Origin of the sequence: Shewanella sp. S23-S33, from assembly GCF_043359565.1 — a bacterium.
Classification (GTDB): domain Bacteria; phylum Pseudomonadota; class Gammaproteobacteria; order Enterobacterales; family Shewanellaceae; genus Shewanella; species Shewanella oncorhynchi.
In genome coordinates, this window is the sequence record NZ_JBHFFD010000068.1 from 1 (window position 1) to 57,671 (window position 57,671).

The following is a 57,671-nucleotide window of genomic DNA, read 5'->3' on the forward strand; positions in this document are numbered from 1 at the left end:
TGATATAAACGGAAAGATAATATTGCTTTTGCTTGGTGCGTAAGTTTAATAATCGAGAATTTTACACCTCAAGCTTTAGCAGTCTTGCGTGTGTATAATAGTTTTTTAATATGACAAAACCTTGATCGTTATCAAAGGTTAACGGGTGAGTTATTTTTTAGCGTTAAAGTATGATCAAGGTTATATTGCGGAATGTAAAAGACTAATGATTTAAATCTGGATTATGTAATTTATATTTTTGATGTTTATTTAAAAATTCTATATTTTAGAAAATATATTGATTTTGCTTTTTCTAGTCGGATGTGTGATATTTATTTTGGTCTTAAAACAATAGGCGAAGCCAAAACGGGCTTCGCCTATGATGTTTAATGTTGAGTAGCAGAGCTATAATTACACATTAATTTCTGGCTTGTAGAGCTTAGAAACTTGCAGTTACCCCAGCATAAATACTGCGACTCTTTTGAATATAATCAAGGTCGGTGGCAACTTGGTCACGTTCAGAATCCGTTAGGTTAGTCACGCCAAGCTTCAGTCTAAACATAGGATTAATTTGATAATTCGCACCTATATCGAGCGAGCCATAACCCTCTGATTTGACATTGGCTCGCAAATACTGCTCGCCAGTATAATGGTAGGCGATAAAGGTGGATAAACCATCGAATGCCTGCCATTGCAGTTTTAGGTTATAGCTGTCGTCCGGTGTTAAGGTAAAAGGCGCGCCATTTTGCTTATCTTCGGCATCGGTTTTACTGTAATTACCGTTTAGGCTGAGATCTTGAGTTAAATTGTACCAAGCTTGTAATTCCCAACCAGTGATCTTAGCTTCGTTCACGTTTTGGTAAGTTAATACTGTACCTGGGACTCTATTCCAAGTTTCGGTGATAATTTTATTTTCTACATCGTTATGGAAGTAGGTGATCGAGCCACCAAAATCCGTGGTTTGATATTGGGTCGATAACTCGTAGTTCACTGAGGTTTCGGGTTGAAGATCAGGATTTCCCGCAACGGTACAGGCGCCACGACAAGCGGGGATAATATAATCGGCTTGGGATTGCGCCATATTTGGCGCTTTAAAGGCTTTGCCGCCACCACCTTTAATGACCCATTCAGAGCTTAAGTTATACACTAAATACAAGCGTGGGCTAAATTCGGTGCCGTACACATCGTGGTGATCGACGCGCCCGCCTAAGGTGATATTGAGTTCGCCTAAGCTAAATTCATCTTGTAGATACAATGCCGATTGGCTGTCGTCTAAGGTGCCATCACCTAAAATATTGCGGCTATTTTCGAGTTGGGTCCAACGGTATTCTGCACCGCTGGTTAACATGTGATCGCCAAGCAGGACAGTGGTTTGACCGTCAAGATTGTGGTTGGTTTGGGTGATATTACCAATCTCGGCGATTAACGCTGAGTCGTCAGTCACCTCAACATTTTCATAGTAATAGCGCAGGCGAGTATCGCCCCAGTTCCAGTGGCCATTATGGGTCAGACCTGAACTTATCCGCTCCGCTTGTTGGTTATTGGTGAGAATCGTGCCGTAGTTATTCCAATCAGACTCGCGTTCATCGTTGGCGTAACTTAAGTCAAATTGCAGATCTTGCTGGTTATCAATCAGCCATTGTAAATTGGCGAGGGCGCTGATTTCATCTCTGTCTTCTAGCGCATCAATAGTGGGTTTTAAGTCCGAGCGCCATGCATCGCGTTTATTGCTGTCGACGATTAAGTTTGCCAGTAATTTATCTTTGATCAGCGCGCCACTGCTGTAGAAATTGTACTTAGTGCTATCGCCACCCTTGCCACTGGTAGGTGCATCGTATTGCACGCCAACGCTGGTTTGCCAGTCCTCCGTTGGTTGACGCAGTATGACGTTAACCACACCGCCTAAAGCTTCTGAGCCGTAGAGGGATGACATAGGCCCACGTACAACTTCGATACGTTCAATGGCAGACATTGGAATAGAGGACAAGTCAAAATCGTTGCCATAACCAGAGGTTAATGCTTCGCGGGAGTTAATGCGGCGGCCATTAATCAAGATTAAAGTGTAATCTGAATCCAAACCTCGCAGGCTGATCTCATTGCGGCCATAGGGCGTGCCTTCGCTGATGTTCACACCCTGTAAATAACGGACTGCGCTAGCGAGATCGTCTATGACTAAAGCTTCAAGTTCACTGCGGTTAATCACGGACACCGAAGCGGGCGCCGAAAGCTCCGAGTGTTTAGTTTGTGTTGCTGTGATCACCATGCGTTCCATTTCTGGAGTGGTATCTTGCGTATTTGCAGCACTAGCCCATGCTGCAGGTAATAACAAACATAAACCAATAGCGCGTGATAGCTGGCTCAACATAGGTGTCTGTGTTGCATGAGATAGATGCGAGGTTTGGCGAGTGCGACGGATAAAGCGGGGCATATCATTCTTCCTTCGGTAATTTTGGCGAATGATAATTATTCTTAATTATAGCTTCAAGCTTGGATGTCTCTCTTTTGTGTAAAGGCAGTGTAAATCTTTAGTGTTTAATAACAGTGTGATAGTCCGTATATTCGACGTGTTGCTCGCTGGCATGGTCATCCTGATTGAGTGCATTGAGCATAAGGTACTGAGTATGACGATCGTCAGATAAATCACTAAAAAATAGTGAGAATAATCAGAAACTATCACCGCACAAAACTGCATAACGTAATATGAAGCTATATCAATATGATTAATATGGATATTTTAACTGGCATAAGCTTTGCTGGCGATGTGACTTTATGTTTCGTGGTGCATTCATGTTTGTGATGTGAATAGTCGCCATACAAAATGTATTGCCAATATTTACGGAGAGAATATGAATCCAGCATTTTATAGCCTAGCCACAGTCACTGTTTTAACTTTGTCACTCACCACTACCGAACCTGCTGTTGCAACAGATGCGCCCGCATTAGCTAAAGTAGCATCAGTTAAAACGGCTGGGGCTCCACAAGCTGACATTGCTCAGCCCGCTGCTGCACTTACAGACACTTTATCTACCCAAATTGCAGCGGTGGATTTTGCTGTGTTCGACAGTTTCAATAAGTGCGCCGTCCCCGCTGAACTAAAGAAACACGCTGACTTTTTCACTGAAGATGTAGAGTTTTACCACGACACGGGTGGCGTGACGTGGAACCGCAAGGACATGATCGCTAATACCGAAAAATATGCCTGTGGCCATTACCGCCGCGAGTTAGTTGCGGGCACGATGAAAGTGTTTCCGGTGAAAGAGTTTGGCGCGATAGAGCAAGGCGTTCATCGTTTTTGCAGCTTTGAAACCGGCAATTGTGAAGGTCTAGCCGACTTTGTGATCGTGTGGCGCAAACAGGACGAACAGTGGAAAGCTACCCGAGTGCTGAGTTATGGGCACAGAACCGCCGAGGCCAAAACGGACTAAACCACTCAACCAAAGCTAGCTTTTAACAAAAAGCTAGTCTCTAACAAAATGCAGTAGTCGATTATTGGCGGGCATAGCCACATCTTGCTTCAGCGTTAAGCCTTGCTCGCTGGCTAAATTGCAAATCCATTCAATATCGCGAATGCCGCTGGCGGGATCCCGCTGTTTTAAAAAGGCATCAAACTGGCGATTGCTGTCACTGCTAAATTCGCCTTGGTAGTTAAAGGGGCCGTAAATACACAGGGTCTTGAGTTGGGGCAGGTACAGACCAAGGCCAATAAAAAACGCTTCAACCATATTTTTGCTCATAATATGCAAAGTGTTGGCGCTGAAAACGGCGTCAATCTCGGGTGTTAAGCCCTCCACCTGCCATGGCACAGTGACATCAAGGATAAGTGGTAAGCGTAGGTTTGCCGCTGCATTGGGTAGCTTGCCTTCATTCATACACCTTGCGGTAATTACCTCAATATATTCAGCTTGATCGCTGGTTTGCCAGATTAAATGGGGAAGATTTGCTGCAAAATACACAGCATGTTGCGCTGTGCCACTGCCGATTTCGAGTACATGTTGGTTGAGTGAGAATGCTTGTGTTAATACTGCTAAAATCGGCGCTTTGTTGTTTTCGCACGCTTGGGAAAACGGCAATTGGACAAGTGGCTGGGTAATTGGCATTAGTGGCATAATGGACTCTAGGTTGCTGAGATAAAAAGAGGATGACGCCGCACAAGCCTATCTTAAACCAGCAAAAAGTATAAGGCTTAAAAGATAAAATGAGCCGCGCCTTAACATTCGGAGTCTCTATCTTAGGTAACTTAATCTTAGGTGCCTTAATTTTAGTGCCTTAATTTTAGGTACCGCCATTTCAGAAGCTTCCATCTCAAGCACCTCCATTTCAGGTTCTTCAAGAAGGAGCCTGCAGTTAGCTCAACTTCCTTTGTCCTGTCCTGCAAATAGTTATCGCAATTCACTGTTGATCTCGATCTCAACTCAGATATACTCACAAATTCTGAACGCTTGTAAAAAATATAAAACAACATCGGTATAATGCCGCGTTAAAACGAGTGTCCAGAACTAAGACTCAACGCTCACTTTCAGCCATCAACAGTTAACTTTCAACATCAAGGAATGACCATGCCAGCAGAGCGTTGCGCCTCCTACTACAATGCCACCATTAACCAAGAGTCGGATTATCCTGCGCTTGAAGGCGACATTCGAGTCGATGTGGCGATTGTCGGTGGCGGTTTTACAGGCGTGGCAACGGCGTTGGAATTATCTGAGAAGGGCTATAAAGTGGCACTTATTGAGGCCAATAAAATTGCGTGGGGCGCGACCGGACGCAACGGTGGGCAGGTGACGGGCAGTTTGTCCGGCGATGTTGCGATGACAAAACAGCTGCGCCGCCAAATTGGCAATGAAGCTGAAGATTATGTGTGGAATTTACGTTGGCGCGGTCATGACATTATTAAAAACCGGGTGGCCAAGTACGGCATAGACTGTGATTTAAAGTTTGGTCATATCCAAACCGCCTACCAGCCAAAGCACATGCAAGAGCTTAGGGCTATGCATAATGAGGCGCAGCGCCGCGGCATGGGTGAATTTATGACGCTGGTATCCGCCGATGAAATGCCTGCCTATTTAGGCTCGCCCTTGTATCACGGCGGCTTAGTCAATCGGCGCAACATGCATTTACACTCTGTTAATCTATGCCTTGGTGAAACCCGCGCCGCAGCAGGTCTTGGGGCGTTAATCTTTGAACACTCACCCGTACTTGATATTGAAGAAGGCGATGTGGCGACTGTTGTCACAGCCAAGGGAAAAGTGCGCGCCAACAGTGTGCTGATCGCCGGTAATGCTTACCATAAACTCGCCCGTCCAAAACTGCGTGGTATGTTATTTCCTGCGTCCTTAGGCAATTGCGCCACTGCGATTCTGCCCGATGATATCGCTTTGCAAATTAATCCGCAGGATTTAGCCGTGTACGATTGCCGCTTTGTACTGGATTACTATCGCCTGACCGCGGATAAACGGCTGATGTTCGGCGGCGGCACTAATTACAGCGGCCGCGATCCTAAAAATGTGGCTGCGGAATTACGGCCTGCAATTGAGCGTACGTTTCCACAATTAAAGGGCGTTAATATCGAATTTGCGTGGGCGGGAATGGCAGGAATTGTGATTAACCGTATCCCGCAGCTCGGCAAAGTGTCGCCTAATGTGTTCTATTGCCAAGGATATTCTGGGCACGGAGTGGCGACATCGCACATTATGGCCGAGATCATGGCCAATGCGATGGACGGGCAATTGCGTGAATTTGATTTGTTTGCCGCCATGCGCCATATCCGCATTCCTTTAAATGAATGGTTCGGCAATCAAGCGCTGGCGTTAGGCATGTTGTATTACACTTTGCGGGAAAACTGGCGCTAGTCTGCGCCGTGTTGTCTGCTACCAATCAATCTGCTCAAACAGTATTTAATCCTGTTCGATGAGTTTTTCGGCAAGGTAATCAACCAATACGCGGATCTTGGCCGACAGGTGGCGGTTTTGCGGATAGAGTGCCCAGATGCCTTCTTTGGCTTCGCGGTGACTGTCAAGGAAGGAGAGTAACCGTCCGGCTTGAATATCTTCTTCAATATAATAATCAGGCAGTTGAACTATCCCTATGCCCTTTAGTGCCGCATCCCTTAATGCGTAGCCGCTGTTACAATTGAGATTGCCACGGACTTTGATATTACGCTCGCGGCCATTTTCCACAAAGCGCCAGTAATTATGATTACCGATCAAACAATTGTGCTGGCTAAGTTCAGATAAGGTATGGGGCTGACCGTATTTTTCCACATAGCTTGGTGAGGCGGCGACATAGTGAGTGCGGCTGCTGAGCGGTTTGGCCATCAGGCTTGAATCGGCAAGTTTTCCGAGGCGAATGGCCAGATCATAACCGCCTTCAATCAAGTCCAAGGTGCGATTGGTCAAGTCGACGCTAAATTCAACGCTGGGATATTGCACCATAAAATCATTGAGTAACGGCATGATAAATTTCTCGCCATAGGCGACGGGCGCCGTGAGCTTGACTAAGCCTTGGGGTGAGTCCTTTAGGTTTGAGATGGCGCGCTCGGCTTCTTCTAACCCCGTTTGTAATTGGCGGCAATGACGATAATAAATCGTGCCTTCTTCGGTTAACGACACTTTGCGGGTAGTGCGGTAAAAGAGTTTTGTGCCAAGGCGATTTTCTAAGGTGCTCACTTGGCGGCTAACGTGGGCGGTGGAGATATTCAGCCGCTGCGCTGCTAGGGTAAAACTTTCGGCCTCAGCCACCGCGACAAATTCAGAAATGCCGTCCCAGAGATACATTGTTGTTACTCAGTAAAAATGAATTGCTTGAATACTAGATTGTCTCTCGCTGAGAAACAAATACAATCCTCCTATTCAGTAGCATCAGTGCAATGGGCGCAAGAATTTGCTTGGCCTGAATTGAATTTATGATACACCAATGACTTACTCCTATTACCTATTCAAGGGACGTAACAATGTCGAACGAAAAACCGCAGTTTATTAAATCAAAGGCCGCTGTTGCTTGGGGACCAGGACAACCACTTAAGATTGAAGAAGTGGATGTGATGTTACCTAAAGCGGGCGAAGTCTTAGTGCGCATTGTGGCTACGGGCGTGTGTCACACGGATGCGTTTACCCTGAGCGGCGACGATCCAGAAGGCGTATTCCCAGCGATTTTAGGCCACGAAGGCGGCGGTATCGTTGAGCAAGTGGGCGAGGGTGTGACCAGTGTACAAGTGGGCGATCATGTGATCCCACTTTATACCCCAGAGTGCGGCGAGTGTAAGTTCTGCCTATCGGGCAAAACTAACCTGTGCCAAAAAATTCGCGCGACCCAAGGTAAAGGCTTAATGCCCGATGGCACCACGCGTTTTTATCTCGATGGCAAGCCTATTTTCCATTACATGGGCTGCTCGACCTTCTCTGAATATACTGTGTTGCCTGAAATCTCATTGGCGAAAGTTAATAAGAGCGCGCCATTAGAAGAAATTTGTCTGTTAGGTTGCGGCGTAACCACCGGTATGGGCGCTGTGATGAACACGGCCAAAGTGGAAGAAGGTGCGACCGTGGCGATTTTTGGCCTCGGCGGTATCGGTTTATCGGCGATTATCGGTGCTACTATGGCCAAAGCCAGTCGCATTATCGCGATTGATATCAACGAGTCTAAATTCGAGTTAGCCAAAAAACTCGGCGCGACCGATTGCATCAATCCTAAATTACTCGATAAGCCCATCCAAGAGGTGATCGTTGAAATGACCGATGGCGGCGTGGATTACTCATTCGAGTGTATCGGCAACGTCAACGTGATGCGCAGCGCCTTAGAGTGTTGCCATAAGGGCTGGGGTGAATCAGTCATCATAGGTGTTGCCGGTGCTGGACAAGAGATTTCAACCCGTCCATTCCAATTGGTGACTGGCCGCGTTTGGCGCGGTTCTGCCTTTGGCGGGGTGAAAGGGCGTTCTGAGCTGCCACACATTGTTGAGCGTTACTTAGCGGGTGAGTTTAAGCTCGATGATTTTATCACTCATACTATGGGGCTTGAGCAAATCAATGAAGCGTTTGAGCTGATGCACCAAGGTAAGAGCATTCGCAGCGTGATCCATTTTGATAAATAAGCGATTTTGCACGCTAAGTTGATGCTTCAGCTTGATGTGACTAACGGGCAGACAGGTGCAAATCTGTCTGCTGTGTTGCCAACGGAGCTGACGATAAGCGCCATGACTAACGCTAAGACTAACGTTATAAATAGCGCTAAAAGATTGAGCTTAAAAGGACTTGTATGACCATAGAAAATATCAGTTGTAACAAGAGTTTTGGCGGTTGGCATAAGCAGTATCGCCATCAATCTCAGTCGTTAAACTGCGAGATGCGCTTTGCCATTTATCTGCCGCCTGAGGCGGTGAATAAACCGGTGCCTGTGCTGTATTGGCTTTCAGGTCTAACCTGTACCGATGAAAACTTTATGCAGAAGGCGGGTGCACAGCGCATGGCAGCGGTACTTGGGATGGCGATTGTCGCCCCTGATACCAGTCCTCGCGGTGACGATGTGCCCGATGCGGCGGATAAGGCTTACGATTTAGGCTTAGGCGCGGGTTTTTACCTCAATGCGACAAAAGCGCCTTGGAATCGTCATTATAAGATGTACGATTACATAGTCCATGAGTTGCCTACCTTGATTGAAGCGCATTTTCCTGTCACTACCCAGCGCGCTATCTCCGGCCATTCAATGGGCGGTCATGGTGCTTTGGTGATTGGTCTGAGTAATCCACACAGATATAGCTCAATTTCGGCTTTTAGCCCGATTTCGAATCCAAGTAATGTACCTTGGGGTATTAAAGCCTTTAGCGAGTACTTAGGTGAAAATCGTGAACATTGGCGGCAGTATGATGCCTGTGAGTTGCTTAAGCTCGCGATTAGCGAAGTGCCAGTACTGATTGACCAAGGTGAAGCTGACAGCTTTTTAGACACCCAATTGATGCCACAATCGCTGGTGGATATCGCCCATACCAAGGGTTATCCCTTGGATGTGCGGATGCAAGCGGGGTACGATCACAGCTACTACTTTATCGCGAGCTTTATTGAAGAGCACCTTAAGTTCCATAGCTTGTACTTTAAGCCTTAAATAGCCGATTCAGCAGTCACGCCGATGCGCTAAAACAAAAATGCCGCAACTTTGTGAGTTGCGGCATTTTTTATGGTGCGATTTAAGCGATTAGTGGGAGTGAACTAACACTCAGCACTCAACAATGTTGACTGCTAGGCCGCCTTTGGCGGTTTCTTTGTATTTGCTGCGCATATCTCTGCCGGTATCCATCATGGTTTTGATCACTTTATCCAGTGAAACCTTATGGTTACCGTCACCGCGTAGGGCCATACGAGAAGCGTTGATCGCTTTAATCGCGCCCATGGCATTACGTTCGATACAAGGCACTTGCACTAGGCCGCCCACAGGATCGCAGGTTAGACCTAAGTTATGTTCCATGCCAATTTCAGCCGCATTTTCAACGTGCTCAACCGTACCGCCCATGATCTCAGTCAGTGCGCCAGCGGCCATAGAACAGGCCACGCCCACTTCACCTTGGCAACCGACTTCGGCGCCCGAAATTGAGGCATTTTTCTTGTACAAAATACCAATTGCAGCGGCAGTTAATAAATAACGTGCGCAGACATCGATATCCACTTCTTGTACGAAGGTATCGTAATAGCATAATACGGCAGGAATAATTCCCGCAGCACCGTTTGTTGGCGCAGTCACGACGCGATCACCGGCCGCATTTTGCTCGTTGACCGACAGGGCGAATAAATCGACCCAATCCATAGCGGTTAATGGATCGACATTGTTACGGCCTTCAGCTTTCAAACGACGGTACAGTGCAGGAGCACGACGACGCAGTTTTAGGCCGCCAGGTAAAATACCTTCCTTCTGATAACCGCGTTCGATACAGGTTTTCATCGTCTGCCAAATATTCCACAGCTTGGCTTTGACTTCATCTTCAGTGGCTAAACTCAGTTCGTTCGCCATCATTAAAGAAGAAATGCTGAGACCTTGCTCGCCGCATAATTCCAGTAAATGAGCCGCACTCACAAAATCAAAAGGTGCCGATTCAATTTGTGAGGCTGGCGATGCATTACGTTGGCTAATTTCATCTTCATCTAAAATAAAGCCGCCACCCACTGAGTAGTAAGTGCGATCAAAAATGCATTCCCCTTTACAGTAGGCGTACAAGGTCATGGCGTTAGCATGTGCAGGTAGCGTTTTGCGTCTGTGATAGGTAATGCCTTGCTCACGGGTAAACTTAACTACTTTGCCACAGTGCAGCGTTAAGGTTTCGTCCTTGGAGACGTGTTCTAAAATACCGTCGATACTGTCAGTGTCCACGGTTTCGGGATCTTCGCCCATTAAGCCTAAAATCACTGCTTTGCCCGTGCCGTGGCCTTTGCCTGTTTGGCCGAGGGAGCCAAAGAGTTCGGCTCTTAATTCATCAATCTGGGTCACGAGTCCTGAGTCAGTCAGGTTTTGCATAAAGATTTTGCCCGCTTTCATTGGGCCGACGGTATGTGAACTCGATGGACCTATGCCGATCTTGAACATGTCAAATACGCTAATCATGATAGAAGTCCTGTTGTGTCTTGTTTATTATTTTAGTCTGAGTGCATGGGATTGCTCGCTCTGCAGATTGAAGCACGCTAATCTTGCGCGTGTACTCTGGTCAGTGGCGGCGTTCTTTCATGCGAAATCTGCTTGTGTGATACTCTAACGCCAGTATCCCATAGATTAGTGTGACAATTCACATTAGTTTTTTTTATTCGTAATAGTTCGGATAAGCTGAACTTAATTGGGACTTTTTTACAGGCCATTTTATGGCCAAGAATACAGGCTTCGATAGCGCTACAAGGGTAGGTGGCTCGCTTTTTTTAGCTTTTTTGTGAGCGTGGACTACTTATGGCTTGAGTGGTTATTTTTTGAGTATTAATGAATATTTTTAGGGAGAAGTATGAGCTATTTAATGTTGGATTTACTGTCGTTGGACGTCAGTGAGGCTGAATCTGAGATGCTACGCCATCCACAGGTCGGTGGTTTAATCCTATTTTCCCGCAATTTTTCGAGCCGTGATCAGTTGATCCGTCTGGTACAACAGATACGCCAAATCCGCCCAGAAATATTAATTGCCGTCGATCATGAGGGTGGCCGAGTACAACGTTTCCGTGATGGCTTTACCATTATTCCCGCCATGGGCGACATTCTCCCCGCAGCAAAGGGTGATCTGGTATTGGCCAAGCGTTGGGCCTGTGAGCTCGGTTTCTTGATGGCAATCGAATTACTGGCTTGCGATATCGACTTAAGTTTCGCGCCCGTATTGGACTTAAACGGCGTGAGCCAAGTCATAGGTAAACGCAGTTTTAGCCCAGAGCCCGCCGAGGTGATTACACTGGCCGAAAGCTTTATTGCTGGCATGGCCGCAGCTGGCATGGGCGCCGTGGGTAAACATTTCCCCGGGCACGGCAGTGTAGTGGCGGATTCGCACTACGAGAAACCCATTGATGATCGCGATGCCGAGGCGATTTTTGCAAAGGATATCCTACCGTTTAAAGAATTGATCGCAAAAGAAAAGTTATTAGGCGTGATGCCCGCGCACGTGGTTTACCCTAAAGTCGACCCTAACTCTGCGGGCTTTTCCGAATACTGGCTAAAACAAGTGCTGCGTAAAGAACTTGGCTTTAACGGGGTGATTTTCTCTGACGATCTCGGCATGCAAGGCGCAGGATTTGCGGGCGATTACCGTGCAAGGGCCAGCGCCGCCTTAGCCGCAGGTTGCGACATGATTTTAGTGTGTAATGATAATGCGGGCGTAATGTCGCTACTCGATGGCTTTACTTGGCCTGCGAGCGCGCCACAGTATCCTGCGAGTTTACTTAAACCCAATGCCGCGCAAACGGCAGCTGCGCTCGATAATACGGCCCGTTGGGAAAATGCCAAGCAGCTTGCCGAGCAAATTTGTTTGGCTCAACAGGCGAAAGTTTGATGTAGCGCAAGGTGTGAGATCACTCTTTTGCTAGGGTTAGTTAATTCACTGTGATTAAAAATGATTAAAAGGCCTTGATATGATTTTCTATCTTCATGGATTTGATGCTACTAGCCCAGGTAATCACGAAAAAATGCGTCAGTTGCAATTTATTGACCCTGATGTGCGTTTGATCAGTTACAGCACCTTGCACCCTAAGCACGACATGCAACACTTGCTTAAGGAAGTCGCTAAGCAAATGCAGCATAGCGACGATCCCGCGCCGTTAATGGTTGGTGTAGGACTCGGCGCTTATTGGGCCGAACGGATTGGATTTTTGAATGGTCTTAAATCTGTGCTGATTAACCCTAATTTGCACCCAGAAAATAATATGCAGGGCAAGATTGACCGCCCAGAAGAATATGCCGACATTGCCAATAAGTGCGTGTCGAAATTTCGTGAAAAGAATACTCACAAGGCCATGTGCATATTTTCTGTGAATGATGAGATGTTCGATAATCAGCAACTCGCCAGTGAATTAAGCGCCTATTATTCGATTGATTGGGATGACGTTCAGCCCCACAAATTCCCCCAACTCGCCGCCCATCTCCCCAAAATAAAAGCCTTTAAGTTGGCTTGATTGATATCGATTGAATAAAAGTATCACTCCTCTTTTTCTATTTAAGAGGGGAGTGGATTTATCTCATCGGCTATTTCGCCTTATGGTTTGGCTTTCGTACTTCATGTGGCGGACGTATGACTGTGACTATTGGGGATAGATTAAGTAGGATTTTAGTGTTGGCTGATATCCCCGCATATAGGCTTGCCATGGTATTTACTCACCGACGCGCTGCTAGTCCATCCTTGGATGCTCGACCGCCCCGTCCATGGGGCGGACGGTCGTCTCGCCAATCACCATGGCTCACCTTTAGTGCATTCACGTAACCTGTAGATTTAAAAGACATACGCAACACACTTTTGGACAAAACCTTGTTAGATAATTGGCTCTTCTTAGCCAGATTCGGATTAGCTATTCTTTAGTAACGTCTTACCGATTTTCAAGTAATCCAATGACATGGTTTGTAACAAAGATAAGGTTGTTTGCCCAGTACCAAAGTCATCGATAGCCATTAAAATCCCCAACTGGCGTAAGCTTTCAATGCGCTGGCGCCACGTTGAACGCAATCCTAAAGCCCGAGTCAACCTTCATATCAGTAAAATCTTTTAATGCCCGCTCAAAAATATAGTTAGTTAATGGAACAATTAATTTGTCCTCTTCGGCAATGGGAATCAACAAATCAGGTCGCACTAGCCCATTTGCGGGTGTTGCCAACGTATTAATGCCTCGACTCCCTTAGCTTTACCGTTCTCGGCACATCACTGGCTGATAAACTAAGAAAAACTCTTCTTTCTCTATTCCACTACAAATGTCATCGGTGAGGGAATGGTGTAGTGGTACGCTAAATTTGGTCACTTAGATAGAGGTGTAATCTGACTTTACTTCCATATTTTTGGAATGACTAAATGTAAGTCAAATTATCCTCTGTGCACTGAGTGATTAATCGGTCATAGCTCACAATGGGGCAATAGCTTTTTAGCTGAACGAACAGCAAGAGGGTTCGTGAGGATTGGCATTGTTGTACCAGTGACCGTTGGCGATATGGGTGCTCTTTCACATCTGACCCATAGGGATATGGGAAATGTCACTATGATGTCGGGAACATCATTGACCATGTGAACGCGGTATTTACACTTCCGTGTGCTGCAGATGTTACCGTCGAGTCCAGAGGGATACTTCTTATTAAATAAAAATCGAAGAGTCACTGGGCATTAATGACAATTAATGCCGCACAGCTAGCTGTTTGCATCTGTTCTTGATGCCGGAATTCGTCATTAAAAACTTGCCTAAGATTGGTATTGCAGTACCTGTGACTATCTAAAAAGGATGCTTTAGTCGCGCACTCAGGTGTCGCGCTGGACAGGCATAAATAGCCAAAGCATTTTATTTACTGGGTATGAAAGGGCATAATGCGGCGCTTACTATTTGTTTGAGATACAAGGAATAACCATGAAGTACTTGGTTAGCGTAGTTGCATGCTGTTTATTATCGGCCTGTTCTTTTGGGGATGCTGATGTTGAGTTTACGCCTGAAAAAGGGGAAGAGCACTCGTATCAGCTGTATAGCACCACTAACATCACTGTAGACAATGGTCAGCGTACCGAAACGGTTAACGCCACGTCACATCAATTGCTGCGTTATAAGGTCCTCGAAACAGGCAAAAACAGTCGGTTTCAAGTGCACGTCGATTATATGAACATGCGCGATGGCCAAGGGAGCGGCGTCAGTAGTAGCCAGCGGGCCGATCGTAATCCAGAAATGCACGCTATTTTCTCGCAGGGGTTTGAATTTTCTTTAAATCTAGACGATGGCAGCATTAAAGAATTCAGTGCATTGAACAAACCTGTATGGCAGGCGCTGTTGGCTGAACGCGGCGCAGAGCTTGAGCAGGAACTGAAAAAGCTCTTTAGCTCATCGGCCTTTCTTAGCACCATACCCGCCAAAGCGGGGGCGGTTGTCGCGCTTCCTACCTATCAAGGCCACCCCAATGCCAAGCTTACTGTATTGCAAGTCACAGATACGCATGTGTTAGCCAAAGTTGAAAGTGGCGGCGATCAAGCCAAAATATACGGTCAGTTGATGTTAGAACGTGAGCGGGGTTGGTTAGCGCAGTTAGCCTTAGTGGCAGAAGCGCCGTTTGAGCGCTACGGCTATAAGGGCACAGTGCGCTGCAACGTTATTATGTTGCCGCAGGAGCGCCAGTTGGGCGATCTGACGCAGTATTTAGGTTTTTATGATTTCCCAGTATTTGAGTATCAAAAACAACCTGACGTTGTGTTGGATAACGTCAATAAGACCTTAACCCAAGATGCTGTATTTGCCTATGATGCGGGCTACTTTTACCAGCAAGATGATTTATTAAAGCTGACTTATCAGTATGACTTTTCAGGTTTTAAACCCGAAGGCGGGTTTAGCTTAACCGATATCACAGCACACAGTGCGGATGGCACAGTGCTGCCGCTGCAATTGAGCAAGGTAGGCAGTTACAGTTATCCAGAACAGGATGGTTTCCATCAGTCTGAGCAGCAGAATTTGCTTATCGGTTGGAATGCGCCGAATGACCTCTTAGCTCAGGTTGCTGAGTTTCGCGCGACGGCCCATTATCGCGGCGCGAAATTAGTCAAACTTAACCTGACCCCCGATCCCAGCAAAACTGTGGCCTTGCAGTATGAAGATATACAGCTGGAACTCTCGCCAATCCCAGATAAACCATTCAGTTATTTGCTGAAATCGCGAGGCAGCACTGACAAATCTTGGTTATACCGACGCTTTGACGGTGCCGAAGGCGCTATGGTGAAATATCTTTCACTGCCGCCCATTGGGCCGGATTGGTTAACCCCGGCAGAGCAAAATATGCTGGCGTTGGCCTCATCGACACAATATGAATCGATCACACAGTTTACCTTTCCCGCAGCGCCGCCCACGCTGACACTCTATGTGAATACTGTGGTTGACAGTGGTGAACTGACTAAGAACATTCGTTTTATTCCGACTCAAGATTACGCGCAAAATGTCGCCTATCCGCCGGCGCAGCAACAACTGCTTTATAGTGATGATATGTATGCGTCCTATGTTAATCAGCCGCAAGTTACTGCACCTGAAGACCCCGCCTTACTTGAGCCGCAAGTCGTGGCCAAATACGGCGTCAGTTTGCTGTTAACTTCCGAGCAGGCAGCAGTGTGCACGCTCAGTGTTGTCGATGCACCTAAGGTCAACGGGCGCATACTGCAATGGACAAACACAAGCACTAACACTAACAACACGGGTTTTGGTGGAGGGCTGGATAAGTTTGTGCTGTACCAACTGACTAGCGCCGATGGGATCCGCCGCAATTTTTACGACATCAATGTTAGCAGCACTTTGGCCTGTACCGGTACGCCCAAATGGCAAGCGCTAGCGTATCAACCCGAGCAAAGCTGGTTGATTGATATCACTCAGTTGCCGAATGTTGATACCCATCAAACCGTGGCCGACTTTATGCGGCGCTATCGTTTTTTAAATGCGCAAAATTTACAGCTAGCTCCTGCGATTCAAGGTGACAGCAGTGATTTTTATCAGCGCCCGTTGCAGCAAGTGTTACGTGAGGAACGCTGGTTTGTACTGGCGGGGCGCGCAGCACAGATAGAGCAGCTGACGATAAGCGGCGAACCGGTCAATAAACAGTGGGTTAATACATTCCCTGCGTTACCTTAAGGAGCAGAATATGAGAGTCTTATTACTATTATCTGCGCTACTTATGTCGTTTAATCTGTCGGCTGAGCGAATTTTACTCGACGAACTATGGCGGCTTAGCGATGTGCCTGGTGAAGCCATTTATTATCAGGAGCAAGCGCCGACAGAGCAAAATGGTGAGTGGCCGCTACAACTCTTTTATCTGGAGACGGATAAACCCGTTTTTAAGGGCGGCGTCAACAGTTCCAATTTAGCCGAGAGTTTTATCGTTGGTGATTTCGAGTTTTTCTACCCCGATGGTCAACTGTCTCGCAAGGGCAGTAGCGATGCACAAGGGCGCTATCAGGGCACGCATCTGCATTATTGGGAAGACGGAGTGCTCTCGGGAGAGTTCCACTACCAGCATGGCCAGTTGCATGGAGATCAGAAAAGTTACCATACTAATGGTCAATTAAGGGAGCTTCAGCATCGTGTGAATGGCGCTGAATTAGGATTATCGCAAAGTTATTTTAACAATGGCCAGTTGCAAACACGCGTAACCTACGGTGCTAACGGTATGGAAGGGCTATATGAAAGCTTTCATAACAATGGTCAGCCGGAGCAAACCGTTAATATGGTGGCGGGAAAAAGAGAAGGCGAGCGACTGTATTGGACAAAAGACGGCTGGTTATACACTAAAGAGTTTTATCTTAAGGGGAAAATACACGGCGAAGTGTTGATTTACCGAGCTGCCGATGTGCTGCAAGAGATTAAACACTATGAGCATGATAAACAGGTGGGAAACCAGCAGCGTTTTGATGAACAAGGGCGGTTAGCAGAGCTGCAAAAGTATGATAAGGATGGTCGTGAAATTCAACATATTACCTATGATAATGCCGGTAACGTTGCGACCCAAACCGACACGCAATACCTCGCTAAAGGTCAGACTAGCACTGAACAGCGCTTCGATTCTACGGGAAAGTTAACTTATCAATATCAGCAAGATACTGCAAAAGACTGGAGCTTACGTCAACGTTTTGATGCAGCAGGTGAGCTGATTGAACGTGATGAACAACTCAAGGGGCGATACGATGGCTTGTATATCGGTGCTGGCTGGAACGGTTATATCAGGCGGATAAACTACCGCAAAGGTCAAATGCACGGTGCATATCGAGAAGATAAGGCCGAGGACGGCGGCTTTGTCATCGGCCAATATCACTTAGGGTTAAAGTCCGGCAAGTGGGTCACAAAAAGCGTGGATACGACGCGCAATGAGCAGTTTAACCAACAAGGTGAGCTGAGTGGTGAACAAACAGAAATCGCAGCCGATGGCACGATAATGCGTCGAGAGTTTTATAAAAACGCTAAGTTACATGGCGCGTATTTACTGCGTGGCTTTGATAAACAACTGCAAGCCCAAGGTCAGTATGTTAACGGTCAGCGCGAAGGCCAATGGCTGCTGCAAGATGAAAGCAGCTACAGTATGGTTAAGCTCTGGCATGGCAACTATAAAGCAGGACACGAAGTGGGTCACTGGCAAGCCTTTTCCGCCAATGGCCATTTATTAGGGCAGGCCCAGTATGATGATCAAGGTCAATTGCAAGGCAAAGGCTATAGTTTTAACGAAGATGGCAGCCTGCTGCAAAGTGATGAGTATCTTGATAATCAACTGCACGGCAGGTCGGTGTACTACTTTAATGGCGAACCCTCATCCGAGTATCGCTATCAAAATGGTCTGATGATAAGCGAGTAGCACTTCATTACCTAACCACACTATCAAGCAAAAACCGGCTAATTAGGTCGGTTTTTTGCTTTTTGCATCTAGTTTGCTTGCCTTGCTTTATCGTCAGGCATACGCGCCGCTTGTCATTAGAGGGGGACTTCTCAACCCCTCGTTTCGTGTTTACTAACTTGCCAGAACAAACACAATCTCAGCGTTAAACGTCAACACGCCTTTATACTTCTTCGGCTATCACAGGGGGTGTTTTTAAACATGAACAATGCAGATGGGTGTACGAGCTGATTTTCAGCTAAAAGCATTATATTCATTCGGGATGGATAGTTTTACTTTTCAAACTCTTGAAAATAATTATTTATTGTGTAAAGTAGCGACCCTTGCTATTTTGTAACAAAATGATACAGAGTTGCTGTTTTATTTGTCCATTTATTGGATATCCCTTTGCGTATGTCGCCCGACACAGCTAGCAGCAGTCTTGTTAGCTGTTTTTTTTGCCTAAATTTAAATATTGTTTGTTTTTTGCTCTACAAATCCATAGGTTAACACTTAGCCTTTGGATAATTGCGGCTATGCTTATTTCTATAACAAGGTTCCGTGAAAAAGGAGCGTGAGATGAAGCGAGTATTAATTAATTTGACGGGAAAAGTGCAAGGTGTTGGTTGCCGTCATGCGACCTTGACTAAGGCCAGAGCCCTTGGTGTGACAGGATATGTAACCAATTGCCGCGATGGCAGTGTTGAAGTACTCGCCCAAGGCAGTGACATTGCTGTTAATGCTTTAATTGCTTGGTGCGAAGTAGGTGTGCCTTGCACTGAGGGATTAACCGTAACGGTAGGAGAAGACGAGGCTGATGATATCTACCTCGATTTCTCCATCGTTCAGTCTTAATTTAAACGTACCATGTTAACTTAACTGCATCGTTTTAACTTAAGAATTGTGCGGGTTAATTGTGCGGGTTGTGCGTTTGTTCAATATTGGCCAACAGTTTGTATTGATTCGGCATTCTGATTATTTTGCATTGCACTGGGTTGCGCCATCTTGCGGATTTGGATCACCATGCCCATTTCGGGATGATCTAAATAATGGATTTCTTCACTCTTCACACGGCGGTTTTGCTCCAAAGGCACAGACATTAAAAATGGTGTCATGACTTTGGGCGCCGTGAGTGTTGCGCTGGTATCGGAAGCATCACTGGGTACGGCTGGCATTAATTTTCTGCCTTCTTTGCGCAAGTGCAATGCGGTTTCAATATACAAATAGTGGCTTAAATAGATATTCAGTGTGCCATCTAATTCCCATACTGGTGATACAGCAGGTGCAAGCATTGGCGTGCCATCGGCATTAGTCATAGGCTCTGCTTGAGCTTGCTTAATGATTTTTCTGCCATCGAAGTGATAAGTACCTGAGAAATCTTTACCCGCAAATAAGCGTATGGGTACTGAGCCACTCTTACCACGCATAGGTTGTTGCCAAGCCATGTGCAGTAAACTGCGCGTACCACGTTCGCGGGAAATACTATTGATAATACTCGCGAACTGACTTTGGCTGCGGGTTAACAATACTGGGTTGCCATTGGCTGTAGGATAACTGATCTGTGCGCTGCTGATTTCTGATGGGATCACCGGCGGGTAACGATATTCCACACTCGCAGGCGCGGCAGACATAGGTTCTGACGTCGAGGTACCGTTTAAGGTTTCAGCGCAGTGGCTATTTGCATCGGCATCAAATACCAGTGTGCAGGGCGCAGATGCGCTGGGTATCGGCGTGATTGCTTGCGCGATAGCGGGGGAGATTAAGTCTATTGCGTTATCGGTTTTCGTCTTGTTCGGCGCATCAGGCCATTGTTCACTTGACTGACTTTGGCGTTCAAACACATAGACTTCAACCTCGAACCAAGCTTCTGCTTGGACGACCTGACTGTGTGATAGTGCAATGAGTGTAGCGATAGAGACCGCGAGTTTACGTAACACTATTTATCTCCAAGACGATGTTGCGATAATTGTTCTAGCAAGAGTTTCACTAAAGCGAGCCTGTCTTTACTGGTTTCGGCTGCAAGGCTGAACTTTAACTTATTCGGTCCTTCCATTCGATAGATTTGTGGCTGGCTTTGGAGTAATCCAATAATAAACACAGGATCTATGACATGATCATCACTAAATTCGATGCTGCCACCTTTACTGTGCACTTCTATTTTAGTCGCACCTAAGCGAGTCGCCTCATGTTTATAGAGGGTCATTTCCATTAAGTTACGCGTCGGTTCAGGTAATAAGCCAAAACGGTCGATCAATTCGACTTTTAACTCATCCAGCGCCGCCTGTGTTTCGCAACCTGCGATGCGTTTATAGAGCGACAGACGAATATTTACGTCGCTCACATAGGCTTCAGGCAGTAGGGCGGGGATACGCAGTTCAATTTCGCATTGCTGATTGAGCATTTGCGCCAGTGACGGTTCTTTGCCTTGTTTTAAGGCTTTTACTGCCGCTTCGAGCATTTCCATGTATAAGCTAAAACCAATTTTCGAAATATGGCCACTCTGTTCATCGCCCAAGAGTTCACCTGCGCCGCGGATCTCTAAATCTTGGGTCGCCAGCATAAAGCCCGCACCGAGATCTTCAAGGGCATCAATGGCTTCTAAACGTTTGCGCGCATCTGGGGTCATACGTTTGGGATGCGGCGTCATCAAATAAGCGTAGGCCTGATGGTGCGAACGCCCGACGCGGCCACGCAATTGGTGTAACTGCGCCAGACCAAAGGTGTCGGCGCGCTCAATAATAATGGTGTTGGCACTCGGAACGTCGATACCGGTTTCGATAATAGTGGTACAGACTAACACGTTGAATCTTTGATGGTAAAAGTCTGACATTACCCGTTCTAGATCGCGCTCACGCATTTGACCGTGTGCAACGACGACTCGCGCTTCAGGCAATAAATCGATAATGCCTTGGGCACATTTCTCAATACTTTCAACATTATTGTGCAGGTAATACACTTGGCCGCCACGGAGAATTTCCCGCAAAATGGCTTCGCGCACAGTCGCGGGATCTGATTCCCGTACAAAGGTTTTCACTGCTAAACGTTTGGCGGGCGGGGTGGCGATAATCGACAAATCGCGCATGCCCGACATGGCCATGTTTAAGGTGCGCGGAATAGGCGTTGCGGTCAGGGTTAAGATATCCACGTTGGCGCGCAGCGCCTTGATTTTCTCTTTTTGACGCACACCGAATCTGTGTTCTTCGTCGATAATCAACAGGCCTAAGTTTTCAAACTTGGCCTCAGATTGCAGTAACTTGTGGGTACCGATAACAATATCGACTTTGCCTTCTTCCAATTGCTGCAGCACTTGAGTCTGCTCTTTGGCGGTACGAAAGCGTGACATCACTTCAGTGACCACGGGCCAGTCGGCAAATCTGTCTTTGAAGTTTTCATAGTGTTGCTGGGCAAGCAATGTGGTCGGAACTAGCACGACTACTTGTTTACCAGCGTTGACGGCCACAAAGGCGGCGCGCATGGCGACTTCGGTTTTACCAAAGCCCACATCGCCACAGACTAATCTGTCCATTGCGGTCGGCGATTGCATATCGGCTAACACGGCGATGATGGCACTTTCTTGATCAACGGTTTCTTCGAAGGGGAAGCCGCGGGCGAATTGAGCGTATTCTTCTTCGTCAATTGCGCAGCTTTCGCCGGGACGCGCTTGGCGACGGGCATAGACATCGAGCAGCTCGGCTGCGACGTCGCGGATTTTTTCAATCGCCTTTTTCTTGGCTTTAGCCCACGTCTCGTTGCCGAGTTTATTTAAGTGGGCGTCTTCATCGGCGCCAACACTGTAACGGCTGATGAGATGCAATGAAGACACTGGCACATACAGTTTGTCACCGCCAGCGTATTCTAATTGCAAGTATTCTGCGACCAGTCCACCCGTATCTAGGGTGACTAAGCCCCTATAAAGTGCAACGCCGTGTTCTAAATGCACTATGGGCTGGCCAACTTTGAGTTCGGCCAAGTTTTTAATCAGGGCATCATTACTGATCTGACGCTGTTTTTCACGGCGACGTTGCTGGGAAATACGATGGCCGAAGAGTTCAGTCTCACAAATGATACTGATACTTTCTTTGGCGCTGATTTGCAGTAAACAACCGCGTGACAGCGGCGACACGATAAGGCCTAACTTGGCATCACTTTGAATAAATTCATCAAAATGGTTAAACAGTGCAGGTTTTAACTGAATTTTAGCGAGCAATTCAAGCAGCGCTTCGCGGCGACCCTCGGACTCGGCGCTAAACAACATGCGTTTGGCGCTGCTGGCATAATCTTGCAGCGCTAGCAGCGGTTGCTTTAATTTATGATTGGCGCTGATGTCGGGCAGGGTACTGGCGGCAATAACAACCGCTTTCGTTGTTTCAGTGCCATCTGTTGGCACTTGCATTTGATAACGTGGCAGCGGTTTAAAGGCGGCAAATAACTCTTCTATGAGTAAATACAGCTCTTTAGGCGCCAGTAATGGCCGCAGCGGATCGACGCGTCTGTCTTGATAGCGATGCTCGACTTCTTGCAGATGGGCGCGCGCCGACTTTTCGATATCGCCTAAGGTGACGAGTTGAGTGTCCTTGGGCAAGTAATCGAATAGGGTGGCGGTGTCATCAAAAAACAGCGGTAGATAGTTTTCGATCCCCGCCGGCATCAAGTTACGGCTCACTAGCTGATAAACCGATTCCGGCTCTTTGACTATGACCTCAAAACGGCGGCGGTATCTTTGCCTAAAACCTTCGATGGCCGAACTGTCGGTTGGGAATTCCTTCGCGGGCAATAGGCGAATCGAGTCGACAGGTTGCAATGAGCGTTGGGTTTCTGGATCAAAATGGCGAATGGTTTCCACTTCTTCATCGAATAGCTCGATGCGCAGTGGCATATTCATCCCCGTTGGGAAGATATCCAGAATCGATCCGCGAATGGCAAACTCGCCATGTTCATACACTTGCTCCACCGAATGGTAGCCAGTGTCGGTTAAATGCTGGCGTACATCGTGTAACTTGTAGCTATCCCCCTTTTTGAGCACAAACACGTTGGCGCTTAAATAGGCCTTAGGTGGCAGGCGTATCATCAAGGTGGTGACGGGCACGATAACGATATTTTGCTCAATCTGAGACAGCTGTGATAGCGTTTCGAGCCGCTGGGAAATTAAATCATGATGGGGCGAAAAACTGTCGTAGGGCAAGGTTTCGCGGTCAGGGAATAATCTGACCTTAATGCCTGTTTTACTGAGCAAATAACTCAGCTCTAACTCTAAGCTTAAGGCACTTGGCGTGTCACTGGTGACGACTAAGGTCGTTCCCTTATGTTGACGCGCTAAATTGGCGAGTGTAACGGCTTGGCAAACGCCGCCCACGGTGGACAGAGTCTGAATTTGAGTGCCATTTTTGACGGCTGGCGGCGTTAGGGCTGATATGTGAGTCATTGGCGTGCGATAAACTGATTCATTCACAAAGAGTTGCAGACATTGTAGAGACTTGATGGCGTAGGTGCCAGAGAAAAGTCAGCGGCTATTGACGCTCGTCTCTGGCGAGTTTGCGTAACTTGAGTTGTTTCTGTTGCACATTGAGGCTGGCTTTGACTAATTGCTCCACGTCAGATTCAAGAATTTGACTGAATTCAAAGTCGGTTTGCCATTGTAGATGTTCAGGTTGAGTATGTTGTTCTGTTCTGTCATTACGACTCATATCGCCTTCGGCTTGTGCTATTTTTTGTGCTTGAGTGGCGATGACTTTGCCAAAACAGAGAATGGCAACTAATTCGTCGTGAATAAACAGAGTTATTTTATAGTGGGAGCCAATGTCTAAGGCTGTTGGGGTGAGTAATCTCAGGCCACTGCCACCAAATTGGTTACCAAAGCATTTTTCGCCCTCTTGGGTTTCTTTTTCTAATACATGTTGCAGCACTAGATCTACTTTGCGGGATTGCAGCTTTAAAAAATCCACGACAACTTTTGCCTCGTTATCTAAATGGCGCAGCTGTAGCAAGCAGTTAGCTTCGAGAGTTTTGACTTCGCTGAGCAGTTGAATGCCTAATGATTGCATTGATCTCAGTGCCATTTCTGAGGGTAATGGCTGGGAACTCGGCCATTGGCTTAGGTAGGCGGTAAAGTGGTGAGGCACACTAAAATACGGATTGGTGTCAGTGAACAAGGCTTGCCTCTTTATTTATAGGACCAATACCCCTATTATCGTGCCCATCTTCATGATTTAGCAAGTTCAGCACATAGGACGCAACCCTCTTTCAATGAATCCAGGATTCCCTTTCTATATTGGTTACCGTTATTGGCGGGCCAAAAAAGCGAACGCGTTCGCGTCGTTCATTACCTTATTTGCCGTTTCGGGCATTTTTTTAGGCGTTGCAGCCTTGATCGTTGTCAGCTCAGTGATGAATGGCCTTGAAGGCCAACTTAAGCAACGTATCTTAGGTGCAGTGCCACAATTAACCCTTTATAGCGAAGCGCCGTTAGTCGATTGGACAAAGCAGGCGAGTGCGCTAAAAGCCTTACCGGGTGTGTTAGGCGTTACACCGAGCGTGTCGACGCAGGCCATGGTGCAATCTGCGTCGAATATTCGCGCTGTGCAGGTTTATGGGGTGTTTCCCGAATTAGCACAAAAGTTATCCTCCGTTGCGCAGCACACTTACTCAGGTGCATTTGAACAGTTGACGAGTGGCGACTTCAAGGTGATTTTAGGATCTGAGCTCGCACGGCAACTCAAAGTCGCTCCTGGTGATACGGTACGATTATTGAGTGGCGATGGTGTGGTGTACTCCCCATTAGGCCCAGTGCCGAGTCAACGTAAGTTCTTGGTATCTGGCATTTTTGAAATGGGCTCTCAGGTTGATGCCGGCGTTGCATATATCCATTATCAAGATGCAAAGCGTCTAATGCGTCAACCGAGTGAGGCTATTGATCAGCTTAGACTCTATTTATCCGATCCCTTTAGCGCGCCCGCTTTAGCGTCTAAAGTGCAGGATATTCTCGCTAAACAAGATATTAAGGTAACAACCAGCGATTGGCGTGATACCTATGGTCACTTGTTTGGTGCGGTAAAAATGGAAAAGAACATGATGTCACTGATGCTGAGCCTGATTGTGGCCGTGGCCGCATTCAATATCGTCTCGGCGCTGGTGATGATGGTGGTCGATAAAACCACGGATGTGGCAGTGCTAAAAACCCAAGGCGTAACCACGCCCGCAGTGATGGGCATTTTTGTGGTGCAGGGTTCGCTCAATGCTGTACTTGGTTTAGTGCTTGGGCTCGCGGTAGGTATACTTATCACTTTGAATCTGAATGGCATTATGACGACCTTAGGCATTTCGATTTTAGGTGCGGGACAGAGTTTGCCAGTAAAACTGGAGTTGATGCAGTTGTCAGTGATCGTGATAGGCACACTATTGGTCACCTTGTTGGCGACCTTATATCCCGCGCTGCGTGCGGCCAGAGTGCAACCCGCAACTGCGCTGAGATACGAGTAAACCCGTGAGCTTTTACGAATAGTCGTCACCCATGGGTATTCATCCGTGAGTGATGCTTGCCAAGATGAAAATAATTTAATGCATTGATTTAATGAAATAAATTGATGCCAAAGCATGTTTAAGAGAGAACTTCAATGCAAGACGTGTTACTGCAAGTGCAGAGTGTCAGTAAGAGTTACCATGATGGCGCCGTGACCACGCAAGTGTTGTCTAATGTCGATTTGCAGGTGTTTAAGGGCGAGCAGTTGGCGATTGTCGGCAGCTCAGGCTCAGGAAAGAGCACACTGCTGCATATTATGGGGACTTTGGATGAGCCAACCGCGGGCAAAGTCTTGTTGCTAGGCGAAGATTTATACCAAGTGTCTAGTGCGCGTCAAGCGCAGATCCGCAATCAAGATCTCGGCTTTATCTATCAATTCCATCATTTATTGCCTGAATTCACTGCCCTAGAAAACGTCGCTATGCCGGCATTTATTCAAGGTGAAGATCGTAAACAAGCGCTCGCCGATGCCAAAGTCTTATTGGAGCGGGTAGGGCTAGGCCATCGCATGACCCACATTCCCGCCGAGCTATCGGGCGGCGAACGTCAGCGTGTCGCTATCGCAAGGGCGTTGATTAATAAACCTAAGTTAGTGCTGGCCGATGAACCTACGGGTAATTTAGATGCTAACAGTGGCGATGCGGTTTATGAGTTGATCCGCGAGCTTGCCGATCAGTTAGGTACGGCGTTTGTGGTGGTGACCCATGATCATAAATTGGCTGCCCGTATGGACCGCCAACTGATGATGAAAAACGGTTACTTGCAATTAGCGGCGGAAACCCAAGTATGAAAGGACCGTTAGCCCTATCCATTGGTTGGCGTTTTTATCGCGCCCGCCAATCCAACAGTTTTATTAGTTTTATTTCCTTTGCATCGACTGCCGGTATCGCTTTAGGTGTGGCGGTATTGATCATAGTTCTGTCTGCAATGAATGGTTTTGAGCGCGAGCTAGAGCAAAGATTACTGGGTGTAGTGCCGCAGGCGGACATTGTCGGGGTGGACGAACCTATCGTCAATTGGCAGAGTGTTGCGCAAGGTGCGCTACAAATTGAAGGTATTCGTGGTGCAGCCCCCTTTATTCGCATGCAAGGTTTAGTGCAGAAGCCTGGTGGTTTTCAAGGCTTAGCCGTGGTGGGTATTGATCCGAAAGAAGAAACGAAGGTGTCAACTTTGTCACAGTTTATGAGTGATGCAAGCTGGCAGAGTCTGAGCCAAGATGAGAATCATATCGTCCTTGGCGAGAGTTTATTGACTAAGTTGGGGCTTGAGGTGGGTGATACGCTGGCCTTATATGTGCAGGATATCGATCCCGACGCGGCAGGCAGTTTACGTGCGGCGAAGAGCCATCGTTTTGTGGTGTCAGGCACCTATCATCTGGGCGGCGAGCTTGAACTGACAACCGCTTATATTCCATTGCAATACGCGGCGCAGATCTTGAACATGAATAGTGGTGTAACGGGTGTGCGTATTAGCGTCGATAAAGTGTTTGATGCACCAGTAAAAGTACGCGAACTCGGTTATGCGCAAAAGCAGTCTGTGTATATCAGTGACTGGACCCGTACCCAAGGGCATTTATATCAAGATATTCAGTTAGTTCGCACTGTGATGTATTTAGTTCTAGTACTCGTGATTGGTGTTGCCTGCTTTAACATTGTCTCCACCTTAGTCATGGCGGTGCGGGATAAAGCGTCCGAAATTGCGATTTTGATGACCATGGGCCTGAGTCGTTTGGCTGTGATGGGGATTTTCATGGTGCAGGGCGCGTTAAACGGTCTGCTTGGCTGTGGTCTTGGTGGCATTATCGGCGTGAGCGTGGCACTGAATTTAAGTGCGATTGCGAGCTCAGTTGAGCAGTTACTCGGTATTCAACTGCTCTCGGCCGATGTTTACTTTGTCGATTTTTTACCGTCTGAATTGCATGTTTCGGATGCGGTACTGGTGATTGTGATGGCGTTTGTGATGAGTTTAATCGCGACTTTATATCCCGCTTGGAAGGCGAGCCAAATTGCACCAGCACAAGCGTTAGCGGGTAGATAACTGGATAAGTGGTTGTTCGTCCTGTTAGCCGATTTGGGCTGAAATCAGTGCAGATGTTTTCAGGACACTCCTTGATGATTTAGGAATGAATGGCACATAAACAAAAAGGCCAGTGGGCGCTCTTAAAGAGATTACCACTGGCCTTTTTTGTATCTGTTTTATGCGTTTATTTAAAGCTAAGCGTTAATCTCGATTAACGTTTTAAGCCTTCGTTCAATAATGGACGCATGATCTTCACTAATTCTGTGGTCACCTTAGGTGAGCCAGCAACGATGTTGCCCGAAACCAAATAGTTATGGTTGCCAGTAAAATCAGTCACAGTACCGCCCGCTTCGCGGCAAATCAGATCGCCAGCAGCGATATCCCATGGCTTTAAGCCGATTTCGAAGAAACCGTCCAAACGACCCGCGGCAACATAGGCTAAATCTAATGCGGCAGAACCTGCGCGACGTAAATCAGCACATTGGCCGAAGACTTCGCCGAAAATAGCCATGTAAGTTTCAGTGTGTTGACGCGCCTTGAATGGGAAGCCAGTACCAATCATGGTAGGCGCTAATTCATTCACGTTGGTAACACGCAGACGGAAATCATTGAGTTTGGCGCCTTTACCACGTACAGCGGTAAAGAGTTCTTCACGGACAGGATCGTAAACAACGGCAACTTCAGTCTTGCCTTTGTATTGCAGAGCGATAGAAACCGCGAAGTGGGGAATGCCTCTAACAAAGTTGTTAGTGCCATCCAGAGGGTCGACTATCCAAACATAGTCTTTATTCTCACCGCGGTTTTCGCCTTTCTCTTCACCCACGATAGTGTGATCAGGGTAAGATTTACGAATTTGGTAAGTAATTGTCGCTTCTGCTTCCTTGTCTACACTGGTAACAAAATCGTTGATACCTTTTGAACTGACTTCGATACGGTCAAGTTCAGTATAGGCGCGCATAATAGTTTGGCCGGCCGCGCGGGCAGCGCGTACAGCAATCGTCAGCATCGGATGCATTGCAATCCCCTGGATGTTAAAGAACGTTAAAATAGCGGGCGGTATTATACTCGATTTGATAGTTATATCAAATACCGATTTTCATATAAGCATTCGGCAATGGCTGTGATAATATTCGTCCCCAACGTTTTATGAATTAAATTAAGTTGTTTCATGCTAAGTAATATTCGAGTGGTTTTAGTGGGGACTTCGCACCCCGGCAATATTGGTTCTACTGCCAGAGCGATGAAGACTATGGGTCTGTCTACTCTGTATCTTGCAGAGCCCCGGGTTGAGCCCGACGGTCATTCCATAGCATTAGCCGCGGGTGCATCGGATATTCTGAAACATCTTGTGAAAGTGGATTCACTTGCTGAAGCGATTGCCGATTGCAGTCTAGTGATTGCAACTAGCGCACGCAGTCGCACTTTAGATTGGCCCATGTTAGAGCCAAGACAAGCTGGGGTGAAATTAGCGACCGAGGCACTTAAAGGCCCTGTTGCGATTGTGTTTGGCCGTGAAAACCATGGTTTAAGCAATGAAGAGCTGCAACAGTGCACTTATCATGTGGCTATCCCTGCAAATCCAGAGTACAGCTCGCTTAATCTGGCGCAAGCCGTACAAATCATTTGTTATGAAACCCGCGTTGCCCATCTCGCGCAAAAAGACGTTGCCGAAGAAGAGCTGACTGAGTATCCCTTGGCTGCCGATCAGGAACGTTTTTTCGCACACCTTGAAACAACACTGTTATCCACTGGATTTATCATCAAGAACCATCCTGGACAAGTGATGATGAAACTTCGCCGCTTGTTTAGTCGTGCACGGATTGAGAGTCAGGAAATGAATATCCTCAGGGGCATTTTGACGTCAATTGAGAAAGTGGCGGGTTCTAAAGAAAAATAGCCAAACCTTAATAATTAACACTAATCGCGAAGGATAAACAATGGGCGTGATAGCTAGGCTAAAAGAAGATATTGAATCTATATATCACCGTGATCCTGCGGCGCGTAGCGCGTTTGAGATCTTGGTTAACTATCCAGGCATGCATGCCATTTGGTTGCATCGGATAAGCCATAAGCTATGGAAGCGCGATTGGCGCTTAACGGCACGTTGTTTATCGACGTTTTCCCGTTGGTTGACAGGGGTTGAAATCCATCCTGGGGCAACCATAGGTCATCGATTTTTTATCGACCACGGTATGGGCGTTGTGATTGGTGAAACGGCTGAGATTGGTGATGATTGCACCCTTTATCACGGTGTCACGCTTGGTGGAACCACCTGGCAGGCGGGGAAACGTCACCCTACGTTAGCCAATAACGTGGTGGTGGGCGCAGGGGCAAAAATCCTCGGTCCTATTACCATGCACGATGGTGCGCGTGTGGGTTCGAATTCTGTTGTGGTGAAAGATGTGCCCAAAGATACCACGGTTGTGGGGATTCCTGGGCGCGTGGTGGCTACACCGTCACCGCAATCGAAAGAGAAAACTGAACGCCGCAGCGCGATGGCAAAAAAATATGGCTTCGATGCGTACGCGGTATCACCGGATAATCCCGATCCGGTGGCCAATGCAATAGGGCAGATGCTCGATCACATGCATTTGATGGACTCGAAAGTTCAAGAGTTGTGTCAAGCCATTCAAGGGCTGGGTGGCAATGTCTGCACTGAAAAACTGCCAGAGCTTGATATGGGCGAGTTTAATGATGCAGAAAAAGCGGCAGCGGAAAAACGCCATAGTGCATTAGATGAGTTTGATCCGAGTATCTAAGTTTCAAGAAATGGTTCAACTTAGCGGTCTAACTTGCTTAAGGGCTGACCCTTACAAGGGTCTCGTTTAGCGTTTTACTTTAGCTTATCCTGTTGTAAAGGCGCATATTGCGATCAAACCAGAGTTTGATCGCGCCATAGTACCGAGATCACTTTTATCCTGCGTTTATATCGTGCTAGATGTCGATTAATTGGCGCTTTAGCATTGAATCTTAGGCTAGAAAAAGGTTAAATACCCCACCAAGATGAAAGGGTATTGGTTATGTGCACACTCATATACTTGAGTGTTTTAGTAGGTTTTAATACTTGACTGAATTACTCGGGTATGTTGAAATAATGCATACCTGTTCGGGAGCTATGGTAGTTATGAAACTTACATCAAAAGGTCGTTATGCAGTAACCGCTATGCTAGATGTGGCAATCCACTCAGCATCGGGACCAGTTCCCTTAGCGGATATCTCTGAAAGACAAGGGATTTCGCTTTCCTATCTGGAACAACTCTTCGCTAAGCTAAGAAAACACGGTTTAGTTGCCAGTGTACGTGGACCGGGCGGTGGTTATCGCTTAGGTCTAGAAGCTAATGATATTTCAGTCGGCATGGTTGTCCATGCTGTAGACGAGTCTGTCGATGCGACTCGTTGCCAAGGACTTGGCAACTGTCAGAGTGGAACTCGCTGCTTAACCCATTCACTTTGGGGCGATTTAAGCAAACAAATTTCCGATTTTTTAGATGGTATCAGTCTTGCCGGCTTGATGCAGAAGCGAGATGTGCAATTTATCTCACTTAAGCAAGACACTATGCAAAAGGAACAAAGAGTCAGTTTATAGCGGCACTTTGTTATATATAAAAATAATTTTTGTACGTTGTATGTAGCCTCTACCAGAGACTGCTCAGTACGGAGTGTGTTATGAAGCTTCCTATCTATTTAGATTATGCCGCCACCACGCCTGTTGATCCTAGAGTCGCGGAAAAGATGTTCCAATGCATGACAATGGACGGCATCTTTGGTAATCCGGCCTCACGTTCACACCGCTACGGCTGGCAAGCCGAAGAAGCGGTGGATATTGCTCGCAACCAAGTTGCCGAGTTAATTAACGCCGATCACCGCGAAATTGTGTTTACCTCTGGCGCGACGGAATCGAACAACTTAGCGATAAAAGGTGTTGCTCATTTCTATCACAAGAAAGGCAAGCACATCATCACCAGTAAGACTGAACATAAAGCGGTTCTCGATACTTGTCGCCAATTAGAGCGTGAAGGTTTCGAAGTGACTTACTTAGAGCCTGCTGCAAACGGCATCATTCCAATGGAACGTTTAGAAGCGGCAATGCGTGACGACACTATCCTTGTCAGCATCATGCACGTGAACAACGAAATCGGTGTTATCCACGATATCGATGCAATCGGTGAGCTATGCCGTTCAAAGGGCATTATTTTCCACATGGATGCGGCGCAAAGTGCAGGCAAAGTGCCTATCGATGTGCAAGCCACTAAAGTGGATTTGATCTCGATTTCTGGTCACAAAATGTATGGTCCTAAAGGTATCGGCGCCTTATATGTTCGCCGTAAGCCTCGCATTCGCTTAGAAGCGCAAATGCACGGTGGTGGTCATGAGCGTGGTATGCGCAGCGGTACGTTACCAACGCATCAAATCGTAGGTTTAGGTGAAGCTGCTGCAATCGCAAAAGCGGAAATGGCCTCTGATGATGCTCGTATCGGTGCATTACGTGACAAATTATGGAATGGCATCAAGCACATTGAAGAAACCTATATCAATGGTGATGCGATTGAGCGTGTTAGCGGTAGCCTCAACGTCAGCTTCAACTATGTTGAAGGTGAGTCGTTAATGATGGCACTGAAAGATTTAGCGGTTTCATCGGGTTCGGCTTGTACCTCAGCCAGCCTAGAGCCTAGTTACGTATTACGTGCACTTGGCTTAAATGATGAAATGGCACATAGCTCGATTCGTTTCTCAATCGGCCGTTTCACAACCGAAGAAGAAATCGATCACGCTATCGAAGTAATTACTCAATCTATTGATAAATTAAGAGAAATGTCTCCTTTGTGGGAAATGTTTAAAGATGGGATCGACCTGAACCAAGTTCAGTGGGCACATCATTAATTCTGACCTTTACAATAGATAATTTTGGAGCAGTACCATGGCTTACAGTGAAAAAGTGATAGATCATTATGAGAATCCACGTAACGTTGGTTCTTTTGATAAAAACGATCCTTCGGTCGTGACCGGTATGGTAGGCGCGCCTGCTTGCGGTGACGTGATGAAACTTCAGTTGAAAATTGGTGCTGATGGCATCATTCAAGATGCTAAGTTCAAAACCTACGGTTGTGGTAGCGCGATTGCGTCTAGCTCACTGGTAACTGAGTGGGTTAAAGGCAAGACTATCGAACAAGCTGCGGCGATCAAAAACACGGATATCGCTGAAGAATTGGCATTGCCACCAGTGAAGATCCACTGTTCAATTTTGGCTGAAGATGCCATTAAAGCTGCTATCGACGAGTACAAATCGAAACAAGCTAAGTAACATCTGGAGTTAAGATGGCGATTACAATGACCCCAGCGGCAGCCGATCGTGTCAGATCTTTCTTAGTCAACCGAGGCAAAGGTGTAGGCCTGCGTCTCGGCTTAAGAACATCAGGCTGTTCTGGTATGGCTTATGTACTTGAGTTCGTTGATTCTTTAAATGATGACGATGAAGTATTTGATATCGAAGATGTGAAAATCATCATAGATGCCAAGAGCCTTATCTATCTTCAAGGGATCGAGCTGGATTTTGTTAAAGAAGGGCTGAATGAAGGCTTCCAATTTAATAATCCTAACGCAAAAGGTGAGTGTGGTTGTGGTGAAAGTTTCACTGTTTAACCGCTAAAGTTGACGCATGAATTATTTCGAGCTGTTTAAATTTTCCCCTGCCTTCGATATTGATACCGCCTTACTTGCAGAACGCTATCGCGAACTGCAACGGGCGGTTCATCCCGATAAATTTGCCAATGATACTGATCAGCAAAAATTGCTGTCGGTGCAGCGCACGGCGCAAGTCAATGATGGTTTTCAAACCTTAAAAGATCCCATTCGCCGCGCTGAGCATATGTTGTCGCTGCGTGGAATTGAATTAAGCCATGAAACCACGACAGTGAAAGATACTGGCTTCTTGATGCAGCAAATGGAATGGCGCGAGGCGTTAGAAGATATACGCGATAGTGCCGATCCTCAAGCGAGTATTGACGAGCTATATCAATCTTTTGCGCAGTACCGCGCGCAACTCACTCAGCAATTGACTCAACTGTTAACCAGTGAGCAGGCTGAAGACGCATTGTTAGCGGCGGATCAAGTTCGCAAACTCAAATTTATGGCAAAATTACACGACGAGTTGACCAGAGTCGAAGACGCTCTGTTAGATTGATTTTCCGTGTTTATGTTACTTTGCTGACTCAAGTACGCTTGAGTTGGCATTACTAAGTTGGATATATATGGCCCTTTTGCAGATAGCTGAGCCCGGTCAAAGTGCCGCGCCGCACCAACATAGACTTGCCGTTGGCATAGATTTAGGTACGACCAATTCTTTGGTGGCGGCCGTTCGAAGTGGAGAGACGGCAACCCTGCCGGACGAACTTGGACAGCATTCATTACCTTCTATCGTGCGTTATACCCAAGATTCAGTCGAAGTCGGCGCGCTTGCTGCGTTGAGTTCGGCGCAGGATCCGCAAAACACGATCGTTTCGGTTAAGCGTTTTATGGGCCGCAGCCTAGCGGATATTAAAGCTTGCGAGCAATCATTACCCTACGAGTTTGCCGAAAGCGAAAACGGTTTACCTTTATTTGTGACTCCCCAAGGCCAAGTGAATCCCGTGCAAGTGTCTGCGGAGATTTTACGTCCGCTGATCGCCCGCGCTGAAAAAACCTTAGGCGGCGAACTGCAAGGCGTGGTGATCACTGTGCCTGCGTATTTCGACGATGCCCAGCGCCAAGGCACAAAAGATGCCGCAGCTTTGCTGGGTGTTAAAGTGCTACGTTTGTTGAATGAACCGACTGCTGCTGCGATTGCCTATGGTTTAGATTCTAAGCAAGAGGGCGTGATTGCCATCTATGATTTAGGCGGCGGTACTTTCGATATTTCTATTTTGCGCTTGAATCGCGGTGTATTCGAAGTGTTAGCCACTGGTGGTGATTCAGCGCTTGGCGGCGATGATTTCGATCATTTACTGCAAGCACATATGCAACAAGTGTGGCAGCTTAGTGACATCGACTCACAATTAAGTCGTCAGTTGTTGATTGAATCGCGTCGAGTCAAAGAAACCTTAACGGATGCAGCAGAAACTGAAGCAAAAGTGATCCTTGCCGATGGTACTGAACTGACGCAAATCGTTACTAAAGCTGAATTTGATGCCATGATTGCGGCATTGGTGAAAAAGACGATTGCCAGCTGTCGCCGTACCCTGCGTGATGCGGGCGTGACGACGGATGAAGTGCTTGAAACTGTGATGGTTGGCGGTTCAACGCGCGTGCCATTAGTGCGTGAACAGGTCGAAGCGTTCTTCGGTAAACCACCGCTGACATCTATCGATCCCGATCGTGTTGTCGCCATTGGCGCGGCCATTCAAGCCGACATTTTAGTGGGTAACAAACCCGAATCGGATTTGTTATTGCTCGATGTGATCCCTTTGTCATTAGGCATAGAGACCATGGGCGGCTTAGTGGAAAAAGTGGTTTCGCGTAATACCACGATTCCGGTTGCACGGGCGCAGGAATTTACCACCTTTAAAGATGGTCAAACGGCCATGGCATTCCATGTGGTGCAAGGTGAGCGAGAGCTCGTTGCCGATTGCCGCTCACTGGCGCGTTTTACCTTAAAAGGTATTCCGCCGTTAGCCGCAGGCGCTGCGCACATTCGTGTGACCTTCCAAGTGGATGCCGATGGTTTACTCAGTGTGACCGCGATGGAGAAATCCACCGGCGTACAGTCTAGTATTCAAGTTAAGCCGTCTTTTGGTTTATCGGATACTGAAATTGCCACTATGCTGAAAGATTCGATGAAGTATGCCAAAGACGATATCGGTCGTCGTATGCTGGCCGAGCAGCAAGTGGAGGCGGCGAGGGTACTCGAGTCTTTACATGCCGCGTTAGCGAAAGATGGCGATTTGCTGAATGCCGATGAGCGTGCTCAGATCGATGCTACTATGGCCAATGTGGCGCAAGTTGCCGCGGGCGATGATGCCGATGCGATTAAGCTCGCGATTGAAAAACTGGATGAGCAAACCCAAGATTTTGCTGCCAGACGTATGGACAATTCTATTCGAGTGGCATTCAAAGGCCAGTCGATCGACAACATATAGGTGATGTAATGCCCCAATTAGTCTTTCTTCCCCATGCCGAGTTGTGCCCTGATGGCGCTGTGCTTGAGGCGAATGTTGGTGAGACCATTCTCGATGTTGCGCTGCGTAATGGCATCAATATCGAGCATGCCTGTGAAAAGTCCTGTGCTTGCACGACGTGTCACTGTATCGTGCGTGAAGGCTTTAATGATCTTGAGCCAAGTGATGAGCTAGAAGATGATATGTTAGACAAAGCTTGGGGACTTGAGCCCGAAAGCCGTCTATCTTGTCAGGCTAAAGTGGTCGACACTGACATGGTGATTGAGATCCCTAAATACACGGTTAACATGGTTAGCGAAGGCAATTAATATTGCTTCGATAATGATTAAAACCAGTCCACGTGACTGGTTTTTTGCTTTTGGCGTTGAGCATTTGTGCAACTAATCTTGTCTATGCCTCTAGTTGTTTGATTTATCCTTGCGCAGGCGTATTATGCGCTCAAAATTAATGGTTGCCGGAGACCAAATGAGAATAGCGATTTTATCGCAAGGGCCAGAGTTATATTCAACGAAGCGACTCGTTGAAGCGGCTCAATTACGTGGTCATGAAGTACACGTAATCAATCCCCTTGAATGTTATATGAATATCAACATGCGGCAATCGAGTATCCACATTGGCGGGCGAGAGTTACCTGCATTTGATGCCGTGATCCCCCGTATTGGGGCGTCGATTACCTTTTATGGTTCGGCGGTGTTGCGCCAATTTGAGATGATGGGCGTCTATGCCTTAAATGATTCCGTTGGGATTTCCCGCTCACGGGACAAATTGCGTTCTATGCAGCTGATGTCACGCCGCGGTATTGGTTTGCCTATTACAGGATTTGCCAATAAACCGAGCGATATTCCTGACTTAATTGATATGGTGGGTGGCGCGCCTCTGGTGATTAAATTACTCGAAGGCACCCAAGGCATTGGCGTGGTATTAGCCGAGACCCGCAAAGCGGCTGAGAGCGTGATTGAAGCCTTTATGGGCCTTAAAGCCAACATCATGGTGCAGGAATATATCAAAGAAGCCAACGGCGCAGACATTCGCTGTTTCGTGCTCGGTGATAAAGTGATTGCCGCCATGAAACGTCAAGCTATGCCCGGTGAGTTCCGCTCTAATTTGCACCGTGGTGGCACGGCGAGTTTAGTCAAACTAACTCCTGAAGAGCGCTCTGTGGCTATTCGTGCGGCGAAGACGATGGGATTGAATGTGGCAGGGGTTGATTTGTTACGCTCAAACCATGGTCCAGTGATCATGGAAGTGAACTCTTCACCAGGGCTTGAGGGGATTGAAGGCGCCACCACGAAAGATGTGGCGGGTGCTATTATTGATTTTGTTGAAAAAAATGCGATTAAAGTAAAAAAGGTGACGCAAGCACAGGGTTAACACCCTTGGTGTCGAGTATTGACTACGGAATATCAACACTTGATTCACCTCCTTATGGGTAACGGCGTTAAGCACTAGCTTACCCATTCAAGCGAACCGAATAGGGGAAAACGATGACATTAACTTGGATAGATTCGTTAGATATTGCGTTGGAATTACTTGAAGCACACCCAGAGGTGAATCCTACTCAGCTGCATTTCACCCAACTGTATGAGTGGGTGTTAGCTTTGAATGATTTTGCAGATGATCCTAAGCATTGCAATGAAAAAATACTGGAAGCAATTCAGCAGTGTTGGATTGATGAAAAGTAGTGAGCACAGTTGTGGTACGGCTTTTTATGTGAGGCATCTTGTCCTTCAGAAGATTAACTAAGGTGATTTATCTCACGTATTTGCAGTGGCGCAGAGAATATTTGGCGAGAGTTTGATCACAGTCAAGTTCATTTTCAGTGGATATCGTAATTTGTTGTATATTGGTTAAGGCATTTATATGGCTTAACTTTATTATCGCAACTGCAAGGATGTTCACATGAAACTTTTGCTTGTATTGTTATGTATGCTTGTCCCTTCAATGGCTTGGGCTCATCCAGGTCATGGCGGTGTCGGTTTATTCCATCACTTGTTAGATCTTGCACCTGCAGTCATTTTAGTCGCTTTGATTGCATGGGCTGGTATTTGGGCAAAAAATAGAAAATAATCCCATTTTTTAATGAGTTAATGAACCCTGCTAAGGATTTATCCTCCTAGCGGGGTATTTTGTGTGATCAAGCTGATTACGAATAAAGCGAATGTGCGCAATATCTCAGACTAATTTGCTATAAAGATAGGATTTAGCTTTTAAATTTCGTATAATCCGCGCGAATTTTTTAAACTTGCTGACAAAGGAAGCTAGTTATGGCGATCGAACGCACATTTTCTATTATCAAGCCAGATGCTGTTGCAAAAAACCACATCGGTGCTATCTACAATCGTTTTGAAACTGCTGGTCTTAAGATCGTTGCAGCTAAAATGTTACACCTGACCAAAGAACAAGCTGAAGGTTTCTATGCTGAGCATAGCGAGCGTGGTTTCTTCGGTGCTCTGGTTGCATTTATGACTTCTGGTCCAATCATGGTCCAAGTATTAGAAGGCGAAAACGCTGTTTTAGCTCACCGTGAAATTTTAGGTGCAACTAATCCTGCTCAAGCAGCTCCTGGTACTATCCGTGCTGATTTCGCAGAAAGCATTGACGAAAACGCGGCTCACGGTTCAGATGCTGTTGAATCTGCTGCTCGTGAAATTGCTTACTTCTTCAGCGCTGAAGAATTGTGTCCACGCACTCGTTAATTCGATGCTAAGACTGAAAAGGAGCCTATGCTCCTTTTTTATTGGCTGCAATTTAGTGAATATAGATTTCCATATTGCAATGACGCTAATCCCTTTATACAAATCATACGTCAATTCAAAGTGTTAAAACTTAATAAAATTTTGTTTTTATTAGTCTTTTTAAATTTTGCACATTTTTTTTAATTTTCTTGCTTGAAATTTTCTCTCCCGTCCTTATATCTATTTCAGGATCGCTCGATGAGGATCCTAGTGTGAATTCTGTGCCGTAAGGACAGAAGATTTAACTCGGCAGACTCTGCAAGCGTTTTCATCGTGAAAACCGTCCGCCAATTCTCCATATTGCTTAAGACAAGGATATGAATATGCGTAATTATGATCTAGCTCCCCTGTACCGTAGTGCCATTGGTTTTGACCGTTTAGCTCAGTTGGCAGAACATGCCGCCGCTAATAATGGCAATACTGGCTATCCCCCATATAACATTGAATTATTAGGCGAAAATCGCTATCGCATTACTATGGCCGTGGCCGGATTCTCAATGAATGAACTTGAGATCAGCAGTGAAGGTGAGAAATTACTGGTGAAAGGCAATAAAGCTGAAAGCCAAACCGAGCGTAAATACTTGTACCAAGGCATAGCGGAACGCGGTTTTGAGCGTACTTTCCAACTGGCAGACTATGTCACTGTGCTCGGCGCAAGTTTAGAAAATGGCTTACTCAATATTGATTTAGTGCGTGAAATCCCTGAAGCGTTGAAACCACGTAAAATCGAGATCACTTCATCGCGCTTGCTAGACAGCCAGTCATAATTGACACTGTGGTAACCACCTAAAAACAAGGGGAGCATAATGCTCCCCTTGATGTTTTTGTGTTCACGCAAAAAATGTCCGCGAGATTTCCGTGAGAAAGTTACGCTTTCATGGCCTTTTCGCCGCGAGCCAAACCCACCACACCGGAGCGAGAGACTTCGACCAATTTAGTCACTTCACCTAGGGCATTGATAAACGCATCGAGTTTCTCTGATGTGCCGACCATTTGGATGGTATATAAATTGGCGGTGACATCGACAATTTGGCCGCGGAAAATGTCCGCCATCCGTTTAACTTCTTCCCTAAACTCGCCCTGGGCGCGGACCTTGATAAGGGCTAATTCGCGTTCAATATAAACAGACTCGGTAATATTCGAAACTTTTAACACATCGATGAGTTTATGTAACTGCTTCTCTATTTGCTCTAACACCATTTCGTCGGCAACGACCGTGATGTTAAGCCGCGACAGTGTGATATCGTCCGTTGGCGCCACCGTTAAACTTTCAATGTTATAACCGCGCTGTGAAAACAAACCGACCACACGAGACAGGGCGCCGGATTGGTTTTCTAATAATACAGATATAATTCGACGCATTAGCATTTCTCCGTCTTAGTCAGCCACATTTCATTCATCGCACCACCGCGGATCAACATGGGATACACGTGCTCAGTTTCATCCACCATGATGTCGATAAAGACCAGTCTGTCTTTCATCGCCAGCGCTTCAGCCATTTTTGACTCAAGTTCGGCGGGATCGCTTATCGTCATACCTACATGGCCATAGGCCTCGGCAATTTTGGCAAAATTGGGTACTGAATCCATATAGGAATGTGAGTGACGGCCAGAGTAAATCATGTCCTGCCATTGTTTAACCATGCCAAGGAAACGATTGTTTAAGTTGATAATTTTAACCGGCGTATCATATTGCAGTGCGGTTGATAGCTCTTGGATGTTCATCTGAATTGAACCATCACCCGTGACACAGACAACTGTGGCATCAGGCATCGCCATTTTAACCCCCATCGCGGCGGGTAGGCCAAATCCCATGGTGCCTAGACCCCCTGAGTTGATCCAGCGGCGCGGCTTATCGAACGGATAGTACAAGGCGGCAAACATCTGATGCTGGCCAACATCAGAGGCGACATAGGCATCGCCATTGGTCAGCTTATACAAGGTTTCAATCACTTGCTGTGGTTTGATGCGACCACTGTTTTTGTCATAGGCCAGACAATCGCGGCCGCGCCATTGCTCAATATCATTCCACCAAGTGGCGATGGCATCGTTGTCATTGTGCTCGTTCGATTCATCTAACAGTGTCAACATGCTGTCTAAAATACTGTCGGCCGACCCTACGATGGGAATGTCGACGTGGATAGTTTTCGAAATAGACGAGGGGTCGATATCTATGTGCAAAATGGTCGCGTTCGGGCAGTATTTTTCCACATTATTAGTGGTTCTATCGTCGAAGCGTACACCAATACCGAAGATCAAATCGCAGTTATGCATTGTCATGTTGGCTTCGTAGCGACCGTGCATCCCTAACATGCCTAGGCTGTTTTTGTGGGTACTTGGAAAAGCCCCGAGTCCCATGAGTGTGCTGACGACGGGAATATTTAATCTCTCAGCTAATTGTAAAATTTGTTTATCACAACCTGAGATAATGGCGCCGCCACCGACATAGAGCACAGGCTTTTTAGCCGCTAATAGTGCCTGTAGTCCACGACGGATCTGTCCTTTATGCCCCGAGGTTGTCGGGTTGTATGAGCGCATTTTCACGCTTTCGGGATAAATATATTCGTGCAGCAGCGCTGGGTTTAAGCAATCTTTTGGCAGGTCGACGACCACAGGCCCAGGACGGCCGGTAGAGGCAATATAAAAGGCTTTTTTTATCGTTTCAGGGATTTGAGTGGGATCTTTAACTAAAAAGCTATGTTTGACCACTGGACGAGAGATGCCGATCATATCGCATTCTTGGAAGGCGTCATTACCGATAAGGTTGCTCGGTACTTGACCCGATAATACGACGAGGGGAATAGAGTCCATGTAGGCGGTGGCAATACCGGTAATCGCGTTGGTGGCACCGGGTCCTGAAGTGACTAATACCACACCCACTTTACCCGTGGCACGGGCGTAGCCATCGGCCATGTGTACGGCGGCTTGTTCGTGGCGAACGAGTATGTGTTCAATACCTGGGATAACGTGCAGGGCATCGTAGATATCTAAAACTGAACCGCCAGGATAGCCGAAAATATGCTTTACGCCTTCATCAATCAAAGAACGCACTATCATGCTGGCGCCGGATAACATCTCCATGTGGAACTCCTATTGCATAGTACCGTTACGGTAAACAGTATTTTGTTACAGCGACGGTAATCGCTTTAAAAATTAAGCCTGAAGGGTAATTCAGACTCCGAAATGCTGAACTGACTTCGTAGAAGACAAGTGATTCATCCTTAGGATGCAGCAACTGTTGCAATGAACAGAATTTCATCATATTCAAAAAAAACAACATTTCAAGCCTTTTATGTAAAAAATAACCAACTTGAAACAATTTCACGTTTGAATGGCTGGATAACTTGCTGGAATCGCCAAGTAATCTAGGCTGATTTATGAGCTTATTTTATATTTTTCAGATTATTAGATGCTTAAAAAGCAAAAACGGCACTAAAAGTGCCGTTTTGGTGTGGGACGTTAGATAAGCAGATACTTAACTGTTGCGATTAAATATTACTTATTTTCTACATTAGTGAAAGCCAATGCGCTGTTTTCACGCGATCAAACATGTGTTGCCGATGTGGCATTGGTATCCATGGGTCCTTAAAAATAGACCCTTAAAAATAGATCCTTAAACCGTCGGCTGTATTTGATGCTTTGGACGATTGAATTGGCAAATACCGACTAACACAATAGAGCCTAACATGAGGGCAGAGAAGGGCACTGCTGTGCCATCATAGAACACCGCTAATAACGGCCCCGCTAACGCGCCACAGCCAAATCTTAAGGTGCCAATAACCGCCGTTGCCGTGCCGGTTTCTTGTTTGAACTTCATCAGTACTATCGCATCGGCGTTGACCGACATCACCCCTAGGCTGCCCATCAAAGGAATAAGCATGATCACGGTAAAATGATAGCTCATATCCAGTAGGTTGACGGTTAATAAACCAGCTCCCGCAATAGCGCCAAAAAAGGTCGATACGTGCAACATACGCAGCGAACCATAGCGGCCGACAATGCGAGTATTAATGATATTGGCCAACATCAAGGCGCCAACGTTGGTGCTAAATAAGATGGCAAAATAGGATTTATCTAAGGCAAAGACTTCCATATAAACGAAGGGTGATGCGGTGAGATAACAGAAAAACGCAAAAGACGTTAACACGCCGCTGGCAATGTTTAACTTAACGCCAGGTCGGGAAAATACGGTCGCATAGGCACCAAGAAACGATTTTTGGCTGCGAGTATCCATATCTTTATCGCTGGGCATTTTTAGCGCAAACAGCACGAGTAATAACAGGGTCGCGGCATAGGCAGATTGAATGAAGAAGATTAAATGCCAATCACCGAGTTCTAAGATCACGCTGCCAATACTAGGGGCCAATAATGGCGCTAACATCATGATTAAACTCACGTAAGACATACCTTTGGCGGTATTGTCGCCATAGACTTCTTTGATGTATCCCGGTACCACCACAGTCGCTGCTGCGCCGATAAAGGCCTGCAAAAAGCGTAGCCCAAGAAAGACTTCGACTTGACCAGCAAAACCAATCAGTAAACTGGTTAGCATAAAGCCACTCAGCCCCATTATCACCATAGGGCGACGGCCAATGCGGTCAGCTAAGGGGCCAAAACACAACATGCCCAGTGCATAACCTGCTAAGTAGATACTCAGGGACTGTTGCACTGTTGTGATATCGGTATGAAAACTAAGGGCCAATGTCGACATCGCAGGTAAGTACATGTCGATGGCTAATGGTGTGATCGCGACAATCGCCGCTAGCATGGGAATAAGCAGTGCTAAATTCGGTATACGTCTACCGTTATGGGCAGAAGGTTGTGATTGTGGGTCCACTGTTACCTCGGGTGGCGAAAGAATTGAAAGCGTATTTCTCAGGGTTATGCGGCGTGGTTTAAATTGTACTAGGACAATTCACTTTAATCCGTCCATTTTTAGCCAGCATCTTGCGCTAATTGGCGGTGTTTGGGGAAAAGTGAATTGTGCTTCGATCAATTTTCACGGTAAGGCATTAAGCAATAGCATAGTAAAGCGCTAGGGCAAATAAACCAATCTTTGCGATGATTTCTTTACCGTATTTTACCGATTAAATTGTAACTAAGTAGCAAGTCTCGATAATCAAGGCATAACCTTGGCGGATCGAGCCGTTATCCTCCAATATGCTTCATTCAAAAGTGTTAGTTGTCATCTGAGTGTCACTGCTTTGTCATCTAGGTGTCTTTTATGCTGACTAATTTAGTGGGCTTTAGCTTCACCCTACTAAAAATAAAATATTCAGGAATGACACGATGAAAACACAACGACTCCCGCTTGCAGCCGCCATTATGGCGAGCTTATTACTCGGTGCTTGCAGCGGTGATGATGGCGCAGCAGGTGATAAAGGCGACAACGGCTTAAATTCACTGGTTAAAGTGACCGCATTAACTATCGGTGATGCAAATTGTCCCGCCGGTGGTCAGCGTATCGATACCGGATTAGATGCCAACCATAATGGACAATTGGATAACAGTGAAATTGCAGTCGCGCAAACCCAATATGTTTGCCAGCCACAAACTGCAAGCTTAAAAGCAGAGTTAATTGGTCGTCATCAGACTGGCGTTTATGGCTTAAGTGCCGCCGAAATCGTTGAATATCACAGTGCATCTAACCGTATTTTTGTGGTCAATGCGATTAGCGGCAAAGTCGATATTATCGATGGCAGTTTATTAGCGACCTCATCAAACGCCACAGATCCTTTAGCATTGAATAATCTCGAAAAATTAGCAGAACTCGATGTTGCTAAGGATGTGGGTCAAGCCTTTATGGGTAGCGTGAACAGCGTGAGTATTTCAGGCAACTTGTTAGCGGCTGCCATTGAGCGTGGTGACGCTGCAGGCAATAAAACCCAAGCCAATGGTTTTGTGGCTTTTTATCAGCTTAATGGCACAGATGCTCCGCAGTTTATCAGCGCCGTTGAAGTCGGTGCTTTACCCGATAATGTAGTGTTCACCCACGACGGTAAAACCTTACTCGTGGCCAATGAAGGCGAACCTAATCCTGCTTATACCTTAGATCCTGAAGGCAGTGTTGCGTTGATTGCGATTACTGACGGTAAGCCCGCAGCTACTGCGACCATCATAAATTTTAGTGCGTTTAATCAGGGCGGTGCGCGTGCAAGTGAAATCACCGCTGACATTAAAATTAATGGTCCAATGGCGAGTGTGGCGCAGGATTTAGAACCTGAATATATCGCCATTAGCCAAGATAACCGCCGTGCATTTGTCAGTTTGCAAGAGAACAATGCCATTGCCGTGATTGATATCGCCAATGCTAAAGTGGCCAAGATTTTACCGCTAGGCCTCAAGGATTACGGGCTTGAGGTGAATAAAATTGATGCGAGTGATAAAGATAATCTCGTGAACCTGCAAAGCTACACTGGGGTGTACGGCATGTATCAAGCCGATACCATAGCGAGTTACCGTTGGAATAACACTGATTTTATTGTGACTGCGAATGAAGGTGACTCCCGTGACTATGCGGCTTTTTCGGAAGAGGCCCGTGCAGGGGATTTAGTGCTTGACGCGAATCATCCGCAATTTGCTAACGCGAAAGATAAAACCCAATTAGCGCGTCTTAAGGTAACGACGAGCATGGGTGACGACGATAAGGACGGCGACTACGACAAAGTCGTGAGCTTTGGTGCTCGTTCCTTCTCGATTTGGAATGCTGATGGTCAGCAAGTGTTTGACAGTGGAAGTGATTTTGAGCGTATTACCGCCGCACTACTGGGTGATAAGTTCAACAATAACAACGAAGAAAATAAAGGTGATAGTCGCAGCGATGACAAGGGGCCAGAGCCAGAAGCTTTAGCCCTAGGCCAAATTGGTCAACGACTATATGCCTTTGTTGGTTTAGAACGTACCTCTGGCTTTATGATCTATGACGTGACTAATCCTTTCGATGTGCATTTTGTCGACTATGTTGTGAATCGTGATTTTGAAGCTGACTTCGTTGTCGATACCGCTACAGGTGCTGTCAAAGGCGATGCAACATTGGCGGGTGATTTGGGACCAGAAGGGATGAAATTTGTCAGTGCCGATAAAAGCCCTAATGGTAATCCTTTGTTAATCATAGGCAATGAAGTTAGTGGCACCACGAGTGTTTACCAACTTAAGATTAAATAGTGGTGCATATAACTAATGGCTTACCGATAGTTCATCAAGCTTGTCAGTAACATCAGCGCCAGTAGCATGCATGCTACTGGCGCTTTTTTTATTCACTTTTCTACAAAATTCGCCATTTTGTGTGAATTAACTTCATCTGAAATGGCGCATAAAAATTAGCTGAGTTTAATGGTCTTGAAGCGCTTTTACACCACTGAATAAGCATTTTGCACTAAGGAACGTATGGTCGATTCTATGCATTCAACCGCGAGATTGAATTGAGTGTCGTTTTCGGCGCCACCAAGGCTCAAGCGGATAAAATTATCATGGCAATTAAAGTCATCACCATTACGGACTAATATGCCTTTTGCGGCCAGTGCGGTAACGAGATGATGGGCTTTGATATCTTCTGGCAGTTGTATCCAACCGTTTAACCCTCGCCAAGTTTGGGTTAATCCCAGCCGTTCGCCCATGGCGATACAGTGACGTTGGCGTTGACGTACGAGCGTATCTCGTTCTGCAGTGATATGACCTTTCTTTATCAACTGACAGGCAATTTCAATATTCAGCGGCGACACCATCCAGCATTGGCTATGAATAGCGAGTCGCACTTGGGCGATAAGGGGGTCAGGAACCAGAATAAAACCTTGCCTTAAGCCGCCAGAAAACAATTTTGACAGGCTGGAAATATAAATCACCCTTGGGATCGCCAGCTGTTTTGCTAATTGCCACAGGGGCGAATGCCATTCTTCAGGTAAACAATAATTCACGTCATCTTCAATGATATAGAATTGATATTGCTCTGATAATTCAAGGATTTTCTGCCGCTGTGATTCACTGTACTGAATGCAAGTGGGGTTTTGATTATTCAGTGTGAGATAGACTAATTTAGGGTTGTGGATCTGTAATAAGGCTTCAAAGCGCGGCAGATCTAATCCTTCGTGGATAAGGGGCACTCCAACGCTAGTGACACCAAGCTGTTTAGCACAAATTCTTACGCCTGGATAACTGTATTGCTCGTGTAACAGTACATCGCCTGTTGATAAAAATGCGCTCAAACAGGCAAAAATGGCTTGCTGGCCGCCATGGGTAAAGACCAGTTGCTCGGGTGTTTGCTGTATGCCGCGTTGGTTTAACCATTGGTGGAACACTTGTTGGTGTTGATCTAATGGACTGGCGCGATAACCGAGTAACTGACTCAATTTAGTGGGGTCTTTCGCTAATTGGCTGAGGCAATTGCTTAGGGTGCTGATTTGATCTGTGAGTGGCTGCTGACAGGTCGCCATATTCAATTGTACGTTACCCATTTCAGGTACAGGGAAGGCGTTGACATAGGTGCCATCTCCCACTCGTGCTTCGACGTAACCCCTTTGTTCCGCCAATGCATAGGCGCGGGTCACAGTGCCAATTGTGATGCCTAAGGCATCAGCTAAACGGCGCTGCGGTGGCAGTTTACTGCCTTGGGTTAACACCTTCTGCAAAATGCCTTGTTCTATGGCACTGACTAAGCGCTGATATTTCGGGCCTGAAAAAGTCGTTAGGTCTGGTGTCCAGATTGTACCCATGACAATAAATCCATTGATCTCTAATATTCTCCGTATATTATTTATTGCATCTTTTTATGTCAACAAATGTATGCATACAATTTAAGGCGAATATGAATACTGCACTGCTTTATGACCCACAATTATGGACTTTAATGGCCTCGACCGCGCTGTTTTGCGCTACTATGACAATGACTCCTGGACCGAACAATATTCTCTTAGCTAGCTCTGGAGCGCATTTTGGTGTGCTGCGTACCGTGCCACATATTGCAGGGATCCGCTTGGGTTCGACCTCTTTACATCTTGCGGTATTATTCGGCCTCGGTACCTTGTTTGAAGCATTACCGGTCTTGCACCAAGTATTGAAATATTTCGCTTTAGCATATTTGCTGTATCTCGCGTACAAATTAGTAACGTCGCCAGTGCAGAGCACGCATTTGGATGATGGACGAAAACCTATGACGCTCATTGAAGCTGCATTATTTCAATGGATTAACCCTAAATCTTGGATGTCGACAATTACCCTGTGTAGCGCTTTTACATTAAGTGGCGATGGCTTTTGGTTGAGTGCGTTTCTTGGCGTATTAATGTTCAACATAGTGGGATTTCCTGCATCATTTACTTGGGTATTTGTCGGTGCAGCGATCAGTAAGAAACTCAATACCGATAGACGTAAGCGCCATTTTAATTGGTTTATGGGCAGCTTGCTCTTAGTGTCATTACCTATGATATTACGCTAGCTTGGCTTGAATTAAGTGCCTAAGCCTATAAATATTCTGAGGAAGACACTCGCGTAATGATTGGCTTTATGCCATAACCAACATACTATTGATGGCTTTTTAGGTAATGACCTTTTAGCTGAACATTTTCAGTCTCAGTTATACTTGTTGCTTATCTTGATAGTGTGTATATGGAGGTTGCCGAGTGAAGTTCCCTAGTTTGATTTCGTTTATGCCGGGATTGGCGCAATTATTACAATATGAAAAGCAATGGCTTAGGGATGATGTACGTGCTGGCTTGTCCGTTGCCGCCGTGGCATTACCCGTCGCCATTGCCTATGCCCAGCTGACAGGCGTCAATGCTGCTGTAGGTTTGTACTCTTGCGTATTACCAATGTTGGTATACGCACTATTTGGCACCTCAAAACAATTAATCGTGGGTCCAGATGCGGCGACTTGTGCTGTTATCGCCGCGGTTGTCACGCCCCTAGCTGCAGGGGATAGCATGAAGCACTGGCAGTTAGTGATGACCATGACGGCCATGACAGGCTTTTGGTGCTTGATTGCGAGTCGTTTTAGGCTAGGGGTTCTCGCCGATTTTCTATCAAAACCGATTTTGATGGGACTGCTTAATGGTGTTGCAATTACCATTATCGTGGGACAGTTTTCAAAAATATTCGGTTTTACTTTTGATGAGCGTTATCTAATCGAACGCCTCAGCGGTGCGCCTTCCTACTTATCCAAAACCCATTGGCCGACATTGTCTATGGGGATTGTGACGCTAGCGACTTATGCCTTAGTGAAACGGTTTCGTCCCCAATGGCCTGCTTCTATGTGCGCAATGGCGATGGCGGCTTTCCTTGTTTGGGTGTTTAACCTGACGAGCTTTGATATTAGCGTCGTCGGAGAAGTGACCTCTGGATTACCTTCATTTCAAGCGCCTGTATTTGATTTAGGTATCGCCCGTGAGCTTGTGGTACCAGCGCTTAACTTAGCCATGGTGAGCTTTGTGAGCATGATGTTGACGGCTCGAAGCTTTGCGGCAAAAAACGGTTACGATATAGATGCCGATAAAGAGTTCAGGGCATTAGGAATAGCCAATATAGCGTCTGCCATATCTCAAGGTTTTGCGGTGAGCGGCGCGGATTCCCGCACTGCGGTTAATGATGCCAATGGTGGTAAGAGCCAGTTAGTGTCTATCATTGCGGCGGTATTGATTGGTGTTGTGGCGCTATTTTTCACTGCGCCTTTGAAGTTTATCCCCAGTGCCGCCTTAGGTGTGGTGCTGGTGATTGCCTCAATCTCGCTTATCGATTTAAAGTCACTGTGGAATCTACGAGTGCGGGATAGGTCTGCTTTTCTACTTGCCTGTATCACCTTGTTCTCTGTGTTGTTTATTGGGGTTATTCCTGGGATAACCTTGGCTGTATTACTGGGTTTATTCCAGTTCCTTGCTACTGTGATGCGGCCTACGGATCAAGTGCTTGGTTTAGATCATAAGGGCGTTATCCGTAGTGTCGATGAATCGGGTAAAGCTAAATCGGTTCCAGGAGTATTTATATATCGCTTTAATTCGCCGTTAACTTACTTTAATGCAACGTATTTTAAGCGCCGTTTACTGGAAAAGTTTATTCGGGAATCTGAGCCGGTCGATTGCATCATTATTGATGCAGTGCCTTGTTTTACCCATTTGGATTTAAGTGTGATGGCCATGTTGGCTGATTTGCATCAACTGCTTAAAAAACGTGGCGTTCGTTTAGTGCTTGCGGGACGTAAACGGCAGATGCTGAGTTGGTTTGAGCAAGCGGGTATGCAGACTGGGGAAGGCGGCATTTTGATCCGACCAGATTTGTATCTCGCCCTTAAAATGAATCAAAGCTATAAACAAGCCTTGGCTGAAGGGCAAGCGCCTGTGATCCAAAAAGTTCCTGATGACTCGGTATTGTTGCACAGTCATTTGTAGTTAACTGTAATGCCTTGTTTGATTAAACAGGGTCGTAAAAATAGCGCAGCTTAAGGTTGCGCTATTTTTTTTCTTAATTTGATAAGTAAATCAATTGGATGACTAGCTTTTTGAAGGTATTCAGGTTTACCGTTTAGTCTTTGAGAATTCTATCTAGGGGAATAAAACCGTGAAAACCATAATAACCCATAGGGCCGAGTATCAGACTCAGTAGGCACCATAAGCACTTTTTGTTGGTGCTGAGATCCACTTTACTCTTGAAAGCCCGAAGGGCAAATAGACAATGCAATAGCACCAGGCCCCCAAGCATAATAACGATATTAATATCCATATTTTCCAACTGTCTTATCCTTGTGTTCTATCATTCACGTCCTTGAGTCTTTAGGCGTGGTTACTTTTCTTGAGAAGATTGTCTAGCTTCGATTAGCTAAATTAGTTACCTAGTGGCAAATACCTTACTCGAATATTTTACCGATGGCTATAACATAAAATAAAAATAATCTTTAAATCTTATTGGCTTACACGTCTCCTAACAAGCAAATTGGAGAATGGCTAGCGTCCCAGATCACATATTTTTCCATCGCACGAATAAATATTTCACTCGAAATAAGTCGATTTAGCCAAGCGGCGACTCGCGGAAAATCATCACTAAGTGCACGTTTAAGATCCACTGCGGCAAATTGGCGTACAAAAGGTACGATTGCGTAGTCGGCAAGGCGAGGTGTATCGGCGACTAAAAAGGGGTGTTGCCCTAAGCATGTTTCAAGTTGCAGGAGGAAATGACTCGCCTGCTGATAATAATAAGCTTGCGTTTGCTCAGGGTAACGGTCGGCATATTTATAGCGGTCAAGCCATGGTTTAAATTGTTGATCATTTTGTGTGATAAGCTGTGCCATTTTATCTTCAATAGCAGGATTTTGCTGACACAATAGATCTAAGGGGTCTGCTTGCGTGAGTGCCCAGCGCATGATCTCAAGACTTTCGGCAATCACCTCACCGTTTGCTAGTACTAATACCGGCACAGTCCCCTTAGGTGAGGCAGCTAGCATTTGTGGTGGTTTGGCTTTAAGGGTGATTTCACGGACTTCAACATTGCATTGGGCTAATAAGAGTCCCAAACGTGCTCGCATAGCATAGGGGCAACGGCGGAAGGTGTATAAGACGGCTAGCGTCATTCGGATTTCCTCTACTGTACGGCGCTAATGCGATGGAAGTTGATGCGACTAAAGCTGATGTCAGCGTGTCATGCTTATTGACGACGCGAGTATGCCAATGCGAATGTTGCGTGCTAATCATGCAATATTCAAAGGGCGCAGATGGTAACGCTTTCATACTGGGATTTCTGCTTAAATTGCCATCATAGAATGATTTTTCTCACCACTGTGCGTAAAGAATTAAAGACCCTGTATTTTATCTGTGTTTATCTTGCTGTGACTCAGGTAGAATTCCGCGCTATTTTTGGGATCTGCAGCAAGGCTGCAGATGATTGATTTGTTTATGCACTGGAAATTAAGTTCCAGCCAGCAAAGAGGGTGTTATGGCTAAAGTTGTCGTATGTGCGTTATATAAATTCGTGTCGTTACCGCATTTTGAATCTATCCGAGCGCCATTGCTTGCTATGATGGAACAGGCCGAGATCAAAGGCACTCTGCTCCTCGCAAGTGAAGGGATCAATGGCACAGTTGCTGGCACTCAAGAAGCGATTGAAGCGTTATTAGTGTGGCTTAATAGCCAAAATGGCCTAGATAATATCGTTCACAAGCTGTCATTTGACGATGAAATGCCGTTCTACCGCACTAAAGTCAAGCTGAAAAACGAAATCGTCACTATGGGCGTTGAAGGTATAGACCCACTTAAAGTGGTTGGCACCTATGTGAAGCCTCAAGATTGGAATGCGCTGATTTCTGATCCGGACGTGATTTTAGTCGACACCCGTAACGACTATGAAGTGCAAATCGGCACTTTCAAAAATGCCATTAATCCTGTGACTGAAACCTTCAGAGAATTCCCTGAGTATGTGAAGCAGAATCTTGATCCTGCTAAACATAAGAAGGTCGCCATGTTCTGTACTGGCGGTATTCGCTGTGAGAAATCAACTGCTTATTTAAGAGAGCAAGGCTTTGACGAGGTCTATCATCTCGAAGGCGGTATTCTTAAATACCTTGAAGAAGTCAAAGCGGAAGAAAGCCTGTGGGAAGGCGAGTGCTTTGTATTTGATAACCGCGTTGCGGTAAATCATGACTTGAAGAAAGGCCAATACGATCAATGTAATGCTTGCCGTATGCCAATCACTGAAGCTGAAAAACAGAGCCCTGCCTATGTGCAAGGTGTCAGTTGCCCACATTGTATCGATAAAATTTCTGACGAGCAGCGTAAACGTTTCGTTGAGCGTGAGCGCCAAGTTAATCTGGCAAAAGCCCGTAACGAAGCGCATATCGGTAGCGATGTAAATCAAGTGATTGAAGCGCGCCGTGAGAAAAAAGAAGCGCAGCGTCGACTCGCCGCCGAGAAAAATAACGCGAAAAAATCGCAAGCGCTTTAACTTTATATGCCATTAGATGAGTAGTGAGTTAGTCATGAGTTCGCACTGAGCTTGTTTCTCACTCAGGCAGTTTTCACATGGCTCTCACAGTGAATATGGCTTGCACTCTGGCCCGACTCGTTCGGGCCATTTTTTTATATAGATTTTAGTTTTAGTGTGAATGTGCTTTAACTCATTTTTAAACCATTATTTATCATAGCGCTATGCCGAAAACCTTAAATTTATGATAACTTTCAGTCGCTAGTATTAAAAACGTTAGTATTAACAACGCTAGCATTTCAAAAAAGTCGAGTGCTATATACGAAGGGAGCGATTCAGTGCAAGGTAGGCAAAGCGCATGAGCATTTGGAAAGAGCTATACGATATTTTTGATAAGGAACGCAGTCGCTGGCAGCAATCAAGCGCCAGTAAGCAGGCGATTGCCTTTGAGTTAAAAGCCAATTTGGGTTTTCTGGCCGATGCCTTAAGCAGCGGTTTATCACAAAGCGCGATCGCCAGCGGTTTAGAATGCAGTATTTTTGAGGCAAAACTGAAAGAGGGCGCAGCACTCACTGCGTTAAATCGCCGTAAAGTGACACTGAAATTTATTGGTGAATTTGCCGAGTTTAATAAATATGTCGGTAAAGAGAACGACGCTTTAGTCGAGAATGCTTACGCTAGAATCAAATCGCTGCAGAAGTTAGTCGCGGCTGAGCCCAATAAAAATCATGATCTTAAGATTAAATCCCTGTTTCGCTTTTTAGTCTTTTTAGTGGCGCACCTTGAGGAGCAGCCATTGAGTCGCACATCAGCGAAAAAAGCCTAAGGCTGATGAGTGGCATTGACTAGCTTGTTATTTGAGAGACAAAAAAGGCGCCTGTGGCGCCTTTTCTATGTTTGCGAACGTCATTGCTCAGTGTTTATAGCGCAGTCTTTAAAAGACGTGTTCAAGAGCCATCTTTAGACTCACTCTTTAAAAGCCGTCATTGAATTTAGCGCTTAGGTGGTTCAGTTTTGCTTTGATCTGCTTTATTGGGTTCTGAGTCCGCTGAACTTGGTTTGCTTGAAGCCGCATGGTCATCATTGTCTGCTGCCGAAGGCTTGGCAGTATCTGACTTTATCTGCTTATCTTTACCATGTTGACCGAACTGCGGCAGTTTGAACTTAGCACTGTACTTCAGCGCAGCAAGATTGCTGGCTATGACACCGACGATCAAAATAATAATGATCCAGACTTCTAAGGTCGACATACTCAGCTCCTGTTTCGAATTGACTCGCGCACACCTAACGGGCGATTAATCAACCGCTAAACGTTGCTCACATTTACGAATGTCTTCTGGCGTATCAACTTCAATAGAATCAAAGGCGCTAATGGCGATTTTGATCTTATGGCCGTACTCTAATGCACGTAATTGCTCGAGTTTTTCCAGATCTTCTAGACGACCTAATGGTAGGGTGGCGAAGGCCTGTACGAATTTGCGTGTATAAGCATACACACCTAAGTGCTTATAAACGGGGTAATCTTGAGTATCGCGGCCAAAAGGAATACGCGAACGAGAGAAATACAAGGCGTAGTTGTTGTTATCGAACACCATCTTCACATGCATAGGATCGTCAAGCTCGGCTTTATTGACGATTTCAAAGCCTAAGGTGGCCATTTCAAACTCACCAGGGTGACGCTCGAAGAGGCTGATGACTTGCTCGATAGAGGTTGGGTCAATAAGAGGTTGATCGCCCTGTAGGTTGATCACTAAGTCGTCATCTTTTAGTCCCAGTTGGTTTATTGCATCATTGATACGATCTGTACCCGAGGCTGCATCTGGGCTGGTCATGACTACTTTGCCGCCAAAACCTTCAACAGCCGCTTTAATGCGATCATCATCGGTAGCAACGTAAATATTGGTGAGGCCTTTGGCTAACGACGCGCGTTCATACACGTGTTGGATCATTGGCTTGCCGTTAATCGGGGCTAAGGGTTTGCCCGGGAAGCGGCTTGAACCGTAACGAGCCGGGATTAACAGAGTCACATTCATCAAATTATCCTACTTTTATCAAAGATATACAGTGTAGATATACAATGCATATAGACAAAAGGGCTCACAATTGAGCCCTTTTAACATGTGTTAGAGCTTAGATACGACGGAACAGGGCAGTCAACATTTCATCTGTGACTTTCTCTTCCCAACCCGCGCCGTAAACGTTAGCCCATAGTGGACCCATGCTCTTAGTCACGGCAACCATTTTTGCTATGGTTTCGTCTGGCAGATCTTTACAGATGTTCTTCGGCAGCGTGATGTTATGTTTCTTCATCATCAGACGGAACTCTTCAACACCTTCTGGATAGAATTCTTCTAACACGTCAAAGGCGATACAGTTGCCGATACCATGGTGGTAACCCAGGATATAGGACAGACCGTAAGAAACCGCATGACAGGCACCCACTTGGCTATAAGCTATGCTCATGCCGCCCATGAAAGACGCCATCATTAGCTTGTCGTCTTTTTCTACGTGGTCGTCTAAGTACACTTGGCGACATAAATCCATCGCTTTTTCAGCGTAGGATTTAGAGAACTCGTTTAAGAAGGTACCTTGTAAAGATTCAACACAGTGGATATAGCAATCCATACCTGTGTAGAACCATTGGTCCGTTTCCACGCCTTCGATTAACTCAGAATCCATGATGATTTGATCGAATACTGTGTAATCTGAGTTCAGGCCTAGCTTACGTACTGGACCACATAATACGGCGGTGCGTGACGCTTCTGCACCAGTACCAGAAATCGTTGGGATACCAATGTGGTGTACCGCTGGGTTCTTGATCAAGTCCCAACCTTGGTACATGGCAGAGCCACCTGGGTTTGTCAGCATCAGCGATACCGCTTTAGCCACGTCCATGGTTGAACCGCCACCTAAACCGACGACGCTCACTGGCAGTTTGCTATTGAAAGCTTGAACTTGTTCAGTCAGGGCATCGATTTGAATTGTGCTTGGCTCTTCATCAACGTTAACCCAAATCACCATGTCTTGTGCTTTAGCTGGAATGCGGCCCTCAAGGGCTTTGCCTTGATGCACGTCATCGACTAAAAACACCACGAAGTCGTCGGCGGTTTTACGTTCTGCAGCTAACACTTCATCCAGTTGGACGAATGAGCCACGGCCGAAGATCATTTTTTCAACTACTTTAAAATTCTTAAAACTCATTGCAACAAACTCCCGTAGAATTATTGGGCAAATGCTTTCTTGATGTTTTCGATACGCTCGGCGATCTGAGCATCGGTCCAAGACAACTTGATGAGCATAGAAATCGTGCGGCTCATAATGGCATCGGATTTAGGCACAGAAACTTGAGTATAGTCAGGTCTGTCGGCGATTAATGTGATTGGCAACGCAGCAGATGCCTTAAGCTCCTGAATGTGTTTCCAGTTTTTCAAATAATGCCAGTTGTTTACATACCAGTAGAAGCAGCCATCAACGCCGTTTTCAGCCAGTTTTTTGCTGATTTCTTGCGTGCGCGCTTCGGTTGGCAACATAAAGGTTAAGAAGCCAGCCGAGTCGCCTTCTGGATCTGGGATTTGGCGGAAGGTGACTTCTGGAATCGCGGCCATTGCATCTTTAATGGTCTTTTTGTTTTTACGTTGAATATCGATAATGGTATCGAGTTTACGTAACTGCGCTAACCCTAAGGCGGCATTCATTTCCGAAATACGGAAGTTCAAGCCAATGATAGGGTGTGACTCTGCGCCGCGGTCTTTACCAATATGGTCATGGCCGTGATCTGAGAACATGTGCGCATTGTTGTAGATTTCTGTGTTGTTAGTGATCACAGCGCCACCTTCACCACAGGTGATGGTTTTGACTGAATCGAATGAGTAACAACCCACATCACCGATAGTACCTAACGCTTGGCCCTTGTAGCTGCCACCAATGGCTTGGCAAGCATCTTCTAAAATCAGTAAGTTATGTTTTTTACAGACAGCTTTGATCTCGTCCATCTTCGCCATAGAACCGCACATGTGCACTAAGTTAATCGCTTTAGTGCGTGGGGTAATCGCGGCTTCGATACCTTCTGGAGATAAACACAATGTCTCATCGATTTCGGCAAAAATCGGAATAGCGCCTGCCATAAAAATCGCTTCAACTGAGGCTACAAAGGTAAAAGGTGGCACGATAACTTCATCGCCAGCACCAATGCCTGCAGCCATCATGGCCGTTTGCAGCGCAGCAGTACCGCTTGATAAAAGGTGAGCATGCTTCACGTTCATCTTCTCGCACAGTAGTTGCTCCATATCGCGCGTCTTCCAGCGATCATTACGCATATGGTCGAAGTTGTAACGGAAGGTAAAACCGTTTTCCATAACGTCAGCGACTTCCTGCTTCTCTTCAGGACCAAATAATTCAAAACCGGGCATGGAAGGTATCTCCTTAGAATTTGTGGCGCATAGGTCGCCTGCAATTAACTGGCGGATTATAACTGGCGTAATAGACCCTTGCGATGTTTTATTGCTGAAAATTGTCATGGAAAAAGAAAAACCTGCACAGTGGCAGGTTTTATCTGAGCATTGATGACACTCAGCGGGGTGTTGAAAGCCTACATTCAGGCCGTTAGCGTGGATTGGCTAAACCATGTTCACGGTCAACCGTGACATCTAAATCTGTCAGTAAACCGTTATCAATGCCGTAAATCCAGCCGTGTACCGCCACTTCTTGGCCGCGATCCCAAGCTTCTTGCACTATGGTTGAACTGGTCACATTAGCAACCTGCTCAATCACGTTTAGCTCGCACAGGCGATCAAAACGTTTGGCTTCGTCCATCTGTTGTAATTCTTCCTGATAAATACGATAGATATCACGTAAATGCCCGAGCCAGTTATCGATGAGTCCTAAGCGTTGCTGACCCATGGCCGCGCGCACACCACCACAGCCGTAGTGACCCACCACCATAATATGCTTCACCTTGAGTACATCGACGGCGTATTGCAGTACAGATAAGCAGTTAAGATCGGTATGGATCACCATGTTGGCGATATTACGGTGAACAAAGACTTCACCGGGCATAAGATCAATGATTTGGTTTGAGGGAACGCGACTATCTGAGCAGCCAATCCACAGGTATTCAGGATGTTGCTGTTTCGCTAATTGTTCAAAAAAATCAGGATTTTCTTGGCGTATACGTCCGGCCCAGCGGCGGTTATTGTCGAATAAAGGTTTGAGTAGTTTCATTTTAACCTATTGTTTTATTGACATATAAAATGTCTTCTCATGCTCTAATTCATGCAAGCAGCACATTTTTAGCAAGAGTATACCAGCAAATTTGGCTCTGCTGGTCTATCCAATTAAGGTTTGAATCAGGATATTGAAAAATCGAGAT

The 57,671-nt window shown here is 46.2% G+C and carries 52 protein-coding genes and 1 pseudogene; 33 read left to right on the forward strand and 20 right to left on the reverse strand.

Features of this window, described 5'->3' with window-relative positions; all coding sequences use genetic code 11:
* Positions 1-418: 418 nt before the first annotated feature.
* Complete coding sequence (locus ACHA99_RS18475) at positions 419-2,407, reverse strand: TonB-dependent receptor domain-containing protein (RefSeq protein WP_105252636.1); 1,989 nt, start codon at positions 2,405-2,407, stop codon at positions 419-421.
* A 418-nt stretch (positions 2,408-2,825) separates the two neighbouring features.
* Here ACHA99_RS18475 and ACHA99_RS18480 point away from each other — a divergent pair, with 418 nt between their 5' ends.
* Positions 2,826-3,404 (forward strand): DUF4440 domain-containing protein, encoded by a 579-nt coding sequence (locus tag ACHA99_RS18480; protein ID WP_393944311.1) that lies wholly within the window; start codon positions 2,826-2,828, stop codon positions 3,402-3,404.
* 33 nt (positions 3,405-3,437) lie between these two features.
* Here the strand turns inward: ACHA99_RS18480 and ACHA99_RS18485 are convergent, their stop codons facing one another.
* Positions 3,438-4,085 carry a DUF938 domain-containing protein gene (locus ACHA99_RS18485; RefSeq protein ID WP_393944313.1) on the reverse strand — a complete coding sequence of 216 codons (648 nt, stop codon included), beginning with the start codon at positions 4,083-4,085 and terminating at the stop codon, positions 3,438-3,440.
* A 450-nt stretch (positions 4,086-4,535) separates the two neighbouring features.
* Here ACHA99_RS18485 and ACHA99_RS18490 point away from each other — a divergent pair, with 450 nt between their 5' ends.
* Entirely contained in the window at positions 4,536-5,825 is a 1,290-nt protein-coding gene (locus ACHA99_RS18490) for an NAD(P)/FAD-dependent oxidoreductase (protein WP_393944316.1), read from the forward strand.
* Between the two features lie 45 nt (positions 5,826-5,870).
* Here the strand turns inward: ACHA99_RS18490 and ACHA99_RS18495 are convergent, their stop codons facing one another.
* Positions 5,871-6,749, reverse strand: coding sequence for a LysR family transcriptional regulator (locus ACHA99_RS18495; RefSeq protein ID WP_198572287.1), 879 nt, complete (start codon positions 6,747-6,749; stop codon positions 5,871-5,873).
* A gap of 176 nt (positions 6,750-6,925) precedes the next feature.
* Between ACHA99_RS18495 and ACHA99_RS18500 the strand changes: the two genes are divergently transcribed.
* Positions 6,926-8,065, forward strand: a complete 1,140-nt coding sequence (locus ACHA99_RS18500) for an S-(hydroxymethyl)glutathione dehydrogenase/class III alcohol dehydrogenase (RefSeq protein ID WP_025007830.1) — start codon at positions 6,926-6,928, stop codon at positions 8,063-8,065.
* A 164-nt stretch (positions 8,066-8,229) separates the two neighbouring features.
* A complete protein-coding gene (gene fghA, locus ACHA99_RS18505) occupies positions 8,230-9,072 on the forward strand; it encodes an S-formylglutathione hydrolase (RefSeq protein ID WP_131524459.1) in 843 nt (280 codons plus the stop codon).
* A 111-nt stretch (positions 9,073-9,183) separates the two neighbouring features.
* Here the strand turns inward: fghA and ACHA99_RS18510 are convergent, their stop codons facing one another.
* On the reverse strand, positions 9,184-10,560 hold the full coding sequence (locus ACHA99_RS18510) for an L-serine ammonia-lyase (RefSeq protein WP_028759794.1): 1,377 nt from the start codon (positions 10,558-10,560) through the stop codon (positions 9,184-9,186).
* Positions 10,561-10,945: 385 nt separating this feature from the next.
* Here ACHA99_RS18510 and nagZ point away from each other — a divergent pair, with 385 nt between their 5' ends.
* The 3 genes from nagZ to ACHA99_RS18525 all read left to right on the forward strand — a co-directional run bounded on the left by nagZ (position 10,946) and on the right by ACHA99_RS18525 (position 12,905).
* Positions 10,946-11,974 (forward strand): beta-N-acetylhexosaminidase, encoded by a 1,029-nt coding sequence (gene nagZ, locus ACHA99_RS18515; protein ID WP_393944321.1) that lies wholly within the window; start codon positions 10,946-10,948, stop codon positions 11,972-11,974.
* 79 nt (positions 11,975-12,053) lie between these two features.
* Complete coding sequence (gene ycfP, locus ACHA99_RS18520) at positions 12,054-12,593, forward strand: alpha/beta hydrolase YcfP (protein WP_168827553.1); 540 nt, start codon at positions 12,054-12,056, stop codon at positions 12,591-12,593.
* Between the two features lie 183 nt (positions 12,594-12,776).
* Positions 12,777-12,905: a hypothetical protein gene (locus ACHA99_RS18525; protein WP_393944323.1), complete on the forward strand. Its 129-nt coding sequence runs from the start codon at positions 12,777-12,779 to the stop codon at positions 12,903-12,905.
* A gap of 86 nt (positions 12,906-12,991) precedes the next feature.
* Here the strand turns inward: ACHA99_RS18525 and ACHA99_RS18530 are convergent.
* Positions 12,992-13,418, reverse strand: a pseudogene (locus ACHA99_RS18530) (EAL domain-containing protein); the annotation flags it as partial.
* Positions 13,419-14,021: 603 nt separating this feature from the next.
* Here ACHA99_RS18530 and ACHA99_RS18535 point away from each other — a divergent pair.
* The 3 genes from ACHA99_RS18535 to ACHA99_RS18545 all read left to right on the forward strand — a co-directional run bounded on the left by ACHA99_RS18535 (position 14,022) and on the right by ACHA99_RS18545 (position 18,849).
* The gene (locus ACHA99_RS18535) at positions 14,022-16,265 is read left to right on the forward strand and encodes a hypothetical protein (protein WP_393944325.1); all 2,244 of its coding nucleotides are present in this window, start codon (positions 14,022-14,024) and stop codon (positions 16,263-16,265) included.
* Between the two features lie 10 nt (positions 16,266-16,275).
* A complete protein-coding gene (locus ACHA99_RS18540) occupies positions 16,276-17,976 on the forward strand; it encodes a hypothetical protein (RefSeq protein ID WP_393944327.1) in 1,701 nt (566 codons plus the stop codon).
* A 597-nt stretch (positions 17,977-18,573) separates the two neighbouring features.
* Positions 18,574-18,849 (forward strand): acylphosphatase, encoded by a 276-nt coding sequence (locus tag ACHA99_RS18545; RefSeq protein ID WP_028759808.1) that lies wholly within the window; start codon positions 18,574-18,576, stop codon positions 18,847-18,849.
* Between the two features lie 80 nt (positions 18,850-18,929).
* Here the strand turns inward: ACHA99_RS18545 and ACHA99_RS18550 are convergent, their stop codons facing one another.
* The 3 genes from ACHA99_RS18550 to ACHA99_RS18560 all read right to left on the reverse strand — a co-directional run bounded on the left by ACHA99_RS18550 (position 18,930) and on the right by ACHA99_RS18560 (position 24,143).
* Positions 18,930-19,931, reverse strand: a complete 1,002-nt coding sequence (locus tag ACHA99_RS18550) for a peptidoglycan binding protein CsiV (RefSeq protein WP_393944329.1) — start codon at positions 19,929-19,931, stop codon at positions 18,930-18,932.
* A complete protein-coding gene (mfd, locus tag ACHA99_RS18555; protein WP_393944331.1) occupies positions 19,931-23,416 on the reverse strand; it encodes a transcription-repair coupling factor in 3,486 nt (1,161 codons plus the stop codon). Before mfd ends, ACHA99_RS18550 begins: the two co-directional genes overlap by 1 nt.
* An 85-nt stretch (positions 23,417-23,501) precedes the next feature.
* Positions 23,502-24,143, reverse strand: coding sequence for a hypothetical protein (locus ACHA99_RS18560; protein ID WP_212601065.1), 642 nt, complete (start codon positions 24,141-24,143; stop codon positions 23,502-23,504).
* A 94-nt stretch (positions 24,144-24,237) separates the two neighbouring features.
* On the opposite strand from ACHA99_RS18560, the gene ACHA99_RS18565 reads away from it, so the two are divergent.
* The 3 genes from ACHA99_RS18565 (at position 24,238) to lolE (ending at position 27,547) form a co-directional block, all read left to right on the forward strand.
* Positions 24,238-25,470, forward strand: a complete 1,233-nt coding sequence (locus tag ACHA99_RS18565; RefSeq protein WP_393944334.1) for a lipoprotein-releasing ABC transporter permease subunit — start codon at positions 24,238-24,240, stop codon at positions 25,468-25,470.
* A gap of 134 nt (positions 25,471-25,604) precedes the next feature.
* The gene (gene lolD, locus ACHA99_RS18570) at positions 25,605-26,300 is read left to right on the forward strand and encodes a lipoprotein-releasing ABC transporter ATP-binding protein LolD (protein ID WP_393944336.1); all 696 of its coding nucleotides are present in this window, start codon (positions 25,605-25,607) and stop codon (positions 26,298-26,300) included.
* Positions 26,297-27,547: a lipoprotein-releasing ABC transporter permease subunit LolE gene (gene lolE, locus ACHA99_RS18575; protein WP_287480319.1), complete on the forward strand. Its 1,251-nt coding sequence runs from the start codon at positions 26,297-26,299 to the stop codon at positions 27,545-27,547. Before lolD ends, lolE begins: the two co-directional genes overlap by 4 nt.
* 193 nt (positions 27,548-27,740) lie before the next feature.
* Here lolE and suhB read toward each other — a convergent pair whose 3' ends face one another.
* Positions 27,741-28,544, reverse strand: coding sequence for an inositol-1-monophosphatase (gene suhB, locus ACHA99_RS18580; protein WP_028759815.1), 804 nt, complete (start codon positions 28,542-28,544; stop codon positions 27,741-27,743).
* Between the two features lie 153 nt (positions 28,545-28,697).
* On the opposite strand from suhB, the gene trmJ reads away from it, so the two are divergent.
* From trmJ to ACHA99_RS18650, 14 genes are all read left to right on the forward strand, one after another.
* On the forward strand, positions 28,698-29,426 hold the full coding sequence (trmJ, locus tag ACHA99_RS18585) for a tRNA (cytosine(32)/uridine(32)-2'-O)-methyltransferase TrmJ (RefSeq protein ID WP_028759816.1): 729 nt from the start codon (positions 28,698-28,700) through the stop codon (positions 29,424-29,426).
* Between the two features lie 40 nt (positions 29,427-29,466).
* Positions 29,467-30,288, forward strand: a complete 822-nt coding sequence (cysE, locus tag ACHA99_RS18590) for a serine O-acetyltransferase (protein ID WP_028759817.1) — start codon at positions 29,467-29,469, stop codon at positions 30,286-30,288.
* A 365-nt stretch (positions 30,289-30,653) separates the two neighbouring features.
* Positions 30,654-31,115: a Fe-S cluster assembly transcriptional regulator IscR gene (gene iscR, locus ACHA99_RS18595; protein WP_006081858.1), complete on the forward strand. Its 462-nt coding sequence runs from the start codon at positions 30,654-30,656 to the stop codon at positions 31,113-31,115.
* An 80-nt stretch (positions 31,116-31,195) separates the two neighbouring features.
* A complete protein-coding gene (locus ACHA99_RS18600; protein WP_113940595.1) occupies positions 31,196-32,410 on the forward strand; it encodes an IscS subfamily cysteine desulfurase in 1,215 nt (404 codons plus the stop codon).
* A gap of 37 nt (positions 32,411-32,447) precedes the next feature.
* On the forward strand, positions 32,448-32,831 hold the full coding sequence (iscU, locus tag ACHA99_RS18605) for a Fe-S cluster assembly scaffold IscU (RefSeq protein ID WP_006081856.1): 384 nt from the start codon (positions 32,448-32,450) through the stop codon (positions 32,829-32,831).
* 14 nt (positions 32,832-32,845) lie between these two features.
* Positions 32,846-33,169 carry an iron-sulfur cluster assembly protein IscA gene (gene iscA, locus ACHA99_RS18610; RefSeq protein ID WP_006081855.1) on the forward strand — a complete coding sequence of 108 codons (324 nt, stop codon included), beginning with the start codon at positions 32,846-32,848 and terminating at the stop codon, positions 33,167-33,169.
* A 16-nt stretch (positions 33,170-33,185) separates the two neighbouring features.
* Positions 33,186-33,710, forward strand: coding sequence for a co-chaperone HscB (gene hscB, locus ACHA99_RS18615; RefSeq protein WP_113940596.1), 525 nt, complete (start codon positions 33,186-33,188; stop codon positions 33,708-33,710).
* Between the two features lie 67 nt (positions 33,711-33,777).
* Positions 33,778-35,640: a Fe-S protein assembly chaperone HscA gene (gene hscA, locus ACHA99_RS18620; protein WP_393944341.1), complete on the forward strand. Its 1,863-nt coding sequence runs from the start codon at positions 33,778-33,780 to the stop codon at positions 35,638-35,640.
* 8 nt (positions 35,641-35,648) lie between these two features.
* Positions 35,649-35,987 carry an ISC system 2Fe-2S type ferredoxin gene (fdx, locus tag ACHA99_RS18625; protein ID WP_006081852.1) on the forward strand — a complete coding sequence of 113 codons (339 nt, stop codon included), beginning with the start codon at positions 35,649-35,651 and terminating at the stop codon, positions 35,985-35,987.
* A gap of 157 nt (positions 35,988-36,144) precedes the next feature.
* On the forward strand, positions 36,145-37,050 hold the full coding sequence (gene rimK / locus ACHA99_RS18630; RefSeq protein ID WP_006081851.1) for a 30S ribosomal protein S6--L-glutamate ligase: 906 nt from the start codon (positions 36,145-36,147) through the stop codon (positions 37,048-37,050).
* Between the two features lie 113 nt (positions 37,051-37,163).
* Entirely contained in the window at positions 37,164-37,361 is a 198-nt protein-coding gene (gene iscX / locus ACHA99_RS18635; protein ID WP_028759821.1) for a Fe-S cluster assembly protein IscX, read from the forward strand.
* A gap of 217 nt (positions 37,362-37,578) precedes the next feature.
* Entirely contained in the window at positions 37,579-37,746 is a 168-nt protein-coding gene (locus tag ACHA99_RS18640) for a hypothetical protein (RefSeq protein ID WP_006081849.1), read from the forward strand.
* A gap of 197 nt (positions 37,747-37,943) precedes the next feature.
* On the forward strand, positions 37,944-38,375 hold the full coding sequence (gene ndk / locus ACHA99_RS18645; protein WP_011789197.1) for a nucleoside-diphosphate kinase: 432 nt from the start codon (positions 37,944-37,946) through the stop codon (positions 38,373-38,375).
* A gap of 362 nt (positions 38,376-38,737) precedes the next feature.
* Entirely contained in the window at positions 38,738-39,181 is a 444-nt protein-coding gene (locus ACHA99_RS18650) for an Hsp20 family protein (protein WP_028759822.1), read from the forward strand.
* Between the two features lie 100 nt (positions 39,182-39,281).
* Here ACHA99_RS18650 and ilvN read toward each other — a convergent pair whose 3' ends face one another.
* The 3 genes from ilvN to ACHA99_RS18665 all read right to left on the reverse strand — a co-directional run bounded on the left by ilvN (position 39,282) and on the right by ACHA99_RS18665 (position 43,250).
* On the reverse strand, positions 39,282-39,776 hold the full coding sequence (ilvN, locus tag ACHA99_RS18655) for an acetolactate synthase small subunit (protein ID WP_393944346.1): 495 nt from the start codon (positions 39,774-39,776) through the stop codon (positions 39,282-39,284).
* Entirely contained in the window at positions 39,776-41,494 is a 1,719-nt protein-coding gene (locus ACHA99_RS18660; RefSeq protein WP_105252618.1) for an acetolactate synthase 3 large subunit, read from the reverse strand. The genes ilvN and ACHA99_RS18660 overlap by 1 nt, the downstream gene beginning before the upstream one ends.
* 532 nt (positions 41,495-42,026) lie before the next feature.
* Positions 42,027-43,250 (reverse strand): multidrug effflux MFS transporter, encoded by a 1,224-nt coding sequence (locus tag ACHA99_RS18665; protein WP_173244660.1) that lies wholly within the window; start codon positions 43,248-43,250, stop codon positions 42,027-42,029.
* Positions 43,251-43,702: 452 nt separating this feature from the next.
* Between ACHA99_RS18665 and ACHA99_RS18670 the strand changes: the two genes are divergently transcribed.
* Positions 43,703-45,577, forward strand: coding sequence for a choice-of-anchor I family protein (locus tag ACHA99_RS18670; RefSeq protein WP_393944349.1), 1,875 nt, complete (start codon positions 43,703-43,705; stop codon positions 45,575-45,577).
* Between the two features lie 185 nt (positions 45,578-45,762).
* On the opposite strand, the gene ACHA99_RS18675 is transcribed toward ACHA99_RS18670, so the two are convergent.
* Entirely contained in the window at positions 45,763-47,121 is a 1,359-nt protein-coding gene (locus ACHA99_RS18675) for a PLP-dependent aminotransferase family protein (RefSeq protein ID WP_393944351.1), read from the reverse strand.
* Between the two features lie 92 nt (positions 47,122-47,213).
* Here ACHA99_RS18675 and ACHA99_RS18680 point away from each other — a divergent pair, with 92 nt between their 5' ends.
* Positions 47,214-47,840, forward strand: coding sequence for a LysE family translocator (locus ACHA99_RS18680; RefSeq protein WP_028760074.1), 627 nt, complete (start codon positions 47,214-47,216; stop codon positions 47,838-47,840).
* Between the two features lie 184 nt (positions 47,841-48,024).
* Positions 48,025-49,782, forward strand: a complete 1,758-nt coding sequence (locus ACHA99_RS18685) for a SulP family inorganic anion transporter (protein ID WP_263145825.1) — start codon at positions 48,025-48,027, stop codon at positions 49,780-49,782.
* Between the two features lie 133 nt (positions 49,783-49,915).
* Here ACHA99_RS18685 and ACHA99_RS18690 read toward each other — a convergent pair whose 3' ends face one another.
* Entirely contained in the window at positions 49,916-50,113 is a 198-nt protein-coding gene (locus tag ACHA99_RS18690; protein WP_028760072.1) for a hypothetical protein, read from the reverse strand.
* Between the two features lie 187 nt (positions 50,114-50,300).
* Positions 50,301-50,957: a glutathione S-transferase gene (locus tag ACHA99_RS18695; RefSeq protein WP_263178398.1), complete on the reverse strand. Its 657-nt coding sequence runs from the start codon at positions 50,955-50,957 to the stop codon at positions 50,301-50,303.
* 141 nt (positions 50,958-51,098) lie between these two features.
* Between ACHA99_RS18695 and ACHA99_RS18700 the strand changes: the two genes are divergently transcribed.
* The 3 genes from ACHA99_RS18700 to ACHA99_RS18710 all read left to right on the forward strand — a co-directional run bounded on the left by ACHA99_RS18700 (position 51,099) and on the right by ACHA99_RS18710 (position 53,129).
* Complete coding sequence (locus tag ACHA99_RS18700) at positions 51,099-51,272, forward strand: hypothetical protein (RefSeq protein WP_158683081.1); 174 nt, start codon at positions 51,099-51,101, stop codon at positions 51,270-51,272.
* A gap of 47 nt (positions 51,273-51,319) precedes the next feature.
* The gene (locus ACHA99_RS18705) at positions 51,320-52,324 is read left to right on the forward strand and encodes a rhodanese-related sulfurtransferase (protein ID WP_393944354.1); all 1,005 of its coding nucleotides are present in this window, start codon (positions 51,320-51,322) and stop codon (positions 52,322-52,324) included.
* Between the two features lie 337 nt (positions 52,325-52,661).
* A complete protein-coding gene (locus ACHA99_RS18710; protein WP_105252609.1) occupies positions 52,662-53,129 on the forward strand; it encodes a hypothetical protein in 468 nt (155 codons plus the stop codon).
* A gap of 166 nt (positions 53,130-53,295) precedes the next feature.
* On the opposite strand, the gene ACHA99_RS18715 is transcribed toward ACHA99_RS18710, so the two are convergent.
* From ACHA99_RS18715 to can, 5 genes are all read right to left on the reverse strand, one after another.
* Positions 53,296-53,553 carry a DUF2897 family protein gene (locus ACHA99_RS18715; protein ID WP_219254822.1) on the reverse strand — a complete coding sequence of 86 codons (258 nt, stop codon included), beginning with the start codon at positions 53,551-53,553 and terminating at the stop codon, positions 53,296-53,298.
* Between the two features lie 45 nt (positions 53,554-53,598).
* A complete protein-coding gene (gene kdsB, locus ACHA99_RS18720; protein ID WP_393944356.1) occupies positions 53,599-54,336 on the reverse strand; it encodes an 8-amino-3,8-dideoxy-manno-octulosonate cytidylyltransferase KdsB in 738 nt (245 codons plus the stop codon).
* Positions 54,337-54,433: 97 nt separating this feature from the next.
* Complete coding sequence (gene kdnB, locus ACHA99_RS18725) at positions 54,434-55,504, reverse strand: 3-deoxy-alpha-D-manno-octulosonate 8-oxidase KdnB (RefSeq protein WP_113939602.1); 1,071 nt, start codon at positions 55,502-55,504, stop codon at positions 54,434-54,436.
* A gap of 20 nt (positions 55,505-55,524) precedes the next feature.
* Positions 55,525-56,712, reverse strand: a complete 1,188-nt coding sequence (gene kdnA / locus ACHA99_RS18730; RefSeq protein WP_028760065.1) for an 8-amino-3,8-dideoxy-alpha-D-manno-octulosonate transaminase KdnA — start codon at positions 56,710-56,712, stop codon at positions 55,525-55,527.
* 193 nt (positions 56,713-56,905) lie between these two features.
* Positions 56,906-57,523, reverse strand: a complete 618-nt coding sequence (can, locus tag ACHA99_RS18735) for a carbonate dehydratase (RefSeq protein ID WP_028760064.1) — start codon at positions 57,521-57,523, stop codon at positions 56,906-56,908.
* Between the last annotated feature and the right edge of the window lie 148 nt (positions 57,524-57,671).

Coding starts and splice junctions, on each gene's coding strand:
- ACHA99_RS18690 (WP_028760072.1), bottom strand. CDS start 50,113: ATGGATATTAATATCGTTATTATGCTTGGGGGCCTGGTGCTATTGCAT.
- ACHA99_RS18695 (WP_263178398.1), bottom strand. CDS start 50,957: ATGACGCTAGCCGTCTTATACACCTTCCGCCGTTGCCCCTATGCTATG.
- lolD (WP_393944336.1), top strand. CDS start 25,605: ATGCAAGACGTGTTACTGCAAGTGCAGAGTGTCAGTAAGAGTTACCAT.
- kdsB (WP_393944356.1), bottom strand. CDS start 54,336: ATGAATGTGACTCTGTTAATCCCGGCTCGTTACGGTTCAAGCCGCTTC.
- ACHA99_RS18545 (WP_028759808.1), top strand. CDS start 18,574: ATGAAGCGAGTATTAATTAATTTGACGGGAAAAGTGCAAGGTGTTGGT.
- hscA (WP_393944341.1), top strand. CDS start 33,778: ATGGCCCTTTTGCAGATAGCTGAGCCCGGTCAAAGTGCCGCGCCGCAC.
- can (WP_028760064.1), bottom strand. CDS start 57,523: ATGAAACTACTCAAACCTTTATTCGACAATAACCGCCGCTGGGCCGGA.
- suhB (WP_028759815.1), bottom strand. CDS start 28,544: ATGCATCCGATGCTGACGATTGCTGTACGCGCTGCCCGCGCGGCCGGC.
- kdnA (WP_028760065.1), bottom strand. CDS start 56,712: ATGCCCGGTTTTGAATTATTTGGTCCTGAAGAGAAGCAGGAAGTCGCT.
- iscX (WP_028759821.1), top strand. CDS start 37,164: ATGACATTAACTTGGATAGATTCGTTAGATATTGCGTTGGAATTACTT.
- ACHA99_RS18640 (WP_006081849.1), top strand. CDS start 37,579: ATGAAACTTTTGCTTGTATTGTTATGTATGCTTGTCCCTTCAATGGCT.
- iscR (WP_006081858.1), top strand. CDS start 30,654: ATGAAACTTACATCAAAAGGTCGTTATGCAGTAACCGCTATGCTAGAT.
- ACHA99_RS18480 (WP_393944311.1), top strand. CDS start 2,826: ATGAATCCAGCATTTTATAGCCTAGCCACAGTCACTGTTTTAACTTTG.
- ACHA99_RS18660 (WP_105252618.1), bottom strand. CDS start 41,494: ATGGAGATGTTATCCGGCGCCAGCATGATAGTGCGTTCTTTGATTGAT.
- fdx (WP_006081852.1), top strand. CDS start 35,649: ATGCCCCAATTAGTCTTTCTTCCCCATGCCGAGTTGTGCCCTGATGGC.
- cysE (WP_028759817.1), top strand. CDS start 29,467: ATGGGCGTGATAGCTAGGCTAAAAGAAGATATTGAATCTATATATCAC.
- ACHA99_RS18700 (WP_158683081.1), top strand. CDS start 51,099: ATGGTAACGCTTTCATACTGGGATTTCTGCTTAAATTGCCATCATAGA.
- ACHA99_RS18510 (WP_028759794.1), bottom strand. CDS start 10,560: ATGATTAGCGTATTTGACATGTTCAAGATCGGCATAGGTCCATCGAGT.
- ACHA99_RS18600 (WP_113940595.1), top strand. CDS start 31,196: ATGAAGCTTCCTATCTATTTAGATTATGCCGCCACCACGCCTGTTGAT.
- ACHA99_RS18500 (WP_025007830.1), top strand. CDS start 6,926: ATGTCGAACGAAAAACCGCAGTTTATTAAATCAAAGGCCGCTGTTGCT.
- ndk (WP_011789197.1), top strand. CDS start 37,944: ATGGCGATCGAACGCACATTTTCTATTATCAAGCCAGATGCTGTTGCA.
- fghA (WP_131524459.1), top strand. CDS start 8,230: ATGACCATAGAAAATATCAGTTGTAACAAGAGTTTTGGCGGTTGGCAT.
- ACHA99_RS18650 (WP_028759822.1), top strand. CDS start 38,738: ATGCGTAATTATGATCTAGCTCCCCTGTACCGTAGTGCCATTGGTTTT.
- ACHA99_RS18710 (WP_105252609.1), top strand. CDS start 52,662: ATGAGCATTTGGAAAGAGCTATACGATATTTTTGATAAGGAACGCAGT.
- mfd (WP_393944331.1), bottom strand. CDS start 23,416: ATGACTCACATATCAGCCCTAACGCCGCCAGCCGTCAAAAATGGCACT.
- ACHA99_RS18540 (WP_393944327.1), top strand. CDS start 16,276: ATGAGAGTCTTATTACTATTATCTGCGCTACTTATGTCGTTTAATCTG.
- ACHA99_RS18565 (WP_393944334.1), top strand. CDS start 24,238: ATGAATCCAGGATTCCCTTTCTATATTGGTTACCGTTATTGGCGGGCC.
- ACHA99_RS18705 (WP_393944354.1), top strand. CDS start 51,320: ATGGCTAAAGTTGTCGTATGTGCGTTATATAAATTCGTGTCGTTACCG.
- lolE (WP_287480319.1), top strand. CDS start 26,297: ATGAAAGGACCGTTAGCCCTATCCATTGGTTGGCGTTTTTATCGCGCC.
- kdnB (WP_113939602.1), bottom strand. CDS start 55,504: ATGAGTTTTAAGAATTTTAAAGTAGTTGAAAAAATGATCTTCGGCCGT.
- ACHA99_RS18715 (WP_219254822.1), bottom strand. CDS start 53,553: ATGTCGACCTTAGAAGTCTGGATCATTATTATTTTGATCGTCGGTGTC.
- iscA (WP_006081855.1), top strand. CDS start 32,846: ATGGCGATTACAATGACCCCAGCGGCAGCCGATCGTGTCAGATCTTTC.
- nagZ (WP_393944321.1), top strand. CDS start 10,946: ATGAGCTATTTAATGTTGGATTTACTGTCGTTGGACGTCAGTGAGGCT.
- trmJ (WP_028759816.1), top strand. CDS start 28,698: ATGCTAAGTAATATTCGAGTGGTTTTAGTGGGGACTTCGCACCCCGGC.
- hscB (WP_113940596.1), top strand. CDS start 33,186: ATGAATTATTTCGAGCTGTTTAAATTTTCCCCTGCCTTCGATATTGAT.
- ACHA99_RS18675 (WP_393944351.1), bottom strand. CDS start 47,121: ATGGGTACAATCTGGACACCAGACCTAACGACTTTTTCAGGCCCGAAA.
- ACHA99_RS18680 (WP_028760074.1), top strand. CDS start 47,214: ATGAATACTGCACTGCTTTATGACCCACAATTATGGACTTTAATGGCC.
- iscU (WP_006081856.1), top strand. CDS start 32,448: ATGGCTTACAGTGAAAAAGTGATAGATCATTATGAGAATCCACGTAAC.
- ycfP (WP_168827553.1), top strand. CDS start 12,054: ATGATTTTCTATCTTCATGGATTTGATGCTACTAGCCCAGGTAATCAC.
- rimK (WP_006081851.1), top strand. CDS start 36,145: ATGAGAATAGCGATTTTATCGCAAGGGCCAGAGTTATATTCAACGAAG.
- ACHA99_RS18475 (WP_105252636.1), bottom strand. CDS start 2,407: ATGCCCCGCTTTATCCGTCGCACTCGCCAAACCTCGCATCTATCTCAT.
- ACHA99_RS18535 (WP_393944325.1), top strand. CDS start 14,022: ATGAAGTACTTGGTTAGCGTAGTTGCATGCTGTTTATTATCGGCCTGT.
- ACHA99_RS18495 (WP_198572287.1), bottom strand. CDS start 6,749: ATGTATCTCTGGGACGGCATTTCTGAATTTGTCGCGGTGGCTGAGGCC.
- ACHA99_RS18490 (WP_393944316.1), top strand. CDS start 4,536: ATGCCAGCAGAGCGTTGCGCCTCCTACTACAATGCCACCATTAACCAA.
- ACHA99_RS18485 (WP_393944313.1), bottom strand. CDS start 4,085: ATGCCACTAATGCCAATTACCCAGCCACTTGTCCAATTGCCGTTTTCC.
- ACHA99_RS18670 (WP_393944349.1), top strand. CDS start 43,703: ATGAAAACACAACGACTCCCGCTTGCAGCCGCCATTATGGCGAGCTTA.
- ilvN (WP_393944346.1), bottom strand. CDS start 39,776: ATGCGTCGAATTATATCTGTATTATTAGAAAACCAATCCGGCGCCCTG.